This is a genomic window from Gordonia paraffinivorans NBRC 108238 (assembly GCF_000344155.1).
In the GTDB taxonomy this organism is placed as follows: Bacteria; Actinomycetota; Actinomycetes; order Mycobacteriales; family Mycobacteriaceae; genus Gordonia; species Gordonia paraffinivorans.
In genome coordinates this window covers 57,672-107,882 of the sequence record NZ_BAOQ01000024.1, presented here as the reverse complement: position 1 = coordinate 107,882, position 50,211 = coordinate 57,672, and the positions used below count along the sequence as shown (strand labels likewise).

Sequence of the window (50,211 nt, the reverse complement as noted above, 5' to 3'; positions counted from 1 at the left end):
CGCCTCGGCACGGCTCAACGACCGAGAAGAGTCACCTCGGCACGGCTCAACGACCGAAAACGCCCAGCTCAGAGGGTAGGGCGGTACTGGTAGCGCGAGCTGCGGGTGAGCGCGAACTCGAAGATGCCCGAGCCGGGTACGCCGTCGAGATCGAAGGTGGCCAGCCGGTCGGTCAGCGCCGAGTCGAGAGTCTTGGGCGATACCGAACCGTCCAGCGGGAACGAATCGGACTCCACGTGGTCGATCCCGAGGTCCTTGCCGTGATGGCCGCCGTAACCGGCTCCGGCCATGTAGCCGCCGCCGGAGCGGGCATCGGCCTGCATCCGGTAGGTCTGGCCGGCGGCGGTGGTCACCTCGACCGTCCCCTCCTCCAGGTCCAGCCCGTCGGAGAAGCTCAGCGAATGCTTGACGTCGACGATCGGGTCCAGCGTTCCGTCGGTGTGCATCACCGCACCCTCGAGCAGCAACCGCTGATGATCCCGGGTCTCCACCAGCAGGAACCCGACCGCGAACTCCGGGAACTGCGCCTGGTACCAGATGTGCAGCCCCTGCCCGCCGGACATGGTCCGCACCCCGCGGGAGCGGTCCCGCTGGCCGTACCAGCCGTCCACCGACCGGGTCTGGCCGTCGATGCTCAGCGTGCCGGTGTAGAACCCGGACTGGAAGAGATGGTCGAAGGAGGTCGGCGTCCCCGAATCGTTCTGGACCGCCACCGTGCCGAACCAGGCCGGCGTCCGCGCCTGCCAGGTGATGTCGAACTCGACCCCGATCTCGTTCGGTGCCAACTGAAGTCGCCACTGCTGATTGGGCTCGACCACCTCGAACCGGAACGGCCCGGCACCGTCGAGCTCAGCGGCGCTGAGCTTGCTGGCGTAGCGCAGGTTCCGCTGTTCGGTCTCGGTGCTCACCACCACGAAGCCGTCGACGGTGTCCTTCAGCGGGTAGCGGCCGTGGCCCATGATGACCGACGGCGCCCCGCCGGCGACCGGATGCATGTTGAACATGAATCGGTCGAAGAAGCCGGCCGGGAGCCCCTCGGTCTCTCGGCCGACGAGCGGGTCGTGGAACTGCTGACTGGTGGACGTAGACATCGACTCTCCTAGTTACGGGCTCAGATCAGTGCGGACCTCGGCTCACGAGGTCGCAGGGGCGGCGGCGACCACGTCCCGGGCGTCGGCCAGGAAACGCGCCACCAGCTCCGGGTCGGCGTAGTACGGGTCGCCGATGCCGTCGAGCACGCGGCGACGGCTGTATTCGTAGAGCACGGCGAGCTTCCAGAGCGCCAACACGATGTACCAGGACAGGTTCGACAGGTCCCGGCCACTGCGCTCGGCATAGCGGGCCAGCAGCTCGTCGCGGCTCGGGAAGCCCTCCTCGAGCATGGCCAGCCCCAGCTCGGCGGTCGCATTGGGCCGCCGTCCGGCGACCGGGATGGTCGCGGCCAGATAGCCGACGTCCAGCAGCGGATCGCCGAGGGTGCACAGCTCCCAGTCCAGGACCGCATCGATCCGGCCCGGCGCGTCTGCCCCGAGCACCACGTTGCCGATCCGGAAGTCGGCGTGCACCAGGGTGGCCCCGGACTCCGGCGGCGTATTCGCCTGTAGCCAGGCGTCAACGTCGGTGAATTCCTCAGGGACCCCACCGTTTTCGTCTTCGATGAGCCGGCGCATCCGGGACACGTGCCGGGCGTTGAAGCCTTCGGGACGACCCAGATCACCCAGCCCCACCGCGGTGTAGTCCACGGCGTGCAGGGCGGCGAGCGTATCCACCAGCGCGTGGCCCACCTCGCGACGCCGCTCCGGGGTGTCCAGCGGCGCGGGCATCGTGGCGGTGACCACCGGCCCGGTCGCGAAGGACATCACGTAGAGCGGGACGTCGAGCACCTCGCCGGTGTCGGCGCTGGCCAGGATCGTGGGCACCGGCACCGCCGTATCGGCCAGTGCCGCCATGATCCGGGCTTCCCGCAGCATGTCGTTGGCGCCCGGCGGGATCGGCGGCGGCGGCGGACGCCGAACCACGAACTGCGCGGTGCCGTCGCCGACCAGATAGGTCAGGTTGGAATGTCCGTCGCCGATCCGGCGCGCGGTGACCGGTCCGTCGACCAGCCCGCGCTCGGCCAGAAAGGCCTGCAGCCGGTCCAGCTCGGCGGCGCTCCACTCCCAGCTCATGTCCTCACCGTCCGGTGAACTGAGGCGCGCGCTTCTCCTTGAAGGCGGCGAGCGCTTCGGGCATGTCGTCGGTGCGGGTCAGCAGCGCCTGACCGCGGTTCTCCAGTTCGAGAGCGGCCTCGTAGGAACCGATCTCGGCGTTGCGCTGGATGGCCCGCTTGGACATCCGCACCCCGCCCGGAGAGTTCTGCGCGATCGCCCGGCACATCTGCAGAGCTTCCTCCATCAGATCCTCGCTGGGCACCACGCGGTTGACCAGGCCGATCCGCTCGGCTTCGTCGGCCTTGACCAGGCGTGCGGTGAAGCCGATCTCGGCGGCGCGGGCCGGGCCGACGATGCGGGCCAGGTTCACCGACGTGCCCAGCTCACCCATCGACAGGCCGACCTTGACGAAGGCCGCACTGAGCTTGGCGGTCGGGGCGGCCAGCCGGATGTCGGCGGCCAGCGCCAGCGCGAAACCGCCGCCGGTGGCCGGGCCGTGGATCGCGGCGATCACCGGGAACGGCAGGTGGCGGATCGACTGGATGCCACCGGTGGCGGTCTCCTGGAACTTCAGGAACTCCCGCACCCCCATCTCGGTGATCACCGAGATCTCGTCGAGGTCGAAGCCGGCGCAGAAGGCGCGGTCGCCGGCGCCGGTGACGATCAGCGCGCGCAGACCGCTGTCGCGCAGCGCGCGCCCGGCCGCGAGGTACTCGTGGAACATCTGGACGGTCTGGGAGTTCATCCGGTCCGGGCGGTTGATCGCCAGGACGCCGATGCCGGGCTCGGCCTCGGTGAAGGACAGGGTCTCCAGGTTCGGGAAGTCGATGGTCATGGTCCCGGCCTCTCGTGTGGTTCGGGTGATGCGGGCGGTGGGCTGGGCGGGTCAGTCGCCCTGGAAGACCGGGGGCCGCTTCTCCTTGAAGGCGGCGAGCGCCTCGGGCATGTCGGAGCTGCGGGTGAGCAGTGCCTGACCGCGGTTCTCCAGCTCGATCGCGGCCGCATACGAGCCCGTCTCGAGGTTGGCCTGCAGCGCCCGCTTGGACAGCTGCACGCCGCCCGGGGAGTTGGTGACGATCTGCTCGGCGATCGCCAGCGCACCGGCGACCGCATCGTCGGCCACCTGGTTGACCAGGCCGAGCTCGGCGGCCTCGGCCGCGCCGACCATGCGGCCGGTGAAGCAGATCTCGCTGGCCCGGGCCGGGCCGACCAGCCGGGTGAGCAGCCAGGAAACACCCAGGTCGCCGGCCGAGAGCCCGATCTTGACGAAGGCCGCGTTGAACTTGGCGCCCGGTCCGGCCACCCGGATGTCGGCGGCCAGCGCCAGCGAGAAGCCGCCACCGGCGGCGGCACCGTTGACCGCCGCGATCAGCGGGACCCGCATGCTGCGCAGGGCGGCCAGCGCGCGGGCGGCCCGCTCCTGCTGATCGAGCATGCCCAGCGCACCCAGATGCGGCAGCTCCTCGGCGTCGGCCAGGTCGTAGCCGGAGCAGAAGGCCTTGTCGGCGCCGGTCAGGATGACCACGCGCAGCTCGTCCTCGGTGTCCAGGTCCCAGGCCAGCTGCTCCATCTCGCGGAACATGGTGTTGGTCATCGCGTTGTAGCGGTCCGGCCGGTTGAGCGTCACCGTGACGATGCCCGGCTTCACCTCGTCCACCAGCAGGGTCTCGTACGTCTTCTCCACGGTCTGCATGACTGTTTGGCTCCTGTGGTCAGCGGAAATTCGGGCGACGCTTGCCGACGAAGGCTTCGATGCCCTCGGCGGCTTCGCCGTCGGTGAACAGTTCCCCGATCTGGTCGACCTCGTAGCGGGCGCCCTCGGCCAGCGGGAGGTCGAAGGCGGCGTCGACGGTGCGCACCACGGCGCGCTGGGCCGGCAGCGACGGACCGATCAACTCGGCGGCCAGCTCGCGGGCCGCGTCCAGCACGTCGCCGTCGGTGATCCGGTCGGCCAGCCCGATCCGGTAGGCCTCCGCGGCCGGTACCTGCCGGGCGGTCAGCATGATGTCCAGCGCCCGGCTGCGTCCCACCAGCTGCGGCAGCCGCTGGGTGCCGCCGGCACCGGGAATCAGGCCGAGCTTGACCTCAGGCAGGCCGAACTTGCCGGCGGCGCCGGTGACCCGCAGGGTGCAGGCCATCGCCAGCTCCAGACCGCCGCCGAGGGCGATGCCGTCCACCGCGGCGATCGACAGCCACGGCGCGGCGGCGAGCCGGTCGTTCACCGCGCGCATCTTGTCGCCGTAGGCGGTGAAACTGAGGGCGTCGATGGTGGCCAGATGCTTGATGTCGGCTCCCGCGGCAAAGAAGCCCGGGATCTCGGAGCTGATGATCATGACCTTGACGTCGCCGGCCGCTTCGGCGGCGTCCATCGCGGCGTGCAGTCCGTCCAGCAACGGAATGCCCAGCGCGTTGGCCGGCGGGCGGTTCAGTCGGACTTCGAGGACGCCACCCGTGACGGCGCCCCAGGTGACCACTTGCTGCTCTGCCATCTCAACCTCATCGTCTACGCCGCGCGGAATGCTTCTTGCCCTCCGACGCTAGCCCGGGGCCCCACTTGAGTCAACCATTATTTTGGTTAGGCCAAATACCAATAAGCCTGAAAGGTGGGTTGATACCCAGGATCGCCACCGCCACTGGTAAATTAGGTAGGACCATTTACACGAGCCCGCGGGGGAATCATGTCAGAAGCAACCAACTCGAGCACGGTCGAGAGCATCCCGGTTCGGCTGCAGCCGATGTCGGTGCCGAAGGCCTCCGACGTGCTCGCCAACGACCTGCGCGAGCGCATCCTGCGCGGCGACTTCCCGTCCGGTACCGCCCTGCCCCCGGAACGCGAGCTGGTCAACCAGACCAAGATGAGCCGGACCACGGTGCGCGAGGCACTGCGGATCCTGGAGGTCCAGGGCCTGGTGGTGATCAAGACCGGACGCTCCGGCGGCGCCTTCGTGCAGCTGCCCGGCGGCGAGTCGGTGGCCACCTCGGTGAGCCTGCTGATCCGCGGTCAGCAGTTGCGCCTGACCGACCTGCTCGAGACCCGCGAGGCGATCGAGCCGGCCTGCGCGGCGCTGGCGGCCAAGTACCGCACCGATGAGGACCTCGCGGCCCTCGACGCCGCCAACAACACCGTCGGCGACCTGGAGATCCCGCTCGAGGGCTTCTTGCAGGCCAACGTCGACTGGCACCTCGCGGTGGCCCAGGCCAGTCACAACGAGCTGCTGACCGGCTTCATGAGCGCGCTCTCGCAGGCGATCTACAGCTCCACCGAGAACACCGCCTTCGTGGACACCGACGTCCGCCAGACCACCTACCGCGCCCACAAGAGCATCACCGACGCGATCCGGGCCGGCGACGCCGCGGCCGCGACCCGCCGGATGACCAAGCACGTCCACGGCTACGCCGAGGCGGTAGTGCAGGTCGAGGAACGCACCGAGATCACCCTCGACTGACGCACCGCGATCCGCAGCCGGGGACCCCACCGAACCGAGAACTCGGGCCCGGCCTCCGTCACCGGAGGCCGGGCCCGAGTCGTCAAGCAGGTCAGGCGGGCTGCGCCGCACCCAGATGCTCCCGCAGACCGGTGAGGATGTGCCGGTTGATCTGCATGGTCTGCTCGTCGCTGAGTCCCCACGGCGGAGCGATCAGGTCGAGGTGATCGAAGCCGCCGGGCAGCCGGCCCAGCTCACCGGCGAACTCGCTCGGGCGGCAGGCGATCGCGATGGTGTCGATCATCTCGTCGGTGACCCCGGCGATCAGCGCCTCGGTGTCCCGGTCGCGGGCGGCCTGCCGGATCACCTGCTGCGCGGCGCTCCAGCCGTGCAGCTCGAAGAGCCGGTCATAGACCCGCGAGGCCGCGTACTGCCCGATCGCGAAGGCCGCCTGCCGGCGCGCCTGCTCCACGTCCTCGTCGATGGCGCACATCCGGATGCCCATGATGGTGACCTCCGACGGGTCCCGGCCCGACCGGGCGGCACCGACCGCGATCTCCTCGGCCACCGGCCCGCGCACGTACTCGGCGGTGAACATCGGATGCCCCACCAGTCCGTCGGCATGCTCGCCGGCCACGCGGAGCATCAGCTTGTTGACCCCGGCGATCCAGATCGGGATCTCCGGGCGCACCGGCTGCGGGACGTCGGCGGTGGGCGCGATGTGAATCGAGTAGAAGCGCCCGTCGTGATCCACCGGCCCCTCGTGCAGCCGCCACAGCTTTTTGAGCACAGTGAGCAACTCGGCCATCCGGGCCGCCGGCGCCTCGCCGGTGACCCCGTGCCAGGCCTCCATCATTTTGGGCGTGCCATTGCCCAGCCCGAGGATCACCCGGCCGCCGGACAGTTCGTCGAGGTCGCGCGCCTCGGCCGCCCACATCAGCGGCGTGCGGCCCACCCCGTAAGCGATGTTGGTGCCGATCGACACCGTCTCGGTACCGGCGGCCAGCACGGCCATCGGCACCGTGGCCGAGCGGCTGTAGAGCTCGCTGGTCCACACCGCGGTGCAGCCGGCCGCCTCGGCCTCCCGGGCCAGCTCGGTCATCGTCTCGAAGCGTTGCCGCCCACTGCCCACGCCGAAGGCGTTGACTCCGAAGGTCGTCACGATCTTGATCCTCTCACTGGCCCCGACCGCCCTCAGGCGCGTCGCGGGAACTTGTCGAACTGCGGGGCACGCTTGGCCTTGAAGGCCTCGCGCCCCTCCTTGGCCTCTTCGGTGGCGTAGAACAGCAGGTTCGCGTCGTGCGCGAGTTGCTGGATCCCGGCCAGACCGTCCTCGGCCGCGTGGAAGCTGGCCTTCATCAGGCGCAGCGCCATCGGCGAGAGTTCCAGCATCTGTCGGCACCAGGCCACCGTCTCCGCTTCCAGCTCGGCGAGCGGGACCACGGTGTTCACCAGACCCATCTCCAGGGCCTGCGCCGCGTCGTACTGACGGCACAGGAACCAGATCTCCTTGGCCTTGCGCACACCGACCATGTCGGCGAGCAGCCCGGCACCGAAACCGCCGTCGAAGGAGCCGACCTTGGGGCCCACCTGCCCGAGCCGGGCGTTGTCGGCGGCGATGGTGAGGTCGCAGACGATCTGCAGCACATGCCCGCCGCCGATCGCATAGCCGGCCACCATGGCCACCACCGGCTTGGGCAGCCGGCGGATCTGCACCTGCAGGTCGGTGACGTGGAACCGGCCCACACTGCCCGGCCGGTCCGGCTCGGTCAGGTAACCGGTGTCGCCGCGGACCCGCTGATCACCACCGGAGCAGAAGGCGGCGTCGCCCTGACCGGTCAGGATGATCACGCCGATCTCCGGGTCTTCCCGCGCCAGGGTCAAGGCATCGGAGATCTCCATCAGGGTCTGCGGCCGGAAGGCGTTGTGCACCTCCGGGCGGCAGATCATGATCCGCGCGATGCCGTCGGCGGTCCGCGAATAGTCGACGTCCTCGTAGCGACGGACCGTCTCCCAGCGCACCGGTGCCGCGTCCTGCGCCTCGGTGGTCATACCGGTCACGCCATGGTCAGGCCGCCGCTGACCGACAGCGTTTGGCCGGTGATGTAACCGGTGTCGTCAGCAGCGAAGAAGGCGACCGCCGCGGCGATGTCGGCGGGCAGGGCCAGCCGCTTCATCGGGACCGCGCGGGTCATGCCGCCGAGCACCTTGTCGGCGTCCTGGCCGGAGTTGTCGGCGAACTTGCGCAGCGCCGGGGTGTCGGTGGGGCCGGGGCAGACGGTGTTGACCGTGACGCCCTTGGTGGCCACCTCACGGGCCAGGGTCTTGGTGAAGGCGATGATGCCGCCCTTGGCGCCGGAGTAGACCGCCTCCAGCGAGGAGCCCACTCGGCCGGCGTCGGAGCCGATGTTGATCACGCGGCCGAAGCCCCGCTCGACCATGCCGGGGACGACGGTGTGATTGACCCGCAGCGCACCCTTGAAGTTGATGTCGAGGATCTTGTCCCAGAACTCTTCGGTGGTGTCGAGGAACTTCATGAAGTCGTCCCAGCCGGCGTTGTTGACGGCGACGTCCACCGGGCCGAGCTCGGCGGTGATCTGCTCGATGGCCTTGCGCACCGAGGCGGTGTCGGTGACGTCCATCGGCACGGCGAGGGCGGTGCCGCCGGCGGCGACGATCTCCTTGGCGGTCTGCTGGGCGGCCTCGAGGTTCAGGTCGGCCACGGCCACCTTGAAGCCGTCGGCGCCGAGCCGGCGGGAGATGCCTTCGCCGATCCCCTGGGCGCCGCCGGTGACCAGCGCTACGCGATTGCTCATGGTGTTGTCCTTTCGATGGAACAGGTTCGATGAAACAGGTTGTGTGACTATTTGATTCGGCTCTCGGCGACCTGACGGGCCAGGTCCTCGCGGAACTCTGGGGCCGCGACCGCGATGAGCCGGCGGCGCCGCTCGGCCAAGGGCTGCCCACGCAGGTGCGCCACCCCGTACTCGGTGACCACGCAGTCCACATCGGCGCGGCCGGTGCTCACCGCCCCCTCGTCGAGGGCGAACTTGATCGAGGAGCGACCGCGTACCGCGGCCCGCAGCGCCACCACCGACCGCTTGCCGGTGTAGGAGGCGGCCCGGGCGAAGTCCACCTGCCCGCCCACCGCCCCGAGGTAGTTGCCGCGGCTCAGCTCCGCGCCCACCTGGCCGGTGAGATCCACCTCGATCGCGAAGTTGACCGCCACCAGATTGCTGATCTGCGAAAGCACCTGCGGCGCATGGGTGTAGGAGGTCGCGGCAAAGCGGAACGGCAGCTCCGCCGAGCGCCGATAGAGCTCGGTGGAGCCCAGCGCGGTGCCTGCGACACAGACCCCGGTATCGATCGGCTTGGCCGCGTTGGTGATCACGCCGGTGTCGATCAGGCGCATCATGCCGTCGGTGACCATGCCGGTATGCACCCCCAGCTCGCGGTGGCCGGCCAGCGCCTCGAGCACCGCGGCGCCGATCGAGCCCACCCCCACCTGCAGCGTGTCGCCGTCGTCGATCAAGCCGGCGATGTTGGCGGCGATCGCCCGATCCGGCTCCCCCGGCTCGCGCACCGCCTCCTGGGCCAGCGGCCGGTCGGTCTCCACATAGCCGGCGAAACTGGCCAGCGGCAGACTCGGCGCGCCCGGTACCGCCGGCATCTGCTGGTTGATCTCGGCGAACAGCCGCGGGGTCACCGCGGCGGCGTCGGCCATGTAGTCGGCGCCGATCCCCAGCGAGCACTGCCCGTGCGCATCCGGCGGCGCCACGGTGACGATGCCGATGTCGGCGGGCAGTCGGCCTTCGGCGAACAGTCGCGGCATGGCCCCGTAGTGACACGGCACCACCTGCAGCCGGTCGCCGAGGTCGCGCAGCGAGCCCAGCCCGCCGTAGGAGATCATCTCGTCGCCGGGCGCCAGGGCGCTGGCCAGCCTCTCGTTCCAGCTCAGGCCGGTGAACAGGCGCAGCGGACCGCGCTCGCGGGCCGGGTCGAGCAAGGCGTCGACCAGCGGCCGCGGCTCGGCGGCCGCCTGTCCCCACCACACGCCGGTACCGCCGGCCAGCTCCCCGAAGTCGATCATCTAGTCGGTCCGCTCGATCAGCGTCCCGGTGCCCAGACCACCGCCGCAGCACATGGTCACCAGCCCGAGGTGGGCGTCGCGACGCTCCATCTCCGAGAGGATCGTAGCGATCAGCCGGGTGCCGGTGGCCCCGACCGCGTGGCCGAGGGCGATGGCACCGCCGTTGACGTTGACCCGATCCATATCCGGCTGCAGTTCCTGCTGCCAGGCCAGGACCACCGAGGAGAAGGCCTCGTTGACCTCGAACAGGTCGATGTCGTTCACCGAGAGATTGTTGCGCTCCAACAGCTTTCGGGTGGCCGGGATCGGCCCGGTGAGCATGATGATCGGGTCCACGCCGACCGTGGTCTGGTCGGCGATGCGGGCCCGGATCCGCAGGCCGTGGGCCTCGGCGGCCTCCCGGGTGCACAGCACCAGCGCGGCCGCGCTGTCGCAGATCGGGCTGGAGCTGCCGGCCGTCACCCGGCCGTCCTCCGGGCGGAAGACCGGCTTAAGGCCGGCCAGCGTCTCCACCGAGGTGCCCGGCCGGACCGCCTGGTCGCTGAGCCGGACCTCACCGTCGAGTTCGAGCTTGACCATCTCGTCGGTGAACCGGCCGGCCTCGATGGCCGCGGTGGCCAGGGCGTGCGAACGCGCGGCGAACTCGTCCATCTCGGTGCGCGAGATGTTCCAGCGATCGGCGATCAGCTCGGCACTCTCGCCCTGATTGACGAAGTCGTAGCGCTCCCACAGTTCGGCCGGCCACGGCTCGCCGTAGAGCTCGCTGATCTTGGCCGGGGAGTTCATCGGGACATGCCCCATGTGCTCCACACCGCCGGCGATCACCACGTCGTGCACGCCCGAAGCCACCAGGGCCGCACCGAAGTTGACCGAGGTCTGGGCCGAGCCGCAGCGGCGGTCCAACGTGGTGGCCGGCACCTCCGGCGGGAAGCCCGCCTGCAGCCAGGCGTTGCGACCGATGTTGCGCGACTGCTCACCGAACGGGGCGGTGCAGCCGATGATCAAGTCCTCGACGACCATCGGGTCCAGCCCGGTGCGCTCAATCAGGTCCTGGTAGCAGGCGCCCAGCATCTCGTTCGGATGGGTGTCGCGGAACCAGCCGCGCTCCGGATGGGACTTGCCGATCGGGGTGCGCACCGCTTCGGCGATCACCACTTCGCGACCGGAGCGGGTGAACGGGCCGGAGATCTTGGCAGCCATGTCAGATCACCGTCCCGCCGTCGACCGGCAGGATCTGGCCGGTGATGTAACCGGCCGCCGCCGAGGCGAGAAAGACGAAGGTCGGTGCGATCTCGTCGGGATACGCCCAGCGCGCCAACGGGATCCGGGCCAGGGTCTTCTCGGCCAGCTTTTCGTTGCTCCGGATGTTCTCGGTCATCGCGGTCGCGGCCAGCGGGGCCACCGCGTTCACCGTGATCGAGCGGCGGGCCAGTTCCTTGGCCAGCGACTTGGTGAGCCCGATGACGGCCGCCTTGGCCGCCCCGTAGTTGGCCTGCCCGATGGTGCCGGTGAGCCCGGCCGCGGAGGTCACGTTGATGATCCGGCCGCTGCCGTCGTCGGGCAGCCGGTCCAGCGCCGCCTGACTCAGGTGGTAGGTGCCCATCAGGTGGGTGTCGAGCACCCGGCGGAACTTGGTCTCGTCGAGGTTCGGGAACATCGCCGGCGCGATCACCCCGGCGTTGTTCACCAGGATGTGCAGGGTGCCGTCGCCGAGTGCGGCGGCCGCGGCCACCGCGTCCCGGGCCGCGTCGGCATCGGTGACGTCGAGTGCGAACGGCTCGGCAGTGCCGCCGGCGGCCTGGATCTCCGCGCTCACCGCGGCCGCGGCGTCCTTGTCGATGTCGGTGACCAGCACCGCCGCCCCGCAGGCGGCGAAGGCGCGGGCCACTGCGGCACCGACCCCGCCGCCGGCCCCGGTGACCAGGGCGGTGCGGCCGGTCAGGCCGAAGATCTCGATCCCCGGGATCGCGGTCCCGGTTTCTTGCGTGCTCATCAGTAACTCCTGGGAAGGCCGAGGACGTGGGAGCCGAGGTAGTTCAGGATCATCTCCTGGCTGATCGGAGCGATCCGGGTCAGCCGGGCCTCGCGGAAGTAGCGGGCGACGTTGTACTCCTCGGAGTAGCCCATTCCGCCGTGGGTCTGCAGAGCGCGATCGGCGGCCTCGAAGCCGGCGTCGGCGCAGAGGTACTTCGCGGTGTTGGCCTCGCGGCCGCAGGGCATGCCGTTGTCGTAGAGCCAGGTGGCCTTACGCAGCATCAGTTCGGCGGCGTCGAGGCGGGCCAGCGAGTCGGCCAGCGGGAACTGGATGCCCTGGTTCTTGCCGATCTGCCGGCCGAAGACCTCGCGCTCGTTGCCGTAACGCACGCCGGCGCGCAGCGCGGCCCGGCCGATGCCGAGCGCCTCGGCGGCAACCAGCATCCGCTCGGGGTTGAGCCCGTCGAGGATGTAGGTGAAGCCCTTGCCCTCCTCGCCGACCCGGTCCTCGACCGGGATCTCCAGGTTGTCGATGAACAGCTCGTTGGAGGTGACCGCGTTGCGGCCCATCTTCTTGATCGGGCGGATGTCGATCTTGCTGCGGTCCAGGTCGGTGAGGAACAGCGTCATGCCGTCGGTCTTGCGCGGCGACTCGTCGAACCTCTGGGTGCGGGTCAGCAGCAGGATCTTCTCCGACTCCACCGCCTTGGAGATCCAGACCTTGCGGCCGTTGACGATGTACTTGTCGCCCTCACGCTTGGCGAAGGTGGTGATCTTGGTGGTGTCCAGCCCGGCACCGGGCTCGGTGACGCCGAAGCAGACGTGCAGGTCGCCGTTGACGATGCGCGGCAGGGTGCGCCGCTTGAGCTCCTCGCTGCCGTGGACGATCACCGGGTGCATCCCGAAGATCGACAGGTGCATCGAGCTGGCCCCGTTCATGCCGGCCCCGGAGGCCGCGACCTGCTCGAGCAGCAGCGAGGCCTCGGTGATCCCGTAGCCGTGGCCGCCGTACTCCTCAGGAGTCGTGATGCCCAGCCAGCCGCCCTCGGCGAAGGCGTTGTAGAACTCCGTCGGAAACTCGTGCTTCTCGTCTTTCTCCTGCCAGTACTGATCGTCGAACTTGGCGGCCAGCTCGGCCACCGCGTCCCGGATCGTGATCTGGTCTTCTGTCAGTTCGAAATCCACGTCGACACTCCCATGCTTGTGAGGTAACTATACCAATGGCCTGACCATAAAAGGCAAGCCTTGATCACGAGGCCGCCGGCGCCCCGAGCAGGGCGGTCGCGATGCGCTCGTTCCAGGTCTTCGGCGTCCCGTACAGCGGGCGGTCGAGCTTGGCCCGCTTGTAGAAGAGGTGCAGATCGTGCTCCCAGGTGTAGCCGATCGCGCCGTGCACGGTCAGGGCACTGTCGGCCAGCTGCGCCGCCGAGGCGGTCACCTGCGCCTTGGCCACCGCGGCGATGGTCGCCGCGTCCTCCCGCCCGGCGTCGAGCGCCGCCGCAGCGTAGAGCGCCGAGGAGTAGCCGGCCTCCACGGTCACCAGCATCTGCGCACAGGCGTGCTGTACGGCCTGGAAGGAACCGATGAACCGGCCGAACTGCTTACGCTGCTTGCTGTACTCCACCGAGAGCTCGAGCATCCGCTCGGCCGTCCCGAGCGCGTCGGCGGCGGTGAGGGCTGCGGCCAGCGCCGCCACCGGCTCGAGCGCCGCCGGCCCGGCGGGCACCACCTCGGTGGCCGCAGCCTGCTCGACGCTCAGGTTCGCGGCCTGCCGGGTCTGGTCCAGCAGATCGTCAGCGGTCGTCGTGGCCGCCGCGGCCGGGATCCGGGCGATGCCGTCGCCGGCCTCGCCGGTGACCGGCACCAGGTAGACCCCGGCGCCGGCGGCACCGAGGACGTGGCGCACCGTGCCGGTGATCTGGCCGTCGGCGAGCTCCAGCGGCCGCCAGCCGGGCACCCGGTCGGCCGGCACCGCCAGCGCGAACCGCTGCTCACCGCTCAGCTGGGCGGCGAGCTCGGCCTCGGTGAGCAGCGGCGCCACCAGCGCCGCCGCCAGCCACCGGCTGTCGGTCGCCGCGGCCCGGCCGAACTCCCGTGCCGCCAAGGCGAGTTCGAGGATTCCCCCGCCCTGCCCGCCGGCCGCCTCAGGGTAGCCCACCCCCCACCAGCCCTCGGCGATCAGGCCGTCGTCGAAGCCGCTCGTATCGCCGCTCTCGGCGAGCTGCCGCACGGTGTCCAGCGGGTACTTCGCGGCGAGCCATTCGCGCAACGAGGCCGCGAACATCTCGTGTTCTTCAGACAGTTCCCAGTGCATGACGTCTCCTCAGTTCGCTTCGGCGGGACCGGCCGCGACCACCGCGCGGATCACGTCCACCGCGCCGGGGTTCTCGGCACCGGACAGATCGCCGGGATCGCCCCCGGTCGCGGCCGCGCGCACCGCGCGGCGCAGGATCTTGGCCGAGCGGGTCTTGGGCAGTTCCTCGACGATCCACACCTGCGCCGGCGCGAACGGCTTGCCGACGCCCTCGGCGACCAGCCGGCGCAGATCCGCCGAGACGCCGGTGGTGTCGGCGCCGGGCCGGGGGACCCAGAAGGCCCAGACCGTCTCGCCCTTCTGCGGGTCGGGGATGCCTACCGCCGCGGCCTCGGCGACCGCCGGATGAGTGGTCAGCACCGACTCGATCTCGGCCGGCGCCAGGCGCTTGCCGGCCACGTTCATCACGTCGTCGGAGCGGCCCATGATGAACCACTGGCCGGCCTCGTCGATGAGCGCATAGTCGCCGTGGCACCAGACGCCGGGGAAGGTGGTCCAGTAGGACTCCAGGTAGCGCTCACGGTCCCGCCAGACACCCCGGGTCATGGCCGGCCACGGCTGCCGGCAGATCAGCTCGCCGATCTCACCGCGCAGCGGCTGCCCGGCGTCGTCGACCACGTCGACCGCCATACCCAGCGAAGGGCCGCCCAGCGAGCAGCTCGGGATCGGTTCCACCGGGTAGGGCGCCAGGAAGGAGCCGCCCACCTCGGTGCCGCCGGAGAAGTTGATCACCGGCACCCGGCCGCCGAAGACCTCGCGGGCCAGCCAGTCATAGGAGTCCGGGTCCCACGGCTCACCGGTGGAGCCCAGGATCCGGACCGAGCTGAGGTCACGCTGCGCGATCTGCTCCAGCGGCGTGGACTTGAGCGCGCGGATCAGGGTCGGCGAGACGCCGAGCATGGTCACCCGGTGCCGCTGCACCAGGTCCCACAGCCGGCAGGTGTCCGGCACGTCCGGGGAGCCTTCGTAGAGTACCAGCGCGGCGCCGTTGGCGTGGGCGCCGAAGGCCGAGAGCGGCCCCATCACCCAGCCCATGTCGGTGATCCAGCAGAACCGGTCACCGGGGCTGATGTCGAAGGAGTAGGCGACCTCGGTCGCCACCTTGACCGTGAAACCGGCGTGGGTGTGCACCGCCCCCTTGGGCTTGCCGGTGGTGCCCGAGGTGTAGCCGAGCATCAGGGTCTGCATCGCCGGGAACGGCGTGAACTCGTGGGGCACCCAGCCCGGGTCGAGCAGGGTGCGCCAGTCGGTGACCCGCACCTGCGAGCCGGGGACACCGACGCCGGTGCCGCCGCCGAGATTGTCCACCACGATCAGCGACTCGACCGACGGGGTCGAGGCCAGCGCCTTGGCCAGCTCGTCGGCCATGCCCACGGTCCGGCCGCGGCGCACGGTACCGTCGGCGGCCACCACCGCCTTGACCTCGGCGTCGTTGAGTCGGGCGGCGATCGCCGGGGCGGCGAAGCCGGAGAACAGCGGCACCACCACGGCGCCGATGCCGGCTGCGGCATAGAGCGCGATGACCGCCTCGGGAATCATCGGCAGGTAGATCGCGACCGCGTCGCCCTCGCCGACGCCGAGGCCCTTCAGACCGGCCGCCACCCGCGCCACCTGATCGGCGAGCTCACCGAAGGTGAGGGTGCGCACGGACTGGTCCTCGGCCTCGTGGATGATGGCCGGACGGTCGGCCTCGGTGTCGAGCCAGCGGGTCAGGCAAGCGTCGACGATGTTGAACCGGCCGCCGACGAACCACTCCGGGAACTCGATCCCGGCACTGGTGTCGAGCACCTGCTCGTAGTCGGTGGCGAACGGGATGCCGAGGTCGGCGATCGCCGCATCCCAGTACCAGGCGACGTCCTCCACCGAACGGCGCCGCAGCTCGTCGATCGAGTCCAGGCCGTGGGCCCGGGCCAGGCGCAGTACGTTCGCGTTCTCCAGGTAGTCCGGGGTCGGCTGCCACACGTAGTCACTCATCAGGCGTCATTCCTCAGCTTCGGGGCATGCCGAGCACGCGCTCGGCCGCGATGTTGCGCTGGATGAAGGTCGAGCCGCCGGCGATGGCGGTGCCGCGGGCCTGATAGGCCAGGCGCAGCCACCGCTGCTGGTCGGCGTCGGCCGTGGCGTCGTCGGCCGCCAGGCCGAACTGTCCGCCGAACTCGGAGATCTCCAGACCGAAGTCGGCGATGTCCTCCACCAGCGGGCAGAAGTAGAGCTTGCCGATCGAGGTGACCGGCCCCGGCGGCTCGCCCGAGGCGGCACCGGTGATCACCCGCTGACCGATCAGGTAGTGGGTCAAGGCGCGCCCGTAGAGATCGGCGATCCGCTGGCGCACTTCGGTTTTCGCGGCGAGCGGGGTGCCGTCGTCGTCGGTGTTGCGCTGCACCTGGGCCACTAGGTCGGCGACCGCGCGGGTGGTGTTGACCCGGCCGGTGGCGATACCCACCCGCTCGAAGCTCAGCGTGCCCATGGCGACCTTCCAGCCGCCGTCCACCTCGCCGACCACCGCCTCGTCGGGCAGGAAGACGTCGTCGAGGAAGACCTCGTTGAACTCCGCCTCGCCGAGCATGTGCTCGAGCGGGCGGATGGTGATCCCCTCGGCCGACATCGGCAGCAGGAAGTAGGTGATGCCGCGGTGGCGCTCGCCCCCGCCGGTGCGAGCCAACAGGATCGCATTGTCGGCGATCTGGGCGCGCGAGGTCCAGATCTTCTGGCCCTGGATCCGCCACCCGCCGTCGACCTTGGTGGCCTTGGTGCGCAGCGAGGCCAGGTCCGAGCCGGACTCCGGCTCGGAGAACAGCTGGCACCAGATCTCGTCACCGCGCAGGATCGGCTCGAGATAGCGCTGCTTCTGCGCGTCGCTGCCGAAGGCCACGATGGTGGGTCCGGCGAAGTCCTCGCCGATGATGTTGAGTCGCTCCGGCGCCCCGGCGCGGTCGAGCTCCTCGTTGAAGACGGCCTTGAGCTTGGCGTCAGCTCCGGCACCGCCGTACTCGGCGGGCCAGGACAGTCCGGCGAAGCCGCCCTCGAAGAGCTTGCGCTGCCATTCCGACCAGAATTCGCGCTTGTCCTCCAGCCGCGCCGGCTCCGGCCACGGCAGGGTCGGCACGGTCTGCTCGAGCCACTCCCGCACCCGCGTCCGGAACTGTGCCTCGTCCGGCGAATCGCTCAGATCCATCAGGAACCTCCCACGTCGTTACGGACCAACGGTACATTAGGTCTGACCATAAAACCAGGAGGTTTTCGATGAATACCCAACCGGCCGCGCCGCTGGCCCCGGGCGACGTCCTCGACGTGGTGTCGTTCGAGGTAGAAGCAGGCAAGATCCGCGAATTCGCCCGGGCCACGCAGACCGCCGACCCGGTCCATACCGACCCGCAGGCGGCCGCCGAGGCGGGCTTCACCGCCGTGGCGGCCACCCCGACCCACGTGGTGGTGGCCGGACACCACCGCAATCAGCAGGAGTTCGTCCGGGCACTCGGGATGGACATCAAGCGCATCGTGGTGGGCTCGGTGTCCTGGGACTACGCGCGACCGTTGGTGGCCGGCGATCAGCTCACCGGCACCCGCCGCGTGGTCTCCGACGAGCGCAAGGATGGCAAGCGTGGCGGGACCATGCGCCTGGTGACGCTGGAGACGGTCTGGGCCGACCCGGCCGGACAGGCCGCGGTGACCCAGCGCGAAGTCCTGATCGAGCGGGGTGCCTGATGCGCGCCCCGATGTCCCTGTCGCCCGGACAGCAGCTGCCGGTCCGCCGCATCGGACCGATCAGCCAGACCGACATCGTGCGCTTCGCCGGCGCCGGCGGAGACTTCAATCCGCTGCACCACGATCCCGACTACGCGGTGCGGGCCGGGCTGCCCGGTGTGATCGCGATGGGCCAGATGCAGGCGGGCATGCTGGCCGGCTACCTCAGCGACCAGGTGCACGTCGAGCACCTGCTGTCCTATGCGGTGCGCTTCGCCGGGACACTGGCCGTGGGCGAGACGCTGGACCTGCAGGGCATCGTGACTGCCGTCGACACCGAGGCCGGCACCGCCGAAGTGGAGCTGACCGCGACCGCCGGTGAGCGCACCGTCATCGCGGGCTCGGCCACGGTCCGGATCGCCTGACCGCCGCCGAAGCCCGGCGCCCATAACGCCGGCGCCGGGCCGGCGGCAGGCCGGGCGGTCTATTTGAACTGTTCGCGCAGCGCGGTCTTGAGCACCTTGCCGGCGGCGTTGCGGGGCAGCGCCTCCACCGTCTCCATGACCGTCGGGAGCTTGTACCGGCCGATCCGGGTGCCGGCGAAGTCCCGCAGTTCGTCGAGAGTGACCTGTTTGCCGGGCTTCAGACTGACCACGGCACAGACCCGCTGACCCCAGGTGGGGTCCTCGCGGCCGATGACCGTCACCTCCGCGACCGCGGGGTGATCGAACAGCACGCCTTCCACCTCGGCCGGGTAGATGTTCTCGCCGCCGCTGATGATCATGTCCTTGATCCGGTCGGTGATGAAGAGGAAGCCCTCCTCGTCGCAGTAACCGGCGTCGCCGGTCTTCAGCCAGTCGCCGTCGAAGGCGGCCGCCGTGGCGTCGGGGTCCGCCCAATAGCCCGGGGTCACGTTCGGCCCCTTGACCTGGATCTCCCCCACCACGCCGGGCCCCACCACGTCCCCGTCCAGGGAGACGATCCGGACGTCGCAGAGCAGCAGCGGACGCCCCGCAGAGCCGGCCTTGGAGATCGAGAACTCGGCGGTCAGGAACGAGGCGATCGGCGCCGCCTCGGTCAGTCCGTAGCCCTGCGCGAGGTCGATGCCGCGCGCCTGGAAGAGCTTGATCGGCCCGAGCGGCACCGGCGCATCCCCGGTGATGATCAGCCGCAGGGCCGACAGGTCGGCGTCGGCGAAGCCAGGCTGCTCGGCGATGCCCTGGCACATCATGGCGATGCCGAACATGGTGGTCACCCGGGACTCGACCAGCTCACGGAAGACGGCGGCCGGGTCGAAGGCGCGGTGGATGATGAGATGTCCGCCCTGGACGAGGGTGGCCAAGGTGGTCGCGTTGAGCCCACCGATGTGGAACAACGGAGCGCACACCAGGGTGCGATCCTCGCCCTCGATGCGCAGCGCCAGGATGGTGCAGATGTTGTTCCACCACAGATTCCCGTGCGTGAGCGTCACGCCCTTGGGCCGCCCGGTGGTGCCCGAGGTGTACATGATCAGCGCCGGATCCTCCGGGCTGACCGACACCTCCGGCGGAGCCGCCGGCGCAGCGGCGAGCAGCTCGTCGACCGTCAGCCAGCCGGTGCGGTGGCCGTCCACCGCGATGAAGTTCTCCAGCGGCAGGGCCGCACGGTACTCGTCGATGAGCTGCGCCAGGGCCGCATCGCTGAACACCGTGTGGCTGCCGCTGTGGTCGATCGCAAAGGCGAGCTCGGCTCCGGACAGCCGGTAGTTCAGCGGTACGAACACCGCCCCGAGCCGGGCGACCGCGAACAGCGCCCGCAGAAACATCGGATGGTTCTGGCCGAGGTAGGCGACCCGGGTTCCGGGTTGCACACCGCGCTCGGCCAGTCCGGCCGCCAGCCTCTCGACCTGCGCGGAGAACTCGGCGAAGGTCACCGTCTCGCCTTCGAAGGTGATGGCCGGACGATCAGGTGTCGAACGGGTGCGGGCGGCGAGCAGTGAAGCGAGATCGACGGGGGCGACGGCGGCGGCGCGGGCCGGTGCAAGCCTCGCAGTTGTGATTTGAGTCATGCCGCGAATGAACCACCCGCACCGCCCGGACTCAACGGTGCGGGCCGGAAATTAGACCCTGCTGGCGAGATTTATCAGCCACAAGACTCAGCCCTCGGACGCCGGCGGCGGACGAAGCCGCAGGTCGGCGGCGCCGGCCGGGCGCTTGAGCAGCGGCGCCGAGCGGTTGCCGGCCGCCGGCTTCAGTGCCCACGCCGGGTGGATGAGCTTTATCACCCGTTGGGTCGATGTGACGCACGCCATAGCCCGGCAGCATCGTTACCCAGGCAACCCGCCCCGCCCGATCGGCCGGTCGCGATTCACCCACGCAGCCGACCGGTGCGGCCCTACCGAGCGATCCCACGCTCGGCGAAGACACCCCTTCGTCCAGAACTGCGCGCCGCCGCAGACCCCCGAAAGGAAACCACCGGATGACCACCGCCATCGCACCCCACCCGGACTCACGCCGTCACCACCTAGGTGATGACCCGCTCGGCCGAGAGTCCCTGCTCTACATGTTCCAGCTCCCCGACCAGGGCATCGGCCTGGCCTTCTATACCTGGGTCACCAGTGACCACAAGACCGGTTACGGCGCCTGGGTCTACGGGGGCAACCCGGACGGGAGCTCGATCTTCGAGCACCGCGACGGGGCCTCGGTGGCCCCCGACGCCGACTTCGACGACTGGCAGGCCTTCGACCTGTCGATCCGCCTGTCCCCGGACAGCCCGTCCTCGACGGTGACGTTCACCGGCGAGAACTTTCAGGCAGACCTGGAGTTCACGCCGTTCCACGACGCCTTCCTCTATTCCAGCCACCCCCGGGGCTGCCCGCCCTACTTCGCCACCGACCGCCTCGAGCAGTCGGGCACCTACCGGGGCACCCTCCGATTCAACGGGCAGGAGATCCCGGTCGACACCACCGGTCACCACGACCACTCCTGGGGCGTCCGCGACTGGGAGGCCATCCAGCACTACAAGTGGTTCGAGGCGACCACCGCCGACACCGCGGTGCACGTCCTCGACATCTCCGGACTCGGCGCCAATCCGCAGATGGGTTACGTCCACAAGGACGGACTGACCTCGCCGATCAAGACCGCGGAATAGGATGTCGACTACGACGTTGCGAACTTCCAGACGGCCCTGCGCCTCGACGTGGAGGACCACGCCGGCCGACAGACGACGGTCACCGGAACCACCTTCGCGACCTTCGAGTTCCCGGTCGGCCCCAAGACGACCCTGCTCGACGCCGTCCTGCGCGCCGAGATCGACGGCAAGCCCGGCGGTGGCTTCGCCGACTGGCTCTGGCCGAAGGACTACCTCGAGCATCTGCGTGCCCGGGCGAAGTAGCCACCCGCGCAACACCTTCCGCCACACCATCCGCAACTCACACCCCTAGGAAAGACACGATGGAAACTCAGCTTCGACCCGTCTACACGGCCGGTCAGGTCACCGGTGAATGGGTCACCCAGGCCCTCTCGAGCGCCGGCCTGATCTCCGACGAGCAGGTGACCGACGTTCAGTGCGTCCCGTGCGGGACCGGTCAGCTCGCCGACAGCTACCGACTCTCCCTCACCTACGACCGGCCGACCGACGCTCCACCGACGGTGGTCGCGAAGTTCCCTTCCGAGGACCCCACCAGCCGCGAGTTCGCCCGGGCCAACGGCTTCTACCGGTCGGAGATCGAGTTCTACCGCAACCTGCGCTCGGGGCTGAAACTCAATGCACCGCATGCGATCTACGCCGCACTCGACGACAACGAGGTCGACTTCGCGCTCCTGATGGAAGACATCGGCGCCGCCCGCAGCGTGGACCAGAATCAGGGCTGCAGCCCGGACGACGCCGCCAACGTCGTCCGGCAGGCGGCGATGCTGCACGCCGGCAGCTGGGGCCAAGAGAACCTGCGGCAGTACCCCTGGCTGCAGAGCATCGTCGGGGCCTTCGTGGAGGTGACGAAGAACTTCCCGGAGATCACCGAACTGTTCCGGCAGAACTTCGGCGATCTGGTTCGCGAGGAGTGCTTCGACGAGGCCGAGAAGTCGCTGGCCGCAGCCGAGGCGTGGATCGATGTGCTGCAGCGACCGCTCTGCCTGTGGCACTCCGACTTCCGGGCCGACAACATCCTGTTCGACGCCCGCGGACAGCAGGGCCTGGTCACGGTGCTCGACTGGCAGACCCTCGGTTTCGGTTCGGGAACCATCGATATCAGCCATTTCATCACGCTCTCACTGGAGACCGAAGTCCGTCGGACTCACGAGCGGGATCTACTCAAGGAATATCACGACGCCCTCGTCGCAAACGGCGTCGAGAATTACAGTTTCGACGAGTGCCTGGACGACTACCGAGCCAATAGCCTGTACTCTCTGCAATCCGGGATCCACGCCGCCAATCAGGTGAAGCGGCCCCCGCGCGGTGATGAGATGTGGCGGATCTGGGTGGAGCGGGCCACCGCGCAGGTGCAGGACCAGGAGACCGTCAAGGTCCTGACGTCACGGCGCTGACCAGCTAGGATAGGGGGTCATGCGAGGGTTCGACACCCTCGCATGACCCCCGTCCGCCGGGGCCTGCCACACGGCGGCATGCCTGTTCAGGCGAAATGAGGAACGATGCCGGAAGTCCAGCTCCTGCAAGAGCCGCAGGATGCATTTGCGAGTCGAATCAGTGGAGTGACCGACCGCATTTTTCACGACCGCAATGAATCGCTGAAGAATGGAGCCGCATTAGGCTCGGCCACCATCGAGTCATATCGCCGGCGCATCACTGAACTCACCGATCAATTGCCGGCCGACTTTCACGATGATCTGCACCGTAGCCTGACCGGGCTGCACCAGGAATGGCAGCTCGCGGTGACGCAGGACTGGGAGATGAACTCCCGGGTGACCCGCGACATGGACGATGCGGCGCTCGAGCTCTCCGGCCTCGAGCGGACCGAATACCTCGAGCAGGTACCCCGGATCGTCGGTGAGATCTGCGGCTTCCAAAAGGTCCTGTTCTCCGTGGTTCAGGGCACCCACTGGATTCCGGTGTCCATGTGGGCGAAGGACCCCACCGAGATCACCGCGATCCGGTTGAACGATTACCTCAAAGACAACCCGGTCATCCGCCTCGTCGGCAGCCTTCCCGAGGCCGAGATGGCTCGCAACCGCCGCCCGGTGCTCATCGAGAACGCACTGGAGAATCCTCGGACCCACAAGCCGCCGGTCGTCCTGTCCAATGCCACCGACTACGCGGGAGCGCCGCTTTTCGTCGACGGCCGGATCGCCGCCTTCCTGCATATCGACCGCGCCATCCAATCGCGGCCGCCCAACGAGACCGACATGCTCTGGCTCAACCGCTACTCCACTTCGGTGGCGGCGATGTACCGGATCCAACGCACCACCAAGAAGGAACGCCGGCTGCGCAACGAGATGCCCCCCGGATCGCGGCCTTGCTCGACGCTTCGGCAGCTCCAGGTGCGCCGGACGTTCCGGGTTCCGATGCCCCGCCGCGGCGCGACCGCATCGAGTTCAGCCGCCCGGCCGAGCAACGCCCGAGGGTGATGCCGAGCCTGAGTGCGCGCGAGTACGAGGTACTCGAACAGCTCAGCAGCGGCCTCACCAACCAAGCGATCGCCGCGCAGCTCTGTGTCAGCATCCATACCGTGCGGACCCACGTCCGGCAGATCCTCAAGAAGATGAACGTGGGTCATCGAGCCGCGGCCGTCGCGGCCTTCAATGCGATGAGCCGAGAACACCGGGATGACTGAAGCGGCCGATTCCGGGGCACCGTCCGACGTGGTGTCGGGCGCCGCGGCCCCGACGGTGACGCCACACCGCCTGCTGCACTGGAGCAGTTTTCTCGCCGAGGGCACTCAGTCGTTCGACACCGCCCTCACCGGTGACGAGCTCCTCGGCCAGATCGTCGACACCTGCCGGCACTGGCTGCCGGTCCAAGCGGTATGGCTGGCCCGCCTCGACGGCGAGGAGGTCATCGCCGTGGGCGCCGACGACGGCAGCGGCTCCACCACGACCGCCGCCGCGCGTGCCTTCCCCGCGACCGCCGCCGAACGCGAGGTCATCGAGCACGGTTCCTGCGGCCTGGTCTCCGCCACGCATCCCCTGACCGCGGTCTCGAGCGGGGTCCTCACCGTATCGGCACTCGAGCCCGGCTTCGACTCGGCCACGAGCCTGCTCTACATCGGCCACAGTCGCCAGCCGGACGCGGTGGACCTGCAGATTCAGCGCGCGGTGACCTACGACGCCGGTCTCGCGCTGCGCCGCATCGAGGTCGACGATCTGATCGCCACCAGCAAGCATGCCGCATTGACCGCCTCGCAGGCCTTGGCCAAGCTCGCCTCCGACTCGGTCGAGTTGAACGAGTCGGCCGACCTCGAGATCGACCTGGACCGGACGCTGCCGTTCCACCTGGTGGGTCAGTCCTCGGAGTCGGTGAACTTCGCCGACATCCTCACCCCCCGCCAGATCGAGGTGCTCGAACTCATGCTGAAGGGCTTGAGCAATCAGGACATCGCCGAGACGCTGGTCCTCTCCGTGGCCACCGTGAAACACCATGTCCGGGCGATCCTGCAGAAGTTCGGTGCCGCCAACCGGGTCGAGGCGATCGCCCTGATCGGGCGGTTGAGCCGAGTCCGCGACTGAGCCGAGTCCGCGACTGACCCGCTCGCCCCGAAGGCAGCGCTGCCCCGTACCGATTCGGTACGGGGCAGCGGTGCCTTCGGCGGCCGGCGGCTCAGGGTGCCTTGCCCACCGACCAGCCCGGGTGTTCGGTCGCCGCGACCCGCCGGGACCGGAAGCCGTCGAAGTAGCGGCTGCGCCGCACTTCCACCTCGTAGCGCAGCTCCGTGGCCACCTCGGCCAGGATCGCCCGGCGGTCGGCGCCCCGGGCCAGCAGCGTAGCGAGCAGTCCCCGGATCAGGCGGGGCGGGCTGATGATGTCCTCGGGATACTTCGTGCGATTGAACAGATCCGAGATGCCCGGCTGCTCGGTGCCGGCGAAGGTCCCCAGCACCGCCTGAGCCAGCGGCGAGGTCAGCTGTGGTCGGGTCTCCCGGTTGCCCCAGTGGTAGGTGGGCAGGGTGTCCCGGTCCCGCTGCTTCTCCCAGTCGGTGATCGCCGCGTCGAGCAGCTCGGGATCGTCGATGACCGGGGCGGCATACTCGGCGGCCAAGCGCCCGTGCTTGAAGGCATCGCGCATGCCGTTGCCGGTCACCGGATCTTTGAAGTGCCCGGCATCGCCGATGAGCATCCAGCCCGGACCGCTCGACTTGCGGTAGAAGGCCGACAGGTCGTCGGTGGTCCGGATCGGGCTCATCCCGCTCGCCCCCGCCAGTCGCTCGCGCAGCTTGGGGTCACGGTCGAGCTTCTCCTGCCACACCCCCCTCCGGGTCCTCCCGGAACCGGGGGATGTCGGAGGCGTAACACATGTGCACGACGATCGCCCGGCCGGCGGGAGCCGACGGCATCACCAGCGCCTGATTGCCCTCGGCACGGAACACCTGATAGGTGTCCTGCTTGTCGGCACCGATCGGATCGTCGATGTAGCGGTAGGCGAATCCCCGGCCGTTCTTGGAACCGCGGTACGGTTCCCACGCACCGACCCCGGCCGCGACCTTGGACTTCCGGCCGTCGGCGCCGATCACCAGCTTGGCGCGGATCTCGTGGCGGCCGGTAGTGGTCCGGTAACGCACCCCCACCGCCCGGCCGTTCTCCATGAGGACTTCTTCCACCAGGCAGCGTTCCCGCATGTCGGCGCCGGCGTCGCGGGCCGCCTCCGCCAGCAGGACGTCCAGCTGGTCTCGCGGGATCGTCAGCCCGTAATCGATCCCCCCGTACGGGCGCATCCGCTCGCGGATGTGCACGTCGCCGATGTCGAAGGTCAGGTACTTCGACTTCGCCGGGTTCAGGGCCAGCACCTTCTCGAGGGCTCCCATGCGGGCCAGCTCCTGGACGGCATTGGGCACCATGATGTGGGTGCTCATCGTGTCGGAGGGGAACCGCGACTTGTCCAGTCCGATCACCCGCAGGCCGGCCCGGGCGAAGACCACCGCCGCCGCCGTTCCGGAGATCCGGGTGCCCACGATCACGACATCGGCATACTCGGTTTCGACCTCGGTCGCCGTGGCCTCGGCGACGGGCTTGTCCACGGTCGTCATGCCAGCCCCAGCTGTCGCGCGAAGTCGGCGGCGTCGTAGTAGGCCCGGACACTGACGGCCTGGCCGTCGGCGTTCAGGATCCAGACGTCGATGCCTTCCACCTCGAAACTACGGCCGCTCGCCGAAACGCCGGCCGGGAATCCGTCGCCGGTGTGCGTACCGGTCATCACCCATTCCTGGGCGACCGTGGACCGCGGAGCGTCCACCAGCGGCTCGCCGACCGCCTTGAAGGCGATGTCGGGGAAGGCCTGCCAGCCGGCCTGGAAGAAGGCCTTGGCCCCCTCCCGGTTCTCCAGCACCTCGGGCAGTACGGGATCCTTCCAGCGCAGCGTCTCGGCCACCACCGCCAGGGCCGCGTCGAGGTCCTTGTCGCCCCAGGCGTCGAAGTACCGAGCCGGGTAGGCGGCGAGGATCGAATGGTCTGTGGACATGTTTGTTCTCCTGTCTGAAATCTCAATGGGTTCTGGTGGACGCGCTCGGCGCCCTACCGGTCAGGGAAGGTCGAGGACCAGGTCGGCGTGATCGGGGGCCAGCTTCAGCTGGCAGGCCAGTCGGGACCGATCGCACGCGCCGTCGAGGAACTCGACCATGTCGGCCTCGTCGACCTCCGGCGGGTCGAAGTCCGGCACGAACTCCTCGGGGACCACCACGTGGCAGGTCGCGCAGGCCATCGTCCCGCCGCATTCGCCGATGATGCCGGGCACGTTGTGCCGGACGGCGACCTCCATCGCGCTCTGCCCGGCGACGGCATCGGTATGCCAGGTGTCGCCGCCGGCGGAGCGAAAGGTGACCGAGATCTGCTGAGTGTTCATGACTGATTCCTAACCTTGGTCAAGAGCGAATCCTTCAGTGGAATGTCCGGCTCCCCGAGCAGGCGCCGGTCCAGCTGACGGCCGTCCTTGATGAATTTCCGGGCCGCCATGAAGTCGACGGCCGAGTTGACGGTTTCTGCACAGACCAGCTGGTCGCCGGCGACGTGCAGCACGGTGAGGGAGTCGGGCTCCCCGGACCGCTTGATGAAGACGTCCAGCTCGCGGGCCGGATCGAGCAGGCCGGCCACCTTGATCCGGTGGTCGCACTGGTCCGACCAGAACCAGGGAACCTCCAGCGGTGCCGGGGCCTCGCCGAGGATCGCGGCCGCCGCCGCCTTGGCCTGCTCGACCGCGCTGGGAATGCTCTCCAGCCTCGCCCGCGAGCCGTCCGGCAGCGGACGCGAGGTCACGTCACCGATCGCGAAGACGTCCGGGTCGCTGGTCCGCCCGGACCGGTCGACGACGATGCCGTTGCGGCAGTCGATCCCCGCGGCCACGGCCGGTTCGCTGTTGGGCACCACGCCGACCCCGACCAGCACGGCGTCCACGGCGACCGTGGAGCCGTCGCTGAGCCGGGCCGCGCGGACCTGCGGCCCGCCCTGCAATTCGGTGACCGTGGTCGCGCACCGCACCCGCACCCCGAGCGCTCGCTGCATCCGCTCGATCTCGGCGGCGAACCGGGGACTGGCCGTCCGGGCCAGCAGCTGTGCCTCCCGCTCCACGATGGTCACCTCGACGCCCTCGGCGGCCGCGGTCGCGGCCACCTCCAGCCCGATGTACCCGCCGCCGATGATCAGCAGATGAGCTCCCGGAACGGCAGCTTTGCGCAGGACCGCCACGTCGTCGAGCGTGCGCAGGGTCTGGACGCCGGCCAGCTCGAAGCCCGCAACGTCCGGGACGACCGCCCGCGCACCGGTCGCGATGACCAGTTTGCGGTAGCCGATCGCGGTCCCGTCGGACAGCCGAACTCGCCGGCTCTGCCGTTCCAGGCCCACCACTCGCCGGTCGAAGATCGCCTCGATCCGCTGGCCGGTGAAGAAGTCCGCCGGCTTGAGCGGCTCGAGATGGTCGGGCCGGTTGAACTTCTTGGACAGCGGCGGCCGCTGGTACGGCTCGGTGGCGTCGGCTTCGATCGCGATGATCTCGCCGGTGCAGCCGCCCTGCCGCAGCAGCGCCGTCACCTGCATGCCCGCGTGGCCGAGGCCGATGACGACGATCGGCTGCTCGCCTTCGGCTGCGGGATCGCCCTGCATCGCCATCACGCGTAGATCGACTTGTAGGTGAGGTAGCCGGTCAGCGCTTCCGGCCCCAGCTCCTGGCCGAGGCCGCTGGCCTTGATCCCGCCGAACGGTGCGGTCGGGTCCGGAAGGTAGCCGTTGATGCCCACCGAACCCGATTCGATCCGGTCGGCCATCGCCATCCCACGGGCGTGGTCGGTGGTGAAGACGACGCCGGCGAGCCCGTACTCGGAGTCGTTGGCGATCGCGATCGCGTCGTCGTCGCCGTCGTACGGGATCACCGAGAGCACGGGACCGAAGATCTCCTCACGGGCGATCCGGTGGCGGTTGTCGACGTCGGCGAAGACCGTCGGCGTCATGAACCAGCCGGCGGAGTCCGGGCGCCCGCCGCCGGTGGTCACCCGGGCCCCTTCCGACCGCCCGATCTCGATGTACTGCTCGACCCGGTCACGCTGCCGCGAGGTAGCGAGCGGGCCGATCGTGGTCTGCGGGTCCAGCGAGTTCCCGACGTTCTGCACGCTCACCAGGGTGGTCACCAGGTCGACGATCTCGGCGTAGCGCGCCCGCGGCGCGAGGATCCGGCTCGACAGGAAGCAGGTCTGGCCGTTGTTCAGCAGCATCGTCGAGAACATCTGCTCACCCACCCGCTGCAGGTCGAGGTCGGCATCGTCGAGGAAGATCGCCGCCGACTTGCCGCCGAGCTTTAGCGTCACCGGCCGGAGCAGCTCCCCGCAGACCCCGGCGATCCGCCGGCCGACCTGGGTCGAACCGGTGAAGGCGACCTTGTCCACGCCCGGGTGCGAGACCAGATACTCACCGGCCGTGTGGTCGCCGGGAACGATGTTGATCACCCCCGGCGGGATACCGGCCTCGGCGACCGCCTCGGCCAGGATGTCGGAGTCGAGCGTGGTCTCCGGGGACGGCTTGATCACGATCGCACAGCCGGCGGCGAGCGCCGGCGCGTACTTGAAGGCGGCCAGCGCCTGCGGGAAGTTCCACGGCACGATCGCCGCGACCACCCCGACCGGCCGGCGTTGCACCTTGGTGGAGCCGCCCAGCAGACCCGGACGCATCTCCTCGAAGTCGAAGTTCTCGATCAGACCGGCGTAGTAACGCAGCAGCGTCTGCGGGAACACGGCTTCCAGGCCGTTCGCGATGGAGATCGGCATGCCGTTCTGCGCACTGACCGCCGCGGCCAGATCACCGGCGCGCCGATCGAGGGCGTCGGCGAGGGCGTTCATCTTGGCCGCGCGCTCTGCAGGCTGCAGCCGGCTCCAGCCGTGCGGATCGGCCATCGCCTGCCGGGCGGCGCTGACCGCCGCGTCGATCACCGCTGCCGTGGCGAGCGGGGTACGCGAGAGGACCTTGCCGTCGTTGGGCGAGACGATGTCGACGGTGTCGGTCGCGTAGGTCCGCCACTTGCCGTCGATGAAGAAGTCGCTGCGCTTGGTAGTCACTGATTGCTCCGTCCTGTGGGTCTGTCTGCACACCCGATCGCCTTGGCCGAAGCTCCACGCAGACCACTGTTGACAGGTCGGCGACGACCGCGATGAGCAGGCCGAACGACCGAGGTGATCCGAGGGAGGACCCGGTGATGGGTGGATCCGAAGCCGGTTTCCGGCCCGGCTGTGCGGGAGCAGTTCCGGCTTCAGATCCGCTGTCGTCTGCCGCTGCAGACCGACTAGAACCAGACTGTCGAACTATGTCGCAGGTCACATCGACCCATCGGGCGGTTTGGCTCGCCTCCTGGGCTCATTGCCCGAGTCCGGCCGGCCCGCCAAACCCCGGGAGAAGGCACCACGATCGACGAAAGGCACCGCCGATTCGGCGGTGCCTTTCGTCAAAGGTGGTGCGCCGGCGGGGTGGGCCGGCGGCGGCGCTCAGTCGGTGAGCACGATCTTGCCGATGTGGGCGCCGGCTTCGAGGAGTTCGTGAGCCCGGCGCGCCTGGTCGAGCGGAAGGGCCTCGGCGATCACCGGCGGACTCACCGCGCCGCCCTCGACCAACTCGAGCAGACCCTGGAAATCGGCCGGGCCACCCATCGTGGTGCCCAACAGCGAGTACTGGCCGAAGTAGAAGGCGCGGATGTCCATCGGCGCCTGCTCGGCGACGTTGGCTCCGAGGACCACCAGCCGGCCGCCGGGGCGCAGCGTGCGGACCGACCGGTCCCACAGCCCGACCGGATCGAGCACCACGTCGAAGCCCCGTCCGCCGGGTGCGGCGGCCTTGGCCCGCTCCGGCCAGTCGTCGGCGGTGTGCAGCACCCCGTCGACGGCGCCCGTCGCCCGCGCCCGAGCCAGCTTGGCCTCACTGGACCCGGTGACGAAGACCTGGGCACCGATCGCCGAGGCCAGGGCGATCGCCATGGTCGCCACCCCGCCGCCCGCGCCGATGATCAGCAGGGACTCGCCGGCCTGCAGGCCGGCCCGGGTCACCAGGGCCCGGTAGGCGGTGACGCCCACCAGCGGCAGCGCGGCCGCCTCGGCCCAGCTGTAACCGGCCGGCTTGGCGGCCGCACACTCCTCCGGCACACTCACCGCCTCGGCGTAGGTGCCAGGCAGGTGGTCGCCGAGAATGTCGAACTCGGGGCCCGGGGCATCGCTGCGATCTCCCCAGAAGAGCGAGGGCAGGATCACCACCGCTTCGCCGGTGTCGGTGCGCACCCCGGCGCCGTCGGCACCCGGGGTATGCGGCAGCGGCGAACCGTACCGACCCTGACGCACCAGCACGTCGTGCCAGTTCAGCGCGGCGGCATGCAACCAGACGGTCACCCAACCCGGCCGGGAGACCGGCTCGGGCCGCTCCCCGATCTGCAGGACCTCCGCGCCACCGAAGTCGCGCATCACCACGGCCTTCATCGGATCACCCCGGCCGACTCGGCGATGTCGGAGTGCAGCTTACCGCCGGTCACCGCGTCGAGCGGGTACCCCTCCAGGGAGGTGCCGTAACCGACCGAGCCGTCGGGCGCGGTCCAGCGGACCATCGACAGTCCGGTCGGGCAGGAACCGTAGGGCACCCAGAGGTTGTAGGTGGCCGGGACCCCGGTCAGCGTCTCGGTCCGACCGTCGGCATCGGTCACCGCCAGCGTCAGTTCCGCCGGCGCCATGCCGCGGTGGCGGACGCCCAGCGAGCCTGCCACCGCTCCGGTGAGCTGCCCGTCGCGGATCAGGTAGCCGTGTTTGAAGGTGTGCTGCTGCCCGTCGGGCGCCGTGGGGTCGAATCCCCAGATCGACTGCACCACCCGCCCGTCCTCGAACTGCGCGTTGACATAGCCCATGGGCCGCATCCCGCGCTCCGGCCGCGGTCCCCAACTGTGGTTCTGGGTGGCCAGACAGTCGACCGGATACTCGGTTCCGCGGACCTTCACGGTGCCGGTGACCCGGGCGGTCAGGTCGAAATGCCCGGCGTAGGCGGTGCCGAAGCCGCTGTGCTCAACGGCCTGCGCGGGATCGGGCTGCGCCATCGGATCCAGGTTCGGATCGTGGATGTCGTAGGGCTCATGGATCCCGGCGATGTCCAGGTGCATCTCGGTGTCGTCGACGCCGACGTAGTCGAGCCGGTACGAACGCGGCGAATGCGACTCGAAGGACAGCCCGTTGGGCAGCGTGTAGCTGCGCAGGCTCGCCGGGATCGGCAGGTGATTGTGGATGTCGACGTAGCGGGCATCGAACATCTGGTCCGAGCAGCGGTCGACGAACTCGACGTCGCAGGTCATCACCCCGACGCCGGCCCGGAACACCTGATAGACCCAGCCGTAGAGATTCGCCTCCGGGATGTGCAGGCCCAGCCACAGGGTCTCCGCCCACTGGTGGTTGGCGTCGGCCGGCGTCTGGAACTCCAGCTGCCGTTCGGTGATCATGGTCCTCCTCGGTCAGTCCCGGCGCTGCTGCACGATCACGGTGGCCAGCGCGCACGGTTTGCCGGAGGCCGCGAGCGCCGCGACCTCCACCACCGCCATCGACCGGCCCCGGTGCTGCACCGCGGTGCGGAAGGTGGTCGGATGCGCGGCATCCGCCGGCCGCACGAAGACGGTATCGATGCTGGTGGTGCGGAGTTCGCCGGTGGCGCGCAGCACCGACATCGCGGCGAACTCCATCCCCGTGATCAGGATGCCGCCGTGGATGTTGCCCATCCCGTTGGCGGCGTAGGGGTTGGCCGGCAGCTCGACCACCCCGGGCTCGACCTCCCGCAGCGCGAGTGCCTCGCGCAGGGAGACCTCCGGCCCGGGCACCGGGGCGTCGATGTACGGGGTGGTGGGCGCCTCGCTCACGGTCAGCAGGTGCGACCGCTGCGTGATCAGCGCCAGCACCGCCCCGTCGGGTCCGGCGACCTCGCCGCGCGTGGTACCGCTGACCTCGTCGCGGGCGATCAGCCGGCCGGTGGCGGTCAGCGGGCTTCCGTCGATCGGCGGGTCGGCGAGCAGATCGAGGCGGATGCCTAGGCTGACCGGCCACCGGTCGTTCGGTGACCCGGCAGCGACCACGTACCCGGTGACGTCATCGAGGATCACGCCGAGCGCGGCGCGACTCACGCCCACCGCCGGGTCGGCGAGCCAGGCCCCGCTCTCCTCGCGCAGCTCGGCCGACTCCGGGGTCAGGCTGACCGCCGACACCCGGAGCAGCCGCTCCGCGCCGCCGATGACGAATTCCGGTGCAGTGATCTCCATGCCGGTCAGTCTGCCCCGGGCGTCGCCACCTGTCCCAGCTCATCGGCGACCTGCTTGCGCAGCACGTGCTTCTGGATCTTGCCGGTCGCGGTCATCGGCAGTTCTTCGATGACGATGACCCGCTCCGGGGTCTTCTGGATCGCCACGCCCCGCTCGGTCAGGTAGGTCCGCAGCTCCTCGACGGTCGGCGCCTTGTGGCCGGCCTTGGGCACCGCGTACAGGCAGACCTTCTCGCCGAGATTTGCGTCGGGCATGCCCACCACGGCGATCGCGCTCAGGTCCGGATGAGAGGCCAGTTTGTCCTCCACCTCGCGGACGCTGATGTTCATGCCGCCGCGGATGACGATGTCCTTGGTCCGGCCGGTGACCCGGACGAAACCGTCGGCGTCCATGACACCGAGGTCGCCGGAACGGGAGAAGCCGTCGGGCGTGTACAGCTCGTCGGTGTCCACGGGCCGGTTGAGGTAGCGGATCATGTGCGACGGGCCGCGGAAGGCGATGTCGCCCTCACTGCCGCGCGGCACCTCGGCACCGTCCTCACCGACGATCTTCACCTCGGCACCGGGCAGTGCGGCACCGTCGGAGGTGATCGAGCGCTCCGGCGAATCCTCGATGGTGCAGGTGGTGGTGGACAGGTTCTCCGACCGCCCGTACAGCGAAAGCACCCGGGTCCCAGGCAGTTTGGCGGTGGCGTTCTCCACCACCGCGGCCGGGATCGGCGAGCCGGCGCAGGTCCACACCCGCAGGCTCGACAGGTCGGCCTCGGGGTGCTCGTCGGCGGCGGCCATCAGGGTCTGCAGGAAGGTGGTCGCGGTGACCGCGGCGGTGCAGCCGAACTTCTCGATGTCCACCAGCGCCTGCGCCGGGTTCCACTCGGCCATGAAGTGCGTGGCGGCGCCGGCCAGCATCGGGATCAGCACGCTGGTCACCAGGCCGGTGGTGTGGGTGATCGGCGACGGGCCGAACTGCACGTCGGCCTCGGTGTGACCGAAGGCGATGGTGAGCGCCCGGGCCCCGGAGGCATAGGTGTTGAAGGTGTGCACACAGCCCTTGGGCCGCGAGGTGGTACCGGAGGTGTAGACGATGACATAGGGATCGTCGGGGTGGGTCCGGAAGTCCAGCTCGGCGTCGGCCTGCTCGGCGGTGACGTCGCCGACGATCAGGTCCTCGAGGATGTCGATGTCGCGGGCGCCCAGCGCCTCCCGGGCGTCGGCACCGGCGCGGACCGCCACGATCTCCCGCAGGGTGGACGACTCGCGGCGGATCTCCTCGAACATGCCCACGTAGTCGAAGCCCTTGAACTCGGCGGGCGCGATGGCCATCCGGACGGCGGCGTCTTCGATCACGTGCGAGACCTCGTCGCGGCGGTAGATCGGCATGATCGGCACCATCACCGCACCGATCCGGGCCAGCGCCGCAGCGACCACCACGAAGGCGGCCCAGTTGGGCAGCTGCACCGCGACCCGGTCGCCGGCCGCCAGGCCACGCCGGCGCAGACCCACGGCCAGCTGCTGCGAGGTGGTGTAGAGCTCGGCGTAGGTCAGCTCGTGGGTGCCGTCGGTGACGAAGACCTTGTCGGCGTGCGACTGCGCGCGCTGCTTCAGCAGTTCGGTGAAGTTCTCATCAGTCCACTGGCCGGTCCGGTAGTAGTCCTCGATCTGTTCCGGGGTGTACCGGCCGAGATCACGTTCGCTGCTCATTGCGTCTGCTCTCACATCAGTTTCAAGGTAATGCGTCGATAGTAGAATGGTATGACCCTTTAGAGCAAGGGGTTCTGAATACCCGCCGCAGCAGCGATCAATCGGGGCGTTCGAGCAGGTTGGCCCGCACCGCGGCCAACTCGGTCGGGGTCACGCCCGCCGGGCCGGTCAGATAGTCGGCCACCTCCCCGTAGGCCTCGCCGACATGTGCCAATGCATAACTCATCGCCTCGGCGGGGGCATCGAAGAGCACCCGGGCGATCTCCGGGTCGCGGCCCGCTGCGACGAGCCGGTCGGCGAAGGCGTCCACCCGATTGGGCCGCAACACCCCGGTCAGCGCATAGTCCCCCACCACCAACTCCTCGGCCACCCCCAGCGAGCGCAGCACCAGCGCCACGAACACCCCGGTCCGGTCCTTGCCGGCCGCGCAGTGGACCAGCGCCGGCAGTCCGGCCGGGTCGGCGAGCAGGCGGTAGGCCGCCCCCAGCACGTCGGCCCGCTGCTCGAGCAGCGCCACGTAGAACCGGCCCATGTCGGTCGCATCGAAGCCGGCCAGCTCGCCGGTCAGCAGCATCTTGAAGAAGTTGGTGTCCGCACCCTCACCGCCTTCGGCGATCGGCAACTGGTGCAGCACCCCGCCGGTGGCCACGGCCCAGGCCGACGGCGCGCGGCTGAACTCCGCCTCGTCCCGCAGATCGATCACGGTCCGCACCGCCAGCTCGCGGTAGTGCACCTGCTGCGCCGCGTCGTAGAAGGAGTAGGACGACGGACCGCCGGGATCGACGATCGCCTCCGCCCGGTAGAGACGCCGCCGGGCTACCCGACCACCGTCGATGGTCGGGTAGCCGCCGGCGTCGCGCAGGTTGGAGGTGCCCGGCACGGCGATCCGGCGCCCGGCGTCTCCGGTCATCCTTCGATCACCAGCGCCCGCACCGGACACCGCCGGACGGCCTGCTCGACCGCCTTGCGCTGACTCTCGTCGGGGGTCGCGTCTAGGACCACCAGGTCCCCGTCGTCATCGATGGTGAAGACCTCCGGCGCGGCGTATTCACACTGACCGTGACCTTCACACAGGTCCCAGTCCACCAAGACCTTCATCACTGTTCTCCCTTCTTCTCCACCCGCACCTGCAATCGCTTGAAGGCGTGGAACTGGTTGCTGTGCAACCGGTCCGGATCTGCGAGCGGTTTGATCCGAAGCCCGCGATCGAGCATCTGCGTCAGGAAGGAGGTCACCTCGGCCCGCGCCAGATGAGAACCCATGCAGGCGTGGATCCCCCAGCCGAATCCGACGTGCTCGTTGTCCTCGCGGTCGATCCGGACCGAGTCCGGATCGGCGAACACCGCGGGGTCCCGGTTGGCCGCCTGGAACCAGCACACGACCTTGTCGCCGGCCTTGATGGTCTGGCCGCCCCACTCCACGTCCCGGGTCGCGGTGCGGCGCATCGCCCGGATCGGGGTGATGTAGCGCAGCATCTCTTCGATCGCCGGCTTGAGCAGGCTGCGGTCCGCTTCGAGCTTGCGCCACTCGTCGGGGAACTCGTCGAAGGCCAGCATCGTCCCGGTCAGCAGGTTGCGGGTGGTCTCGTTGCCCGCACCGACCAGCACGAAGTAGTACGCCGCCAGGTCGTTCCAGGGCAGCGGCTCTCCGTCGAGCTCGGCGTGCACCAGCTTGGAGACGATGTCGTTGCGCGGCTCCTTGCGGCGCTGCTCGCTGAGCTCCTTGAAGTAGGCGAACATCTCCTCCCGGGCGCGTTCCTTCTCGTCGGGCCGGGTCATGTACTCCGGATCGTCGGAGACCACCCGGTTGGTCCAGTCCAGCAGCAGCCCGCAGTCCTCCAGCGGGACGCCGAGCACCTGGCCGAGTGCCTGGATCGGCAGCAGCGCGGCGGCCGATTTCACGAACTCGACCTCCCCGCGAGCCTCGATGTCGTCGAGGATCGCGGCGACCGCCCGGTCGATCACCTCCTGCCAGGCCTGGATCTTGACCGCTCGCAGATGCGGGGCGGCCAGCTTGCGCAGCTTGCCGTGCCGCGGCGGGTCGGTGTTGTGCACCGTGCTGGTGGAGCCTTCGACCTTGCGGCTGAGGATCTGGGTGCCCTCGCCGTTGATGAAGGCCTGCGGGTCCATCACCACCCGCACCACGTCCGCATAGCGGGTCACCGACCAGAATCCCGGGCCGTCCGGCTCGTCGTTCCAGTGCAGCGGCTCCTGCTCCCGCAACTGCGCGAGCAGATCGTTCTCGGTGCCGGCGATGAACGGCTCGAGATCCATCAGGTCGACAGCCTGTGATTGCACAGTCATTGTTAATGCCTCACTCGATAGCTTTCGCCGGCTCAGGCCGACGAGACGTGGGGAAAGCCGTTGCCGAACAACAGGATCGGCGTCAGAATCTCGGCCGCCCGGGGGCTGGTCAGCACCGGCCAGGCCTCCTGGGCCTTGGGGTGCATGGTGTCGAAGCCTTCGGCGACGAACTTGTCCCAGATGCCGGCCCGCGTGGCGTGCGGCAGCAGGAACTCGCGGGTGTAGACCATCACCCCGTCGCGGATCTTCTCCTCGGTCGACTTCTTGGACAGGGTCCGGTACATCGACATGGTGCCCTTCTGGCACTGCTTCGAGATCTCGGCCATCTCCTGGTCATCGAGCACCCGCAGCTCACTCATCGGGGTGTCCATGGTGTCGCGGGCGAAGACCACCGCACCCTCGAGGTACTCGAGGTAGTTCGACGGCTCGCTGAAGGTGGTCTGGATCTCGGTGATGGTCGCGTTGACCTTGTCCGCCGAGAACACCATCACCTCGGTGACGCAGTACGGCAGCCCCTCGGCCACTCCGGCCCACGGGTACGCGGTCTCGTTGAGGAAGTGGTCGCGCACGATGGCGAACTTGCCGCCGGGCAGCGGGTACGGCCCGGTGTCGGCCATGCCGGCGCGGCAGTCGTAGTGCAGCATGAAGCCGAACAGCTCGGTCCGGGCGTTGAACTGCCGGAAGGCTTCCAGCTTGGCCGGGTCGTCCAGCGGCTTGACCTGATCGACCAGCGTCTGCAGGAAGGCCGGCTCGAGCACCGGGACCTGGTACTCGCGCGCCGAGACGAAGCCGGGGCCCTCGCCCCAGGTGCCGTGCTGCAGCCGCCGGCCGAACTGGATGATCGTCTCCAGGTCTTCGCGGCGGCTGTCGACGGTGTCCTGCTCGAGTTCGATGCCGATGCCGCGACCCAGGATCGGACAGACCGAGGCCGCCCAGTTGCGGGTGACGTTGATCTTGGTGCCGATCTCCCGGCTGGAGGTCTTGGCCAGGTCCAGCAGTCCGTCGACGCCCACCTCGTCGGTCAGCATGCGGATGAACTTCGGATAGTTGTTCCACTGCTGGACGAAGGAGACGGTCTCGTACTCCTGGCGCGGGATCAGACCCGATTCGCCTTCCGAGGCGCGGCCCAGGATGAAGTCCCACAGGTTCCAGGCCGCGTAGTCCAGCCAGCTGTTGACCTGCTCGTCGGCGAGGGATTCCAGCCGGATGTCTTCAGCGGTGGTGTCCAGGAACGGCACTGCCAGCCGCTCGCGCATCTGGCGGTTGCCCTCGACGCCCTGCGGCACCTCGGCCTTGAACGCCTGCAGGAACGGAGTCGGATCGAAGGGAGCCTCGGCCCCGGTGTCGGTGGTGGTCATGTCTCTCTCTGCCTTTCGGTTACGCGTTGCCGTCGACGAGGTAGACCACTCCGTTGTCGCCCGAGGTCTCGAGCCGCACAGTGGTGCCGTCGGCGGGGATGGTCTCGCCGCGGGAGGTCTGGATGCCCTCGGTGAACTCGGTCGACATCACACAAGGGATGCCAAACTCGCGGGAGAGGATGCCCAGATGGCTCTCCGGAGCACCCTGCAGGGTGATCAGACCGGCCACTCCGGCCATCAGTGCCGGCGACATGAAGGTGGTGGTTCCGCCACGGGAGATGACGATCGAGGTCTCGACGTCGGGACCGTCGATGAAGTCGAGGACCTCTTCGGGGGAGTCCAGGAACCGGATGGTCCCGGTGGCGGTCTTGGATGACGTGAACGCCTTGATACCGGTGCCGATCACCGCGTCGGCAACTACTTCATTGCTGGTCATGGGGTTTTTCCTCCAGATTCGGGGACTGGTCAGAATTGTTAGACCAATTGCTACGATGATGTGTGCCGTGTCACAATGACGTCAACCGGTTTCGGTCGTCACAGGGCTTTTTCCCCAATTCGGGGGAGCCACAGAACCGACCCGGCCAGGAGGAGACAACCGTGAACGTCGAGGAGTCGGAGCCGACCGTCGAGGCGGCAGTCCGTGCACTGAGTAGGGCCGCTGGCGGCCTCGACACCTCGACACAGTCCACCACCCGTGGGGTGGTGGACGGCCAGACCGCCTTGGAGATGATCGCCGCGGTGCAGCGGGTCCTGTCCGGACTACCCACCGATCCGGAACTGGAGCAGGCGACGCTGGACCTGCGGGCGAGCCAGGCCGAGATCCTGGCCGCAGAGGTGGCGCGGCAGCGCTCCAAACTGTCGGTCCTGCGCGAACAGCTCACGCGGCTCCGGGCGGCACGAACCGTCGACGACCTCGCCGACGCGATCCCCATCGAGGCGGCCGGCCTCGGCTACGAGCGTGCACTGTTCTCCTGGGTGCGCGACGAGCGGTGGATCCCCCGCTCCGGGCACAGCCTCGGGGACCCACACGAGGCCCGGGCGATGGTCGCCGCCGGCGGGCCGCCCTATCAGGAGATCCGCTACCTCAACGAGGTGCGGGTCGTGCGCGAACGTAAATCCATCCTGGTTCTCGGAGTGGCCGATAACCCGCGAGTGCATCCGACGATCCTGCCGGTGACCCGATCGGTGACCTACACCGCGGGGCCGGTCGTCGCTCGCGGACGCGTCGCCGGAATGGTGCACGTGGACCGCAATCTCGAGACCGGCTTGACCGACGAGTTCGACCGGGATCTGCTCGGACTGTTCTGCGAGAGCGTCGGAGTGGCCCTCGACCGGCTGCTGACCGCTGAAGAGATCGGCCAGGCGCAGACGACACCGAGTGAGGCGGAGTGGCTGGGCACGCTGACCGAACGCGAGCGCGAGGTGCTCCGACTGGTCGCCGAAGGGCTGACCAATGCCGAGATCAGCGCGCGCCTCTACGTGAGCCCCGAGACCACGAAGTCCCATGTGAAGCGACTGATGCGGAAGATGGGCGTGCGGACCAGATCCCAGGCGGGAGCGATGTTCCACGCCGCCGGTGCGGCCTGACACCGGATTCGCACAGGCCGACTTCCGCCAACCCCTCCCCCGAAAGGGTGAAGTGTGCGTTCGGTCACTCCGGAGGGTTTCGGTGACACCTGTCTCGGGCTAGATTCGAACCATCGAACGGTCTGACCAAAAAATGACGGAGGCAATCATGACCGGTGTCTACTCCTTCGACCACGATCACGGTGTGCCGGCCCGCGAGCTCGGGCACCTGCTCGGCGGCAAGGGTGCCGGCCTCGCAGAGATGACCACGGCACTCGGACTCAACGTCCCACCCGGTTTCACCATCTCGGTTCCGGTGTGCCGCGACTATCTCGAGAATGGTTGGCCAGAGGGCCTCGACGACGAACTACGCACACACATCGAGCGACTGCGGGGCCGGATGGGCCGGCGCCTCGGCGACCATCAGGACCCGCTGCTCGTCGCGGTTCGCAGCGGCGCCCCCGTATCGATGCCGGGGATGCTGGACACCGTGCTCAACCTGGGCTTGAACGACGAGACCGTGGAAGGTCTCGCCCGCGCGGCCGGTGACGACCGATTCGCCTGGGACAGTTACCGCCGCTTCCTCACCATGTTCGCCACGACCGTGATGGGAGCCGGCGAGGACCTGCTGCCCACGGCACCGGATCACGCGGGCGCCGACGAACTCCGGACTCATGTCGCCGAGCTCAAGCGGCGCATCGCCGAAGTCACCGGACGCGAGGTGCCGCAGGTTCCGTTCGAGCAACTGAGGCAGGCGATCGAGGCCGTCTTCCGTTCCTGGGGATCGGACCGGGCCCGCGCCTACCGCGCCCACGAGGGAATCGAAGAGGATCTAGCGACCGCATGCAACGTACAGGTGATGGTCTTCGGCAATCGGGGCGAGGACTCCGGCACCGGTGTGGTCTTCACCCGCGATCCGTCGACCGGCGAAGCCGTGCCGTTCGGCGATTACCTGCCCTGCGCGCAAGGTGAGGACGTGGTCTCCGGCAACTCCTCCACCCGACCAATCGGCTACCTCGCCGATCATCAGCCCACCGCCTACCAGGATCTGCTCACCACTTTGCGTCGGCTCGAACTGCACTACCGCGACATCTGCGACGTCGAGTTCACCGTCGAGAACGGCAAGCTCTGGCTGCTGCAGACCCGCATCGGCAAGCGCGGCGCCGTGGCGGCGGTCCGGATCGCGGTCGAGATGGCCGACGATCCCGATATCGCGCTGTCCCCCGCGGAGGTCCTGGTCCGGGTTCCCGAGACGATTCGCGCCCGCGCCCGCGCCGAGGTTGCCGCTGCGGCACACGATCCGGGCGTCGGCACCCAACTGCTCGGCTCCGGGCTGGGCGCTTCGCCGGGCCGGGTCAGCGGGCGGGTGGTGCTCAGCGCGGACGAGGCGATGGATGCCGACGGCGACGTGATCCTGGTCCGCCCCACCACCAGTCCGGAGGACGTGGCCGGCATGTCGGCTTCGGTGGGCATCCTGACCACCCGCGGCGGACTGGTCAGTCATGCCGCCGTCGTCGCCCGCGGCTGGGGCATCCCCGCGGTGGTCGGCGCCGAGACCCTCACCGTCGACGACGCGGGGGTCCGCTCCGCGGACGGTGCGCGGGTCAAGGCCGGTGACCTCATCACCATCGACGGCACGTCGGGCTGCGTCTGGATCGGCGAGGTGACCGGTTCCGACGCGGAAGCCGCCGATGCGGTCGCGCGGCGGTTGCCTCACCTGCTGCGGCTCGACGAGTGGGCGCAGCGTCCGGAAGTGACCCCGGCATGAGCGGCTCGCCAGACCATGTGGTGGTGGTCGGTGCCTCGCTCGCCGGCCTGCGGGCGGTACAGACCGCTCGCGAGGCCGGATTCCAGGGCAAGCTGACGCTCGTCGGCGAAGAAGTTCACCTTCCCTATGACCGTCCGCCACTGTCCAAGGAGTACCTGGCCGAGGGACCGCTGACGGACAACCACCAGTTCCCCGACGTCGATTCCCTGGGCAGCGAACTCGGTGTCGACCTGCAGCTCGGCGTGCGGGCCACCGGCCTCGACGTCGCGGAGCGGCAGCTCACCACCACCGCCGGCACCACCGGCTACGACCGGCTGTTGATCGCCACCGGCGTCACCGCCCGGACCCTGCCCGGTACCGACCACCTGTCCGGCGTGCACGTGCTTCGCCGACTCGACGACGCCCAGGCCATCCGCGGGGCCCTCGACGCACGCGCCCGCGTCGTCGTGATCGGCGCAGGTTTCATCGGCGCCGAAGTGGCCTCGGCCGCCGTGGCACGTGGCCTCGAGCCGATCGTGCTCGAAGCCGCCCCCACCCCGCTGGTCCGCGCCGTCGGCGAATCCGGCGGCCAGGGCCTGAGCCGCATGCACGCCCGCCACGGCGTGGACCTGCGCTGCGGAGTGGCGGTTGCCGAAGTACTCGGCGACGACCGTGTCAGCGGGGTTCGGCTGGCCGACGGCAGCGAGATTCCCGCCGACCTGGTGGTGGTCGGCATCGGCGCCGATCCCGCAACCGGTTGGCTCAGCGGATCAGGCCTGACGGTGGACAACGGAATCGTCTGCGATCCGTCACTCCGTGCCGCCGAGAATGTCTGGGCTGCAGGCGATGTCGCACGATGGACCAACCCACTCTTCGACACCGCGATGCGGCTGGAACATTGGACCAACGCCGGAGAGCAGGCCGTTCACGCGATGGAGAATCTCCTGGATCCCGCCGCCGCGGCGCCGTATTCGCACGTCCCCTATTTCTGGTCCGACTGGTACGGCCAGCGAATCCAGTTCGCCGGCCTGCCGATCGGCGAGCCCGAGGTGGTCAGCGGCAGCTGGGACACCGACAACCTCGTCGCCCTGTACCGCGACGGCGACCGACTCATCGGAGCTCTCGCCGTCAACCGCCGCGGCGACATCATGAAGTACCGAGTCCAGATCTCGCGGCGCGGCACGTGGGAGGCCGCACTGGCCTTCGCCGCCAAGCGCAACGCCATCTCGGCGTGAGCCGCGACGGCCAGAAAGCGAATCCTCATGCAACAACACGATGACTTGTTCATCGGTGGCCACTGGGTCACCGCCGATTCCGCGGAACGCACCCCGGTGATCAATCCGGCGACCGAGGCCGTCTGGGCGCAGGTCCCCGACGGCAACGAGCGCGACATCGACACCGCAGTACGGGCGGCGCGCGGCGCGTGGCCCGCCTGGGCTCAGACCGATCCCGCCCGGCGCGCCGAGCTCCTCGACCGACTCGCCGACGAGATAACCTCGCGCGCAGCAGAACTGAGTCGCATCATCACCGCCGAGAACGGCACACCGATCGCGGAGAGCGGCGCGGCGCCGGTCCATGCCGCAGCACATCTACGGCTGACCGCTGAACTCGCCGACGTTCTGACCGCTCCGGACGATCGGCCCAATCCGATGGGCCCCGGCCACACAGTGGTGCGTCGGGTTCCCGTCGGGGTCGCCGGCCTGATCACTCCCTGGAACTTCCCGCTCGGCCTGGTGATCATCAAGCTGGGGCCGGCGCTCCTGGCCGGTTGCACCGTGGTGATCAAACCGGCACCGGAGACCCCGATGGCAACCCGGCTGCTGATGGACGCGGTGGCTGCCGCGGGATTCCCCGACGGTGTGGTGAACCTGGTGACCGGCGGCACCCGGGCCGGCAACGCCCTGGTCGAGCATCCCGGCGTCGACAAGATCTCCTTCACCGGTTCCACTGCGGTGGGCCGGCAGATCGGGCGTAGCTGTGGTGAGCGGTTGCGGCCGGTGACACTGGAACTCGGCGGCAAGTCACCGGCGATCGTGCTCGACGACTTCGAACCCGACGTGCTGGCCCGCAACCTGCTCAAGGTCACCATGCGGAACACCGGGCAAACATGCAAGGCATGCACCCGCCTGTTGGTACCGGCCCACCGACACGACGAGATCGCCGCGCTGGCAGCCGATGTCGTCGCCGGCGCACCGATCGGCGACCCGACGGACCCGCAGGTCGTGTTCGGTCCGCTGGTGTCGGCACGGCAACGCGACCGAGTGGCCGGCTACCTCGAGTCCGGCCACGCCCAGGGCGCCAAGGCCGTGACGGGCGGCGACGTCGCCACGCGCTTCCCGCGCGGCTTCTACGTCGAGCCGACCGTGTTCTCACAGGTGAGCCCGGACATGACGATCGCCCGGGAGGAGATCTTCGGCCCGGTCCTCTCCGTCATCCCCTACCGCGATCTCGACGACGCCGTAAAGATTGCCAACGACTCTGATTTCGGCTTGGCAGCAACAGTTTTCAGCGAGGACGAAGACCTGGCGACGACCGTCGCGCAGCGCCTGGCAACCGGCAACGTCGGCATCAACCACTACGGCTCGAACGCTGCGGCACCGTTCGGCGGCCACAAGGACAGCGGCCTGGGCACCGAGTTCGGCGCCGAGGGCCTGTCAGCCTATCTGCAGTACACCTCCATCCACTATCAGTCCTGAACACCCGAGGAGATCTGATGCGCGCAGCAGTCATGTGGGCCCCCGGCGAGCCCTTCGACATCCGGGAGATCGATATCGCTCCCCCGGCCCCCGGGGAGGTCTCCGTCGAGCTGCACAGTTGCGGCGTGTGCGCCTCCGACCTGTCACTGACCACCTCGTTCGGCCAGCCGACGCCGGTGGTGCTGGGACACGAGGGCGCGGGCATCGTGACCTCGGTGGGCGAGGGCGTCACCTCGGTCGCGCCAGGCGATCACGTGGTCATGGTCTGGGTCCCGCCGTGTGGTCATTGCGTGCCCTGCCGCCGCGGCGACGACTACCTGTGCGCCAATCGAAGGTCGTCGGCCGATCAGCGCGCCGGCAAGGGACCGGCGCGGCAGTCGCCGCTCAGCCTGAACGGCGCGTCGATCCATCAGGGCATGGCGACGTCGACCTTCGCCGCGCAGACCGTGGTACCGGCCAACGCGGTGGTCCGCATCGACGACGACGTCCCCTTCCCGGTCGCAGCGATGATGGGCTGCGCGGTGCCGACCGGAGCCGGCGCCGCGCTGCGCAGCGCCCGAGTCCAGCCCGGCGACAATGTCGCGGTGATCGGTTGCGGAGCAGTCGGTCTCAACGCCGTGATGGGCGCAGTGGTGGCGGGCGCCGCGCGAGTGATAGCCATCGACCCGATGCCGGAACGGCGTGCCCTTGCGACCACCGTGGGTGCCACCGAAGGCGCCGAACCCGACCAGCTCGACCAATTGCGCGACCTCGACGTGGTGATCGACGCGGTGGGCGCGCCGGCCACGGTCACCGCGGCCTGGCGCGCCGTGCGCCGCGGCGGCACCGTCACCGTGGTCGGCGCGGGGCGTCCGGATCAGGTGGTCGAGATCAACGCCTACGAACTGTTCCACGACGACAAGAAGTTGACCGGCAGCTTCCACGGCGGCATCAGCATGCATCGGGACCTGCCCCTGCTGGTGGGCCTGTGGCGGACCGGCCGGCTACCCGTCGAGCGGCTCATCACCGAGACCGCCGATCTCAGCAAGATCAACGATGCCGTCGACGCCCAGCAGAGCGGCCAGGCGCTGCGGATAGTGCTGTCACCTCAGGCCTGATCGCCCACACCTCACCTCACCTATCACCGCCGCTGAGCGGCGGTGATAGGTGAGACGGGCGCGTGTGACGACCCGGCCGGACGTATCGGACGCAGCCACGTCGATGGTCGCGGAGTTGCGGCCCAGGTGATGTGACTCCGCTACGAACTCGATTGTCTCGCCGAATCTTCCGGGCCTGGCGTAGGAGATGTGCAGGGTCGCCGGAACCAGATCGGGGTTCTGTTCGTGGACGAAGTGCGACGCGGCGAGTTCGGTAAGGTACACCGACACCCCGCCGTGTAACGCGCCCCCGGGATTGGTCGCGTTCTCTCCCACCCGAACCTGCACCCCGGCTTCGGTCATCACCCCGCCGAGACATCCCAGCGTCGACCCCTCGAGATCGCCGACACTGCCGGCCATGACTGCCGGCCGCGGCGCCACGTCGATGAACGCGATCCGCTCGATCACTGTCGCCACCAGACGGTCACCGGAATGGACTGTGCCGGTGGAGACTCCGGCAACCGCATCGTGCTGCACCGTCTGCCCGCACACCGACAGGTCCGGGGCGACATCCGGGATGTCCCCGCAGAACACGATGGACAGATCGGTGGTGACCGCCCAGCCACCTGCCGGCCGGTGCGCGACTGCGGCCCCACCGACCGCCGCGTCCACCATCACGCCGATCCCGCCCGGAGCGGGCCGACCGTCGTCGGTCCGCAACCACGACCCGGAGCGCATCTTCCTGGTCACCGCCGAACTGGTGCCGACGATGTCGACGACGCCGAAGATCGCCTCGGGAATCTGCGCAAGGAATGCGACCTTCGGATCGGCGTCGGCCACCGAGCTCAGCCGACCAGCGCAAGCACCCGCTGCGCCTGCTTGAGATGCGGAAGGTCGAGCATCTTGCCGTCGAGCGCGACGGTACCGACCTCCCCCTCGAAGGCGGCCACGACGCGGCGCGCGAAGTCGACTTCCGCCTCGGTCGGGGTGAACGCCTCGTTGATGACCTCGACCTGCGCCGGATGAATCGCGATGCGGCCACTGAAGCCCTCGGCGCGCGCACGGCGTGACGACTCCGCCAGCCCCTCGGGATCGCGGATGTCGACATACAGCGTCTCCACCGCTTCGACGCCGGCAGCCCGGGCACCCATCAGCGTCATCGACCGCACCAATTGATAGGTAACCGCCCAGCCCCCGTCCGGCCCGACATTCGTCGAGGCGCCCAGTGCGGCGCTGAGATCTTCAGCCCCCCAGGTCAATCCGTAAAGACGTTCGATCTGCGCCGCGGCGAAGTCTCCGAGACGGAACGGCGCGACGGCGGTCTCGGTGGCCACCGGAAGCAACCGGATACGCCCAGCAGACAAACGATGTGAGGCTTCGAGCGCGTCGACGTAGTGCGACACCTGCTGGACATGGGCCGGTCCGTCGATCTTGGGGATCATGATCCCGGCCGGACCGACGGCGATCACCGCGGCCAGATCGGCCAGCGCTTGGCCGGAGTCCAGCGGATTGATCCGAACCCAGAGCTCGGGCAGTTCCCGTTTCCCGGTGGCCTCACGGAGATAATCGGCGACCAACCGTCGCGCGTCGGCCTTGCGGGACGGACTCACCGAATCCTCGAGATCCAGGATGATCGCGTCGGCCGGGGACCCGTCGATCTTGCCCAGCTTCTTCTCACTGTCGCCGGGGACGAACAGGAACGACCGCAGCGGTTTCACTGCGGCTTCTTCCGCTGCAGCCCGGCACGTTTGCAGGAGGCCACAACGTCGCCGTGCTGGTTGAAGGCCTTGTGCAGGAAGACCACGATCCCCTGATCCGGCCGAGACTTGGACTCACGTAATTCGATGACCTCGGTGGTGACGTTGATGGTGTCACCGTGGAACAGTGGCTTGGGAAAACGAACCTCGTCCCAGCCGAGATTGGCAACCGCGGTGCCCAGCGTCGTGTCACCGACCGAGATCCCCACCATCAGGCCCAAAGTGAATGCACTGTTGACCACCCGCTGCCCGAACTCGGTGCCCTTCATGTACTCCTCGTCGAGATGAAGCAGCGCGGGGTTGTGGGTCATCGCGGTGAACAGCACATTGTCGGTCTCGGTGACCGTGCGGCGGATCGGATGCTCGAACATCTGCCCAACCGTCAACTCGTCGAACCACACACCTGCCACGGCACACCTCCACAGTCGAATAATGGCTGAATGGTACGACCTTTATCGGAACCGGTCAACGACTCGGCCGAGCCCCGGCGCGCAGAAGCGCGAGCTGCCGACGGCAGTGCCGCTGCAGATCCGCTGCCTCACAAACCGGCAGACCGCCGGAATTCGTGGCGAGCGCAGACATCACCCGCTGGTAGAACTCCGCTTGACCGACACCGAAAGTCACGAACACCTCGTCGTCACCCGGACCACCGAACGGCGCCCAGGCGCGGGCGAACCGGATCAACTCGTCGGCGTGCCCCACCGTCGCACTTCTGGCCATGACCGCCACCTCCCCAACAACTAAATGGTATGACCATACAGTAGCGGAAGCGAGGGCCCAGGGGCAATAGCCGACCCATGTCCGCTCAGTCGGTCACAGGGCCGTCCGGGAACTCGTCGACGATCGACGGAGCATTGAGATGGTTGCCCATCAGCTTGAAGGCCAGCCTCGGCTTCTGCCGGGCGATCGCGTCGGTGACCGCCTCGTGCACCTGCAGCGACCGGAGACGGGAATCGGCGTCCTCACCCTGCAGTGTGGTCCGATCGAACTGCCGGTATGCAGCACGTGAGACGGCTTCGACCAGCGTGAACAGAACCTCGTTGCGACCGGCCCGCGACACCGCACTGTGCCAGGCGACCTTGCATTCGACGAAATCTCCGTGACCTTCGAGCGCCCGGGCGGTGCGCTCGTTGATCTTCCGCAAATCGGCGAGATCCTCCTCGGTGCGACGCTCCGCGGCGAAGTAGGCACACCAGGGCTCGATCGCCACCCGCGACTCCAGCAGCATCTCGGCGTCCGGCGCCCAGCCCTCGATGTTCAGCCGCACCGACCGCAGGACCTCGGTAGCGGTGGGCCTGGTGACCACCGACCCGCCCCGGCGACCGGTCTTCACCATGATTAGACCTTCGCGCTGCAACTGCGCCAGCGCCTCGCGCACCGAGGATCGGGTCAGGCCGCTGTCCTCGACGAGCTGCCGTTCGGCGGGCAGCATCGACCCGACCGGAAACTCGCCGTCGAGGATCTGACGACGCAGTGTCTCGGCGAGGACATCGGCCGGTCGCGGCACCGACACCGCACCGAGCCTGATCGATTCTGCTGAGTGCGCCACTTTGTTCCCGCCTATCAACCCCTGCCTCGCCTTACCGTCGGTGCAGCCACCCGGGTCATGCCTCCACAGTGGTGCACCATGACAACAACGATAGCGCAGCCAGCCAGCCGATACGGATCGTCCCGCCCGCCCTACGCGGCCACGGACCGCCAGTGGATCAGTCTGTTCCCTCCAGGATCTTCGGACGCTGCGCCCGACGAAAACCGTTGTAGGCCTCGTTGTTGTTCGAGCCGTTGAGCACCCACCGCCGGCCGTTCGGCGCCGCCCCGTCGATCCGCAGACAGGTACCGGTGACGAAGGCCGCGGCAGGTGAGAGTAGGAAGACGATGCCGGCCGAGATCTCCGACTCCGTACCGAAGCGGCGCAGCGGCTGTCGCGGGATCACCGAGTTGCGGATATAGCTGCGCTGATGCTCCGGATAGGTGTCCAGACCGCTCGAGGCGATCGATCCCGGAGCCAACGCGTTGACCCGGATGCCGTACTCCGCCCACTCGCCGGCTGCTGATTCGGACAGCGTGAGCATGCCGCCGCGGACGGCTCCGGAGTGGGCGAAGCCGGGCCAGCCGTGCCAGATGTCGGCGATGATGTTGACGATCGAGCCGCCGTGCTCCTTCATGTAGCCGTTGAAGACCTCACGCATGAAGATAAAGCCGCCGGTGAGATTGTTGCGCACCACGGCCTCGAATCCCTTGGTGGAGATCTCCTCCAGCGGTGACTTGTACTGTCCGCCGGCGTTGTTCACCAGGCCGTGGATGCCGCCGAACCGTTCGACGACCTCCGCCACGACCTCCTTCACCCTCTCCTCGTCGCGGATGTCGCAATTGAACGACGCCACGGTGCCGCCATCGTCTCGGATCTCCGCGGTGACGTTGTCCAGCCGCTCCTGCTTGCGACCGATGATCGCCACATTGGCGCCGAGATCTGCGAGTTCGTGGGCGGTGCAGCGTCCGATCCCACTGCCGCCGCCGGTCACGATGACCGTTTAACCCTCAAGAAGACCTGGCTTGAATACGCTTTCGTAGGACAACGCGGTCTCCTCGCTAGCTGGTGGTGCCCTCGCCGAAACCGGTCGGTAGGTGCGGCCCGATCGCCACGTGTTCGAACAGGCCGAGCCCCACCGCACCGTCTGAGCGCACCGCGCGGCAGATCTGCTGGGCGTGGACGTTCTCGATCCGGGCCGGGTCGGCCTCGGCGACGTTCCAGGTGTCCGAGCCGGCCACCGCGCCACCGTGATCGGTGCCGTGCTTCCACTTCGGGTGGTAGTAGCCCAGGCCCTGCATCAGGAATTCGACCTTGGGTTCGATTTTTATTTGCCGGGAGATCGCGCCGCGGGGCCCGACGGTGAGGTCGACCTCACGGGCCCGCCGGGTCCCCGGCACGTAGTCGATGTCGAAGTGGAATACGTCGCTGCGCAATAGGTTCTCGTCGTCGCCGTAGGCCTTCTCCCCCTCGGCCAGGAAGGGCAGCACCACTCCGGTGCGGGCCTCACTGACTCCCTGGCTGTTCTCGTTGACCGCCACCAGCAGGCACTCGTCTTCGAAACGCAGCAGAGTCCAGGCGAAGTAGATCGCGCTCTTGTGCTTAGAGTCCTTGCCCTCGCTGACGGTTCCGGTGGTCCGCGAGCCCCAGGACCGGTCGCGGAAACCCCACCACTGATCCCGGCTGCACTCGGTGCGCACGCCGTCGACCTCGAACCAGCCCGACCATTCGCCGAACTGCACGGTGCGCAGCCGTTCGGAGATCAGGGTGTGGCCGGAGTCGCGCCGCATCCGGCTGTCCTCCACATGCTTGGTGACCGCGGTGAACGTGAGATCCGCTGCCACACCGTCGTATTCGTCCACCACCACGCGCAGCACGCGGCCCGGTTCCACCACCTCGAGGTGCAGCGGCGGAGCCTCCATGTCGAAGTCGACGGTGAGCGGCGCCGAGCCGA

Annotated in this window: 53 protein-coding genes (1 of these 53 cut by a window edge); 14 read left to right on the top strand and 39 right to left on the bottom strand. The window is 68.9% G+C overall.

Annotation, left to right across the window (positions count from 1 at the left end; genetic code table 11):
- Nucleotides 1-68 precede the first annotated feature (68 nt).
- From GP2_RS12685 to GP2_RS12665, 5 genes are read right to left on the bottom strand one after another with little or no spacing between them, the layout of a single operon-like run.
- Complete coding sequence (locus GP2_RS12685) at nt 69-1,091, bottom strand: Rv3169 family protein (RefSeq protein ID WP_006900909.1); 1,023 nt, start codon at nt 1,089-1,091, stop codon at nt 69-71.
- A gap of 42 nt (nt 1,092-1,133) precedes the next feature.
- Nucleotides 1,134-2,168: a phosphotransferase family protein gene (locus tag GP2_RS12680; RefSeq protein ID WP_006900908.1), complete on the bottom strand. Its 1,035-nt coding sequence runs from the start codon at nt 2,166-2,168 to the stop codon at nt 1,134-1,136.
- 4 nt (nt 2,169-2,172) lie between these two features.
- Nucleotides 2,173-2,985 (bottom strand): enoyl-CoA hydratase/isomerase family protein, encoded by an 813-nt coding sequence (locus GP2_RS12675; protein WP_006900907.1) that lies wholly within the window; start codon nt 2,983-2,985, stop codon nt 2,173-2,175.
- Nucleotides 2,986-3,036: 51 nt separating this feature from the next.
- The gene (locus GP2_RS12670) at nt 3,037-3,843 is read right to left on the bottom strand and encodes an enoyl-CoA hydratase/isomerase family protein (protein ID WP_006900906.1); all 807 of its coding nucleotides are present in this window, start codon (nt 3,841-3,843) and stop codon (nt 3,037-3,039) included.
- 19 nt (nt 3,844-3,862) lie between these two features.
- Nucleotides 3,863-4,639 carry an enoyl-CoA hydratase-related protein gene (locus GP2_RS12665; RefSeq protein ID WP_006900905.1) on the bottom strand — a complete coding sequence of 259 codons (777 nt, stop codon included), beginning with the start codon at nt 4,637-4,639 and terminating at the stop codon, nt 3,863-3,865.
- 246 nt (nt 4,640-4,885) lie between these two features.
- Here GP2_RS12665 and GP2_RS12660 point away from each other — a divergent pair, with 246 nt between their 5' ends.
- Nucleotides 4,886-5,596 (top strand): FadR/GntR family transcriptional regulator, encoded by a 711-nt coding sequence (locus GP2_RS12660; RefSeq protein ID WP_006900904.1) that lies wholly within the window; start codon nt 4,886-4,888, stop codon nt 5,594-5,596.
- A gap of 91 nt (nt 5,597-5,687) precedes the next feature.
- Here GP2_RS12660 and GP2_RS12655 read toward each other — a convergent pair whose 3' ends face one another.
- From GP2_RS12655 to GP2_RS12610, 10 genes are all read right to left on the bottom strand, one after another.
- Nucleotides 5,688-6,737, bottom strand: a complete 1,050-nt coding sequence (locus GP2_RS12655; RefSeq protein WP_040526939.1) for an LLM class flavin-dependent oxidoreductase — start codon at nt 6,735-6,737, stop codon at nt 5,688-5,690.
- A gap of 32 nt (nt 6,738-6,769) precedes the next feature.
- The gene (gene menB, locus GP2_RS12650) at nt 6,770-7,627 is read right to left on the bottom strand and encodes a 1,4-dihydroxy-2-naphthoyl-CoA synthase (protein ID WP_006900902.1); all 858 of its coding nucleotides are present in this window, start codon (nt 7,625-7,627) and stop codon (nt 6,770-6,772) included.
- 5 nt (nt 7,628-7,632) lie between these two features.
- The gene (locus GP2_RS12645; RefSeq protein WP_006900901.1) at nt 7,633-8,391 is read right to left on the bottom strand and encodes an SDR family NAD(P)-dependent oxidoreductase; all 759 of its coding nucleotides are present in this window, start codon (nt 8,389-8,391) and stop codon (nt 7,633-7,635) included.
- A 47-nt stretch (nt 8,392-8,438) separates the two neighbouring features.
- Nucleotides 8,439-9,665 carry an acetyl-CoA hydrolase/transferase family protein gene (locus GP2_RS12640; RefSeq protein ID WP_006900900.1) on the bottom strand — a complete coding sequence of 409 codons (1,227 nt, stop codon included), beginning with the start codon at nt 9,663-9,665 and terminating at the stop codon, nt 8,439-8,441.
- Entirely contained in the window at nt 9,666-10,865 is a 1,200-nt protein-coding gene (locus GP2_RS12635; protein WP_006900899.1) for a thiolase family protein, read from the bottom strand.
- Between the two features lies 1 nt (nt 10,866).
- Nucleotides 10,867-11,658 carry an SDR family NAD(P)-dependent oxidoreductase gene (locus GP2_RS12630; RefSeq protein WP_006900898.1) on the bottom strand — a complete coding sequence of 264 codons (792 nt, stop codon included), beginning with the start codon at nt 11,656-11,658 and terminating at the stop codon, nt 10,867-10,869.
- Nucleotides 11,658-12,824, bottom strand: coding sequence for an acyl-CoA dehydrogenase family protein (locus GP2_RS12625; RefSeq protein ID WP_006900897.1), 1,167 nt, complete (start codon nt 12,822-12,824; stop codon nt 11,658-11,660). Before GP2_RS12625 ends, GP2_RS12630 begins: the two co-directional genes overlap by 1 nt.
- A gap of 64 nt (nt 12,825-12,888) precedes the next feature.
- Complete coding sequence (locus GP2_RS12620) at nt 12,889-13,953, bottom strand: acyl-CoA dehydrogenase family protein (protein ID WP_006900896.1); 1,065 nt, start codon at nt 13,951-13,953, stop codon at nt 12,889-12,891.
- 9 nt (nt 13,954-13,962) lie between these two features.
- Nucleotides 13,963-15,927, bottom strand: a complete 1,965-nt coding sequence (locus GP2_RS12615) for an AMP-binding protein (protein ID WP_006900895.1) — start codon at nt 15,925-15,927, stop codon at nt 13,963-13,965.
- Nucleotides 15,928-15,940: 13 nt separating this feature from the next.
- A complete protein-coding gene (locus GP2_RS12610) occupies nt 15,941-17,128 on the bottom strand; it encodes an acyl-CoA dehydrogenase family protein (protein ID WP_006900894.1) in 1,188 nt (395 codons plus the stop codon).
- A 68-nt stretch (nt 17,129-17,196) separates the two neighbouring features.
- Between GP2_RS12610 and GP2_RS12605 the strand changes: the two genes are divergently transcribed.
- Entirely contained in the window at nt 17,197-17,658 is a 462-nt protein-coding gene (locus GP2_RS12605) for an FAS1-like dehydratase domain-containing protein (RefSeq protein WP_006900893.1), read from the top strand.
- On the top strand, nt 17,658-18,062 hold the full coding sequence (locus tag GP2_RS12600) for a MaoC/PaaZ C-terminal domain-containing protein (RefSeq protein ID WP_006900892.1): 405 nt from the start codon (nt 17,658-17,660) through the stop codon (nt 18,060-18,062). Before GP2_RS12605 ends, GP2_RS12600 begins: the two co-directional genes overlap by 1 nt.
- 59 nt (nt 18,063-18,121) lie before the next feature.
- Here GP2_RS12600 and GP2_RS12595 read toward each other — a convergent pair whose 3' ends face one another.
- A complete protein-coding gene (locus GP2_RS12595) occupies nt 18,122-19,684 on the bottom strand; it encodes an acyl-CoA synthetase (RefSeq protein WP_006900891.1) in 1,563 nt (520 codons plus the stop codon).
- A gap of 87 nt (nt 19,685-19,771) precedes the next feature.
- Entirely contained in the window at nt 19,772-19,900 is a 129-nt protein-coding gene (locus GP2_RS22190; protein ID WP_255218621.1) for a hypothetical protein, read from the bottom strand.
- Nucleotides 19,901-20,094: 194 nt separating this feature from the next.
- Between GP2_RS22190 and GP2_RS12590 the strand changes: the two genes are divergently transcribed.
- From GP2_RS12590 to GP2_RS12565, 6 genes are all read left to right on the top strand, one after another.
- A complete protein-coding gene (locus GP2_RS12590) occupies nt 20,095-20,766 on the top strand; it encodes a DUF7064 domain-containing protein (RefSeq protein WP_006900889.1) in 672 nt (223 codons plus the stop codon).
- A 48-nt stretch (nt 20,767-20,814) separates the two neighbouring features.
- Nucleotides 20,815-21,009, top strand: a complete 195-nt coding sequence (locus tag GP2_RS12585; RefSeq protein ID WP_006900888.1) for a hypothetical protein — start codon at nt 20,815-20,817, stop codon at nt 21,007-21,009.
- Nucleotides 21,010-21,068: 59 nt separating this feature from the next.
- Nucleotides 21,069-22,160: a phosphotransferase gene (locus GP2_RS12580; protein ID WP_006900887.1), complete on the top strand. Its 1,092-nt coding sequence runs from the start codon at nt 21,069-21,071 to the stop codon at nt 22,158-22,160.
- A 165-nt stretch (nt 22,161-22,325) separates the two neighbouring features.
- Nucleotides 22,326-23,198 carry a GAF domain-containing protein gene (locus GP2_RS12575; protein ID WP_157211682.1) on the top strand — a complete coding sequence of 291 codons (873 nt, stop codon included), beginning with the start codon at nt 22,326-22,328 and terminating at the stop codon, nt 23,196-23,198.
- Entirely contained in the window at nt 23,198-23,404 is a 207-nt protein-coding gene (locus tag GP2_RS12570; protein ID WP_006900885.1) for a response regulator transcription factor, read from the top strand. The genes GP2_RS12575 and GP2_RS12570 overlap by 1 nt, the downstream gene beginning before the upstream one ends.
- The gene (locus GP2_RS12565; protein WP_006900884.1) at nt 23,397-24,296 is read left to right on the top strand and encodes a helix-turn-helix transcriptional regulator; all 900 of its coding nucleotides are present in this window, start codon (nt 23,397-23,399) and stop codon (nt 24,294-24,296) included. Before GP2_RS12570 ends, GP2_RS12565 begins: the two co-directional genes overlap by 8 nt.
- 91 nt (nt 24,297-24,387) lie before the next feature.
- Here GP2_RS12565 and GP2_RS22185 read toward each other — a convergent pair whose 3' ends face one another.
- From GP2_RS22185 to GP2_RS12495, 15 genes are all read right to left on the bottom strand, one after another.
- The gene (locus GP2_RS22185; RefSeq protein ID WP_006900883.1) at nt 24,388-25,032 is read right to left on the bottom strand and encodes an NAD(P)/FAD-dependent oxidoreductase; all 645 of its coding nucleotides are present in this window, start codon (nt 25,030-25,032) and stop codon (nt 24,388-24,390) included.
- Nucleotides 25,007-25,810: an NAD(P)/FAD-dependent oxidoreductase gene (locus GP2_RS22180; RefSeq protein ID WP_006900882.1), complete on the bottom strand. Its 804-nt coding sequence runs from the start codon at nt 25,808-25,810 to the stop codon at nt 25,007-25,009. Before GP2_RS22180 ends, GP2_RS22185 begins: the two co-directional genes overlap by 26 nt.
- Nucleotides 25,807-26,241 carry an ester cyclase gene (locus GP2_RS12555; protein WP_006900881.1) on the bottom strand — a complete coding sequence of 145 codons (435 nt, stop codon included), beginning with the start codon at nt 26,239-26,241 and terminating at the stop codon, nt 25,807-25,809. The genes GP2_RS22180 and GP2_RS12555 overlap by 4 nt, the downstream gene beginning before the upstream one ends.
- 60 nt (nt 26,242-26,301) lie before the next feature.
- Nucleotides 26,302-26,622, bottom strand: coding sequence for a 2Fe-2S iron-sulfur cluster-binding protein (locus GP2_RS12550; RefSeq protein WP_006900880.1), 321 nt, complete (start codon nt 26,620-26,622; stop codon nt 26,302-26,304).
- The gene (locus GP2_RS12545) at nt 26,619-27,881 is read right to left on the bottom strand and encodes an NAD(P)/FAD-dependent oxidoreductase (RefSeq protein ID WP_006900879.1); all 1,263 of its coding nucleotides are present in this window, start codon (nt 27,879-27,881) and stop codon (nt 26,619-26,621) included. Before GP2_RS12545 ends, GP2_RS12550 begins: the two co-directional genes overlap by 4 nt.
- Complete coding sequence (locus tag GP2_RS12540) at nt 27,881-29,317, bottom strand: aldehyde dehydrogenase (protein ID WP_006900878.1); 1,437 nt, start codon at nt 29,315-29,317, stop codon at nt 27,881-27,883. The genes GP2_RS12545 and GP2_RS12540 overlap by 1 nt, the downstream gene beginning before the upstream one ends.
- Before the next feature lie 423 nt (nt 29,318-29,740).
- A complete protein-coding gene (locus GP2_RS12535) occupies nt 29,741-30,718 on the bottom strand; it encodes a zinc-binding dehydrogenase (protein ID WP_006900877.1) in 978 nt (325 codons plus the stop codon).
- On the bottom strand, nt 30,715-31,719 hold the full coding sequence (locus GP2_RS12530) for a DUF7064 domain-containing protein (protein WP_006900876.1): 1,005 nt from the start codon (nt 31,717-31,719) through the stop codon (nt 30,715-30,717). Before GP2_RS12530 ends, GP2_RS12535 begins: the two co-directional genes overlap by 4 nt.
- A gap of 12 nt (nt 31,720-31,731) precedes the next feature.
- Nucleotides 31,732-32,526: a PaaI family thioesterase gene (locus GP2_RS12525; RefSeq protein WP_006900875.1), complete on the bottom strand. Its 795-nt coding sequence runs from the start codon at nt 32,524-32,526 to the stop codon at nt 31,732-31,734.
- Between the two features lie 5 nt (nt 32,527-32,531).
- The gene (locus GP2_RS12520) at nt 32,532-34,226 is read right to left on the bottom strand and encodes an AMP-binding protein (RefSeq protein WP_006900874.1); all 1,695 of its coding nucleotides are present in this window, start codon (nt 34,224-34,226) and stop codon (nt 32,532-32,534) included.
- Nucleotides 34,227-34,323: 97 nt separating this feature from the next.
- A complete protein-coding gene (locus GP2_RS12515) occupies nt 34,324-35,136 on the bottom strand; it encodes a tyrosine-protein phosphatase (protein WP_006900873.1) in 813 nt (270 codons plus the stop codon).
- Complete coding sequence (locus tag GP2_RS12510) at nt 35,133-35,324, bottom strand: ferredoxin (protein ID WP_006900872.1); 192 nt, start codon at nt 35,322-35,324, stop codon at nt 35,133-35,135. Before GP2_RS12510 ends, GP2_RS12515 begins: the two co-directional genes overlap by 4 nt.
- The gene (locus tag GP2_RS12505; RefSeq protein ID WP_006900871.1) at nt 35,324-36,529 is read right to left on the bottom strand and encodes a cytochrome P450; all 1,206 of its coding nucleotides are present in this window, start codon (nt 36,527-36,529) and stop codon (nt 35,324-35,326) included. The genes GP2_RS12510 and GP2_RS12505 overlap by 1 nt, the downstream gene beginning before the upstream one ends.
- 32 nt (nt 36,530-36,561) lie before the next feature.
- Nucleotides 36,562-37,887, bottom strand: a complete 1,326-nt coding sequence (locus GP2_RS12500) for a hypothetical protein (protein ID WP_006900870.1) — start codon at nt 37,885-37,887, stop codon at nt 36,562-36,564.
- A gap of 19 nt (nt 37,888-37,906) precedes the next feature.
- Nucleotides 37,907-38,323, bottom strand: coding sequence for a PEP-utilizing enzyme (locus GP2_RS12495; protein WP_005196887.1), 417 nt, complete (start codon nt 38,321-38,323; stop codon nt 37,907-37,909).
- Between the two features lie 161 nt (nt 38,324-38,484).
- Here GP2_RS12495 and GP2_RS12490 point away from each other — a divergent pair, with 161 nt between their 5' ends.
- The 5 genes from GP2_RS12490 to GP2_RS12470 all read left to right on the top strand — a co-directional run bounded on the left by GP2_RS12490 (nt 38,485) and on the right by GP2_RS12470 (nt 44,993).
- Nucleotides 38,485-39,474 (top strand): helix-turn-helix transcriptional regulator, encoded by a 990-nt coding sequence (locus tag GP2_RS12490; protein WP_006900869.1) that lies wholly within the window; start codon nt 38,485-38,487, stop codon nt 39,472-39,474.
- A 148-nt stretch (nt 39,475-39,622) separates the two neighbouring features.
- Complete coding sequence (locus GP2_RS12485) at nt 39,623-41,221, top strand: pyruvate, phosphate dikinase (RefSeq protein ID WP_005196884.1); 1,599 nt, start codon at nt 39,623-39,625, stop codon at nt 41,219-41,221.
- A complete protein-coding gene (locus GP2_RS12480) occupies nt 41,218-42,435 on the top strand; it encodes an NAD(P)/FAD-dependent oxidoreductase (protein ID WP_006900868.1) in 1,218 nt (405 codons plus the stop codon). Before GP2_RS12485 ends, GP2_RS12480 begins: the two co-directional genes overlap by 4 nt.
- A 27-nt stretch (nt 42,436-42,462) precedes the next feature.
- Complete coding sequence (locus GP2_RS12475; protein WP_005196881.1) at nt 42,463-43,896, top strand: aldehyde dehydrogenase; 1,434 nt, start codon at nt 42,463-42,465, stop codon at nt 43,894-43,896.
- Between the two features lie 17 nt (nt 43,897-43,913).
- A complete protein-coding gene (locus GP2_RS12470; protein WP_005196880.1) occupies nt 43,914-44,993 on the top strand; it encodes a Zn-dependent alcohol dehydrogenase in 1,080 nt (359 codons plus the stop codon).
- Here the strand turns inward: GP2_RS12470 and GP2_RS12465 are convergent.
- The 7 genes from GP2_RS12465 to GP2_RS12435 all read right to left on the bottom strand — a co-directional run.
- Nucleotides 44,979-45,812, bottom strand: a complete 834-nt coding sequence (locus GP2_RS12465) for a PaaI family thioesterase (RefSeq protein WP_006900867.1) — start codon at nt 45,810-45,812, stop codon at nt 44,979-44,981. The two genes, GP2_RS12470 and GP2_RS12465, sit on opposite strands and share 15 nt — an antisense overlap.
- Nucleotides 45,813-45,817: 5 nt before the next feature.
- Nucleotides 45,818-46,690 carry an HpcH/HpaI aldolase/citrate lyase family protein gene (locus GP2_RS12460; RefSeq protein WP_006900866.1) on the bottom strand — a complete coding sequence of 291 codons (873 nt, stop codon included), beginning with the start codon at nt 46,688-46,690 and terminating at the stop codon, nt 45,818-45,820.
- Nucleotides 46,687-47,139 carry a MaoC family dehydratase gene (locus tag GP2_RS12455; protein ID WP_005196876.1) on the bottom strand — a complete coding sequence of 151 codons (453 nt, stop codon included), beginning with the start codon at nt 47,137-47,139 and terminating at the stop codon, nt 46,687-46,689. Before GP2_RS12455 ends, GP2_RS12460 begins: the two co-directional genes overlap by 4 nt.
- Nucleotides 47,140-47,194: 55 nt before the next feature.
- Nucleotides 47,195-47,449, bottom strand: a complete 255-nt coding sequence (locus GP2_RS12450) for a hypothetical protein (RefSeq protein ID WP_006900865.1) — start codon at nt 47,447-47,449, stop codon at nt 47,195-47,197.
- 85 nt (nt 47,450-47,534) lie between these two features.
- Entirely contained in the window at nt 47,535-48,242 is a 708-nt protein-coding gene (locus GP2_RS12445) for a FadR/GntR family transcriptional regulator (RefSeq protein ID WP_040526929.1), read from the bottom strand.
- A 193-nt stretch (nt 48,243-48,435) separates the two neighbouring features.
- A complete protein-coding gene (locus GP2_RS12440; RefSeq protein WP_006900863.1) occupies nt 48,436-49,251 on the bottom strand; it encodes an SDR family oxidoreductase in 816 nt (271 codons plus the stop codon).
- A 67-nt stretch (nt 49,252-49,318) separates the two neighbouring features.
- A protein-coding gene (locus GP2_RS12435; protein WP_006900862.1) for an Rv3169 family protein crosses the window boundary here: on the bottom strand, nt 49,319-50,211 show its 3' portion. It continues 217 nt past the right edge of the window; the window shows 893 of its 1,110 coding nt (coding positions 218-1,110); its start codon lies beyond the right edge, outside the window — the gene reads right to left on this strand; it ends in the stop codon at nt 49,319-49,321.

Coding starts and splice junctions, on each gene's coding strand:
- GP2_RS12685 (WP_006900909.1), bottom strand. CDS start 1,091: ATGTCTACGTCCACCAGTCAGCAGTTCCACGACCCGCTCGTCGGCCGA.
- GP2_RS12680 (WP_006900908.1), bottom strand. CDS start 2,168: ATGAGCTGGGAGTGGAGCGCCGCCGAGCTGGACCGGCTGCAGGCCTTT.
- GP2_RS12675 (WP_006900907.1), bottom strand. CDS start 2,985: ATGACCATCGACTTCCCGAACCTGGAGACCCTGTCCTTCACCGAGGCC.
- GP2_RS12670 (WP_006900906.1), bottom strand. CDS start 3,843: ATGCAGACCGTGGAGAAGACGTACGAGACCCTGCTGGTGGACGAGGTG.
- GP2_RS12665 (WP_006900905.1), bottom strand. CDS start 4,639: ATGGCAGAGCAGCAAGTGGTCACCTGGGGCGCCGTCACGGGTGGCGTC.
- GP2_RS12660 (WP_006900904.1), top strand. CDS start 4,886: ATGTCGGTGCCGAAGGCCTCCGACGTGCTCGCCAACGACCTGCGCGAG.
- menB (WP_006900902.1), bottom strand. CDS start 7,627: ATGACCACCGAGGCGCAGGACGCGGCACCGGTGCGCTGGGAGACGGTC.
- GP2_RS12645 (WP_006900901.1), bottom strand. CDS start 8,391: ATGAGCAATCGCGTAGCGCTGGTCACCGGCGGCGCCCAGGGGATCGGC.
- GP2_RS12640 (WP_006900900.1), bottom strand. CDS start 9,665: ATGATCGACTTCGGGGAGCTGGCCGGCGGTACCGGCGTGTGGTGGGGA.
- GP2_RS12635 (WP_006900899.1), bottom strand. CDS start 10,865: ATGGCTGCCAAGATCTCCGGCCCGTTCACCCGCTCCGGTCGCGAAGTG.
- GP2_RS12630 (WP_006900898.1), bottom strand. CDS start 11,658: ATGAGCACGCAAGAAACCGGGACCGCGATCCCGGGGATCGAGATCTTC.
- GP2_RS12620 (WP_006900896.1), bottom strand. CDS start 13,953: ATGCACTGGGAACTGTCTGAAGAACACGAGATGTTCGCGGCCTCGTTG.
- GP2_RS12615 (WP_006900895.1), bottom strand. CDS start 15,927: ATGAGTGACTACGTGTGGCAGCCGACCCCGGACTACCTGGAGAACGCG.
- GP2_RS12610 (WP_006900894.1), bottom strand. CDS start 17,128: ATGGATCTGAGCGATTCGCCGGACGAGGCACAGTTCCGGACGCGGGTG.
- GP2_RS12605 (WP_006900893.1), top strand. CDS start 17,197: ATGAATACCCAACCGGCCGCGCCGCTGGCCCCGGGCGACGTCCTCGAC.
- GP2_RS12600 (WP_006900892.1), top strand. CDS start 17,658: ATGCGCGCCCCGATGTCCCTGTCGCCCGGACAGCAGCTGCCGGTCCGC.
- GP2_RS12595 (WP_006900891.1), bottom strand. CDS start 19,684: ATGACTCAAATCACAACTGCGAGGCTTGCACCGGCCCGCGCCGCCGCC.
- GP2_RS12590 (WP_006900889.1), top strand. CDS start 20,095: ATGACCACCGCCATCGCACCCCACCCGGACTCACGCCGTCACCACCTA.
- GP2_RS12580 (WP_006900887.1), top strand. CDS start 21,069: ATGGAAACTCAGCTTCGACCCGTCTACACGGCCGGTCAGGTCACCGGT.
- GP2_RS12570 (WP_006900885.1), top strand. CDS start 23,198: ATGCCGAGCCTGAGTGCGCGCGAGTACGAGGTACTCGAACAGCTCAGC.
- GP2_RS12565 (WP_006900884.1), top strand. CDS start 23,397: ATGACTGAAGCGGCCGATTCCGGGGCACCGTCCGACGTGGTGTCGGGC.
- GP2_RS22180 (WP_006900882.1), bottom strand. CDS start 25,810: ATGACGACCGTGGACAAGCCCGTCGCCGAGGCCACGGCGACCGAGGTC.
- GP2_RS12555 (WP_006900881.1), bottom strand. CDS start 26,241: ATGTCCACAGACCATTCGATCCTCGCCGCCTACCCGGCTCGGTACTTC.
- GP2_RS12550 (WP_006900880.1), bottom strand. CDS start 26,622: ATGAACACTCAGCAGATCTCGGTCACCTTTCGCTCCGCCGGCGGCGAC.
- GP2_RS12545 (WP_006900879.1), bottom strand. CDS start 27,881: ATGGCGATGCAGGGCGATCCCGCAGCCGAAGGCGAGCAGCCGATCGTC.
- GP2_RS12535 (WP_006900877.1), bottom strand. CDS start 30,718: ATGAAGGCCGTGGTGATGCGCGACTTCGGTGGCGCGGAGGTCCTGCAG.
- GP2_RS12530 (WP_006900876.1), bottom strand. CDS start 31,719: ATGATCACCGAACGGCAGCTGGAGTTCCAGACGCCGGCCGACGCCAAC.
- GP2_RS12525 (WP_006900875.1), bottom strand. CDS start 32,526: ATGGAGATCACTGCACCGGAATTCGTCATCGGCGGCGCGGAGCGGCTG.
- GP2_RS12520 (WP_006900874.1), bottom strand. CDS start 34,226: ATGAGCAGCGAACGTGATCTCGGCCGGTACACCCCGGAACAGATCGAG.
- GP2_RS12515 (WP_006900873.1), bottom strand. CDS start 35,136: ATGACCGGAGACGCCGGGCGCCGGATCGCCGTGCCGGGCACCTCCAAC.
- GP2_RS12510 (WP_006900872.1), bottom strand. CDS start 35,324: ATGAAGGTCTTGGTGGACTGGGACCTGTGTGAAGGTCACGGTCAGTGT.
- GP2_RS12505 (WP_006900871.1), bottom strand. CDS start 36,529: ATGACTGTGCAATCACAGGCTGTCGACCTGATGGATCTCGAGCCGTTC.
- GP2_RS12500 (WP_006900870.1), bottom strand. CDS start 37,887: ATGACCACCACCGACACCGGGGCCGAGGCTCCCTTCGATCCGACTCCG.
- GP2_RS12495 (WP_005196887.1), bottom strand. CDS start 38,323: ATGACCAGCAATGAAGTAGTTGCCGACGCGGTGATCGGCACCGGTATC.
- GP2_RS12485 (WP_005196884.1), top strand. CDS start 39,623: ATGACCGGTGTCTACTCCTTCGACCACGATCACGGTGTGCCGGCCCGC.
- GP2_RS12480 (WP_006900868.1), top strand. CDS start 41,218: ATGAGCGGCTCGCCAGACCATGTGGTGGTGGTCGGTGCCTCGCTCGCC.
- GP2_RS12475 (WP_005196881.1), top strand. CDS start 42,463: ATGCAACAACACGATGACTTGTTCATCGGTGGCCACTGGGTCACCGCC.
- GP2_RS12470 (WP_005196880.1), top strand. CDS start 43,914: ATGCGCGCAGCAGTCATGTGGGCCCCCGGCGAGCCCTTCGACATCCGG.
- GP2_RS12450 (WP_006900865.1), bottom strand. CDS start 47,449: ATGGCCAGAAGTGCGACGGTGGGGCACGCCGACGAGTTGATCCGGTTC.